At 45.1% G+C, this 57,098-nt stretch carries 57 protein-coding genes, 1 pseudogene, 1 riboswitch and 1 other annotated feature (1 of these 60 only partly in view); of the genes and pseudogenes, 49 read left to right on the top strand and 9 right to left on the bottom strand.

Going from position 1 to position 57,098, the window contains the following annotated elements; translation table 11 throughout:
* From QVP35_RS05195 to yihA, 7 genes are all read left to right on the top strand, one after another.
* Positions 1-762: the 3' portion of a polysaccharide deacetylase family protein gene (locus QVP35_RS05195; RefSeq protein ID WP_006568821.1), read on the top strand. Its footprint begins 21 nt before the window's first position; the window shows 762 of its 783 coding nt (coding positions 22-783); its start codon lies off the left edge, out of view; the stop codon is at positions 760-762.
* 85 nt (positions 763-847) lie between these two features.
* Positions 848-2,491 (top strand): hypothetical protein, encoded by a 1,644-nt coding sequence (locus QVP35_RS05190; RefSeq protein ID WP_006568822.1) that lies wholly within the window; start codon positions 848-850, stop codon positions 2,489-2,491.
* A 203-nt stretch (positions 2,492-2,694) separates the two neighbouring features.
* Positions 2,695-4,815: a glutamine synthetase III family protein gene (locus QVP35_RS05185; RefSeq protein ID WP_009288781.1), complete on the top strand. Its 2,121-nt coding sequence runs from the start codon at positions 2,695-2,697 to the stop codon at positions 4,813-4,815.
* Positions 4,816-4,950: 135 nt separating this feature from the next.
* A complete protein-coding gene (locus tag QVP35_RS05180; RefSeq protein ID WP_009288780.1) occupies positions 4,951-5,721 on the top strand; it encodes a polysaccharide deacetylase family protein in 771 nt (256 codons plus the stop codon).
* A 100-nt stretch (positions 5,722-5,821) separates the two neighbouring features.
* Entirely contained in the window at positions 5,822-6,382 is a 561-nt protein-coding gene (locus QVP35_RS05175) for a manganese efflux pump MntP (protein ID WP_006568826.1), read from the top strand.
* Between the two features lie 16 nt (positions 6,383-6,398).
* Positions 6,399-7,334: a calcium/sodium antiporter gene (locus tag QVP35_RS05170; protein ID WP_009288779.1), complete on the top strand. Its 936-nt coding sequence runs from the start codon at positions 6,399-6,401 to the stop codon at positions 7,332-7,334.
* Positions 7,335-7,344: 10 nt separating this feature from the next.
* Positions 7,345-7,959, top strand: a complete 615-nt coding sequence (gene yihA, locus QVP35_RS05165; RefSeq protein WP_009288778.1) for a ribosome biogenesis GTP-binding protein YihA/YsxC — start codon at positions 7,345-7,347, stop codon at positions 7,957-7,959.
* 22 nt (positions 7,960-7,981) lie between these two features.
* Here yihA and QVP35_RS05160 read toward each other — a convergent pair whose 3' ends face one another.
* Complete coding sequence (locus QVP35_RS05160; RefSeq protein WP_009288777.1) at positions 7,982-8,539, bottom strand: DUF4364 family protein; 558 nt, start codon at positions 8,537-8,539, stop codon at positions 7,982-7,984.
* Positions 8,540-8,686: 147 nt separating this feature from the next.
* Between QVP35_RS05160 and QVP35_RS05155 the strand changes: the two genes are divergently transcribed.
* From QVP35_RS05155 to spoVAE, 6 genes are all read left to right on the top strand, one after another.
* Entirely contained in the window at positions 8,687-8,863 is a 177-nt protein-coding gene (locus tag QVP35_RS05155; RefSeq protein WP_022260861.1) for a hypothetical protein, read from the top strand.
* Positions 8,820-9,443 (top strand): stage V sporulation protein AA, encoded by a 624-nt coding sequence (locus QVP35_RS05150; protein WP_009288776.1) that lies wholly within the window; start codon positions 8,820-8,822, stop codon positions 9,441-9,443. Before QVP35_RS05155 ends, QVP35_RS05150 begins: the two co-directional genes overlap by 44 nt.
* On the top strand, positions 9,430-9,840 hold the full coding sequence (locus QVP35_RS05145) for a stage V sporulation protein AB (protein WP_009288775.1): 411 nt from the start codon (positions 9,430-9,432) through the stop codon (positions 9,838-9,840). The genes QVP35_RS05150 and QVP35_RS05145 overlap by 14 nt, the downstream gene beginning before the upstream one ends.
* A gap of 325 nt (positions 9,841-10,165) precedes the next feature.
* Positions 10,166-10,627 carry a stage V sporulation protein AC gene (gene spoVAC, locus QVP35_RS05140; RefSeq protein ID WP_009288774.1) on the top strand — a complete coding sequence of 154 codons (462 nt, stop codon included), beginning with the start codon at positions 10,166-10,168 and terminating at the stop codon, positions 10,625-10,627.
* Entirely contained in the window at positions 10,627-11,643 is a 1,017-nt protein-coding gene (gene spoVAD / locus QVP35_RS05135; protein ID WP_006568836.1) for a stage V sporulation protein AD, read from the top strand. Before spoVAC ends, spoVAD begins: the two co-directional genes overlap by 1 nt.
* Positions 11,644-12,000, top strand: a complete 357-nt coding sequence (spoVAE, locus tag QVP35_RS05130; RefSeq protein WP_006568837.1) for a stage V sporulation protein AE — start codon at positions 11,644-11,646, stop codon at positions 11,998-12,000.
* Positions 12,001-12,186: 186 nt separating this feature from the next.
* On the opposite strand, the gene QVP35_RS05125 is transcribed toward spoVAE, so the two are convergent.
* Complete coding sequence (locus QVP35_RS05125) at positions 12,187-14,733, bottom strand: transglycosylase domain-containing protein (RefSeq protein WP_006568838.1); 2,547 nt, start codon at positions 14,731-14,733, stop codon at positions 12,187-12,189.
* 133 nt (positions 14,734-14,866) lie between these two features.
* Between QVP35_RS05125 and QVP35_RS05120 the strand changes: the two genes are divergently transcribed.
* Together QVP35_RS05120 and QVP35_RS05115 are read left to right on the top strand one after the other, a co-directional pair.
* Positions 14,867-15,163 carry a DUF6514 family protein gene (locus tag QVP35_RS05120; protein WP_006568839.1) on the top strand — a complete coding sequence of 99 codons (297 nt, stop codon included), beginning with the start codon at positions 14,867-14,869 and terminating at the stop codon, positions 15,161-15,163.
* Positions 15,147-15,788 (top strand): YigZ family protein, encoded by a 642-nt coding sequence (locus QVP35_RS05115; protein ID WP_009288771.1) that lies wholly within the window; start codon positions 15,147-15,149, stop codon positions 15,786-15,788. Before QVP35_RS05120 ends, QVP35_RS05115 begins: the two co-directional genes overlap by 17 nt.
* A gap of 70 nt (positions 15,789-15,858) precedes the next feature.
* Here QVP35_RS05115 and QVP35_RS05110 read toward each other — a convergent pair whose 3' ends face one another.
* Together QVP35_RS05110 and QVP35_RS05105 are read right to left on the bottom strand one after the other, a co-directional pair.
* Entirely contained in the window at positions 15,859-17,514 is a 1,656-nt protein-coding gene (locus QVP35_RS05110; RefSeq protein WP_022260860.1) for a 2-isopropylmalate synthase, read from the bottom strand.
* Between the two features lie 93 nt (positions 17,515-17,607).
* Positions 17,608-17,857: a binding site (T-box leader), on the bottom strand.
* A 33-nt stretch (positions 17,858-17,890) separates the two neighbouring features.
* Positions 17,891-18,187 carry a helix-turn-helix domain-containing protein gene (locus tag QVP35_RS05105; RefSeq protein WP_006568843.1) on the bottom strand — a complete coding sequence of 99 codons (297 nt, stop codon included), beginning with the start codon at positions 18,185-18,187 and terminating at the stop codon, positions 17,891-17,893.
* Positions 18,188-18,369: 182 nt separating this feature from the next.
* Between QVP35_RS05105 and QVP35_RS05100 the strand changes: the two genes are divergently transcribed.
* The 4 genes from QVP35_RS05100 (at position 18,370) to QVP35_RS05085 (ending at position 19,915) form a co-directional block, all read left to right on the top strand.
* Complete coding sequence (locus tag QVP35_RS05100; RefSeq protein ID WP_009288768.1) at positions 18,370-18,600, top strand: helix-turn-helix domain-containing protein; 231 nt, start codon at positions 18,370-18,372, stop codon at positions 18,598-18,600.
* A gap of 50 nt (positions 18,601-18,650) precedes the next feature.
* A complete protein-coding gene (locus tag QVP35_RS05095; protein ID WP_009288767.1) occupies positions 18,651-19,013 on the top strand; it encodes a hypothetical protein in 363 nt (120 codons plus the stop codon).
* 279 nt (positions 19,014-19,292) lie between these two features.
* Complete coding sequence (locus QVP35_RS05090) at positions 19,293-19,598, top strand: type II toxin-antitoxin system RelB/DinJ family antitoxin (RefSeq protein ID WP_009288766.1); 306 nt, start codon at positions 19,293-19,295, stop codon at positions 19,596-19,598.
* Positions 19,595-19,915, top strand: coding sequence for a type II toxin-antitoxin system RelE/ParE family toxin (locus QVP35_RS05085; RefSeq protein ID WP_009288765.1), 321 nt, complete (start codon positions 19,595-19,597; stop codon positions 19,913-19,915). The genes QVP35_RS05090 and QVP35_RS05085 overlap by 4 nt, the downstream gene beginning before the upstream one ends.
* Positions 19,916-19,989: 74 nt before the next feature.
* Here QVP35_RS05085 and QVP35_RS05080 read toward each other — a convergent pair whose 3' ends face one another.
* A complete protein-coding gene (locus tag QVP35_RS05080) occupies positions 19,990-20,421 on the bottom strand; it encodes a hypothetical protein (protein ID WP_006568847.1) in 432 nt (143 codons plus the stop codon).
* Between the two features lie 148 nt (positions 20,422-20,569).
* Here QVP35_RS05080 and QVP35_RS05075 point away from each other — a divergent pair, with 148 nt between their 5' ends.
* From QVP35_RS05075 to QVP35_RS05000, 16 genes and pseudogenes are all read left to right on the top strand, one after another.
* Positions 20,570-23,923, top strand: coding sequence for a PD-(D/E)XK nuclease family protein (locus QVP35_RS05075; protein WP_009288764.1), 3,354 nt, complete (start codon positions 20,570-20,572; stop codon positions 23,921-23,923).
* Positions 23,910-27,470, top strand: coding sequence for a helicase-exonuclease AddAB subunit AddA (gene addA / locus QVP35_RS05070; protein WP_009288763.1), 3,561 nt, complete (start codon positions 23,910-23,912; stop codon positions 27,468-27,470). The genes QVP35_RS05075 and addA overlap by 14 nt, the downstream gene beginning before the upstream one ends.
* A gap of 121 nt (positions 27,471-27,591) precedes the next feature.
* Positions 27,592-27,762 (top strand): hypothetical protein, encoded by a 171-nt coding sequence (locus tag QVP35_RS05065; RefSeq protein ID WP_009288762.1) that lies wholly within the window; start codon positions 27,592-27,594, stop codon positions 27,760-27,762.
* A gap of 64 nt (positions 27,763-27,826) precedes the next feature.
* Positions 27,827-28,033, top strand: a complete 207-nt coding sequence (locus tag QVP35_RS05060) for a small, acid-soluble spore protein, alpha/beta type (RefSeq protein ID WP_009288761.1) — start codon at positions 27,827-27,829, stop codon at positions 28,031-28,033.
* A 57-nt stretch (positions 28,034-28,090) separates the two neighbouring features.
* Positions 28,091-28,189: riboswitch (purine riboswitch) on the top strand.
* Positions 28,190-28,242: 53 nt separating this feature from the next.
* Positions 28,243-29,520, top strand: a complete 1,278-nt coding sequence (locus QVP35_RS05055; RefSeq protein ID WP_009288760.1) for an amidohydrolase family protein — start codon at positions 28,243-28,245, stop codon at positions 29,518-29,520.
* Positions 29,521-30,156: 636 nt separating this feature from the next.
* Positions 30,157-30,354 carry a sulfur carrier protein ThiS gene (gene thiS / locus QVP35_RS05050; protein ID WP_009288759.1) on the top strand — a complete coding sequence of 66 codons (198 nt, stop codon included), beginning with the start codon at positions 30,157-30,159 and terminating at the stop codon, positions 30,352-30,354.
* A 1-nt stretch (position 30,355) separates the two neighbouring features.
* Positions 30,356-30,988, top strand: coding sequence for a sulfur carrier protein ThiS adenylyltransferase ThiF (gene thiF / locus QVP35_RS05045; RefSeq protein WP_022260859.1), 633 nt, complete (start codon positions 30,356-30,358; stop codon positions 30,986-30,988).
* 2 nt (positions 30,989-30,990) lie between these two features.
* Positions 30,991-31,758: a thiazole synthase gene (locus QVP35_RS05040; RefSeq protein WP_006568857.1), complete on the top strand. Its 768-nt coding sequence runs from the start codon at positions 30,991-30,993 to the stop codon at positions 31,756-31,758.
* A gap of 4 nt (positions 31,759-31,762) precedes the next feature.
* Positions 31,763-32,860: a 2-iminoacetate synthase ThiH gene (thiH, locus tag QVP35_RS05035; RefSeq protein WP_009288757.1), complete on the top strand. Its 1,098-nt coding sequence runs from the start codon at positions 31,763-31,765 to the stop codon at positions 32,858-32,860.
* A gap of 14 nt (positions 32,861-32,874) precedes the next feature.
* The gene (locus QVP35_RS05030; protein ID WP_006568859.1) at positions 32,875-33,453 is read left to right on the top strand and encodes a thiamine phosphate synthase; all 579 of its coding nucleotides are present in this window, start codon (positions 32,875-32,877) and stop codon (positions 33,451-33,453) included.
* A gap of 48 nt (positions 33,454-33,501) precedes the next feature.
* The gene (locus tag QVP35_RS05025; RefSeq protein ID WP_006568860.1) at positions 33,502-34,275 is read left to right on the top strand and encodes an HAD hydrolase family protein; all 774 of its coding nucleotides are present in this window, start codon (positions 33,502-33,504) and stop codon (positions 34,273-34,275) included.
* A gap of 114 nt (positions 34,276-34,389) precedes the next feature.
* Positions 34,390-35,952: a cardiolipin synthase gene (gene cls, locus QVP35_RS05020; RefSeq protein WP_009288756.1), complete on the top strand. Its 1,563-nt coding sequence runs from the start codon at positions 34,390-34,392 to the stop codon at positions 35,950-35,952.
* 13 nt (positions 35,953-35,965) lie between these two features.
* Complete coding sequence (locus QVP35_RS05015; protein ID WP_009288755.1) at positions 35,966-36,730, top strand: class I SAM-dependent DNA methyltransferase; 765 nt, start codon at positions 35,966-35,968, stop codon at positions 36,728-36,730.
* Positions 36,727-37,636, top strand: a pseudogene (gene hslO / locus QVP35_RS05010) (Hsp33 family molecular chaperone HslO). The gene QVP35_RS05015 and the pseudogene hslO overlap by 4 nt, the downstream one beginning before the upstream one ends.
* 70 nt (positions 37,637-37,706) lie before the next feature.
* A complete protein-coding gene (locus QVP35_RS05005) occupies positions 37,707-39,248 on the top strand; it encodes a fibronectin type III domain-containing protein (RefSeq protein ID WP_022260857.1) in 1,542 nt (513 codons plus the stop codon).
* Between the two features lie 19 nt (positions 39,249-39,267).
* Complete coding sequence (locus QVP35_RS05000) at positions 39,268-39,759, top strand: GNAT family N-acetyltransferase (protein WP_009288752.1); 492 nt, start codon at positions 39,268-39,270, stop codon at positions 39,757-39,759.
* A 46-nt stretch (positions 39,760-39,805) separates the two neighbouring features.
* Here the strand turns inward: QVP35_RS05000 and QVP35_RS04995 are convergent, their stop codons facing one another.
* Positions 39,806-40,147, bottom strand: coding sequence for a hypothetical protein (locus tag QVP35_RS04995; protein WP_022260856.1), 342 nt, complete (start codon positions 40,145-40,147; stop codon positions 39,806-39,808).
* 140 nt (positions 40,148-40,287) lie between these two features.
* On the opposite strand from QVP35_RS04995, the gene QVP35_RS04990 reads away from it, so the two are divergent.
* From QVP35_RS04990 to QVP35_RS04975, 4 genes are all read left to right on the top strand, one after another.
* Positions 40,288-41,259 carry a Gfo/Idh/MocA family protein gene (locus QVP35_RS04990; protein ID WP_009288750.1) on the top strand — a complete coding sequence of 324 codons (972 nt, stop codon included), beginning with the start codon at positions 40,288-40,290 and terminating at the stop codon, positions 41,257-41,259.
* A gap of 59 nt (positions 41,260-41,318) precedes the next feature.
* A complete protein-coding gene (locus tag QVP35_RS04985; RefSeq protein ID WP_009288749.1) occupies positions 41,319-42,266 on the top strand; it encodes a magnesium transporter CorA family protein in 948 nt (315 codons plus the stop codon).
* 558 nt (positions 42,267-42,824) lie between these two features.
* Positions 42,825-43,217 (top strand): hypothetical protein, encoded by a 393-nt coding sequence (locus QVP35_RS04980; RefSeq protein WP_009288748.1) that lies wholly within the window; start codon positions 42,825-42,827, stop codon positions 43,215-43,217.
* A 67-nt stretch (positions 43,218-43,284) separates the two neighbouring features.
* Complete coding sequence (locus QVP35_RS04975) at positions 43,285-44,154, top strand: AraC family transcriptional regulator (protein WP_022260855.1); 870 nt, start codon at positions 43,285-43,287, stop codon at positions 44,152-44,154.
* A 43-nt stretch (positions 44,155-44,197) separates the two neighbouring features.
* Here the strand turns inward: QVP35_RS04975 and sigG are convergent, their stop codons facing one another.
* The gene (gene sigG, locus QVP35_RS04970) at positions 44,198-44,974 is read right to left on the bottom strand and encodes an RNA polymerase sporulation sigma factor SigG (protein WP_009288745.1); all 777 of its coding nucleotides are present in this window, start codon (positions 44,972-44,974) and stop codon (positions 44,198-44,200) included.
* Between the two features lie 162 nt (positions 44,975-45,136).
* Here sigG and QVP35_RS04965 point away from each other — a divergent pair, with 162 nt between their 5' ends.
* Together QVP35_RS04965 and QVP35_RS04960 are read left to right on the top strand one after the other, a co-directional pair.
* Positions 45,137-45,973, top strand: a complete 837-nt coding sequence (locus QVP35_RS04965; RefSeq protein WP_022260854.1) for a substrate-binding periplasmic protein — start codon at positions 45,137-45,139, stop codon at positions 45,971-45,973.
* Between the two features lie 11 nt (positions 45,974-45,984).
* Positions 45,985-46,911: an AEC family transporter gene (locus QVP35_RS04960; RefSeq protein WP_009288743.1), complete on the top strand. Its 927-nt coding sequence runs from the start codon at positions 45,985-45,987 to the stop codon at positions 46,909-46,911.
* 67 nt (positions 46,912-46,978) lie between these two features.
* On the opposite strand, the gene QVP35_RS04955 is transcribed toward QVP35_RS04960, so the two are convergent.
* Entirely contained in the window at positions 46,979-48,760 is a 1,782-nt protein-coding gene (locus QVP35_RS04955) for an aminopeptidase P family protein (protein WP_006568875.1), read from the bottom strand.
* Positions 48,761-48,872: 112 nt separating this feature from the next.
* Here QVP35_RS04955 and QVP35_RS04950 point away from each other — a divergent pair, with 112 nt between their 5' ends.
* Entirely contained in the window at positions 48,873-50,093 is a 1,221-nt protein-coding gene (locus QVP35_RS04950; RefSeq protein WP_006568876.1) for a 6-phosphofructokinase, read from the top strand.
* A gap of 65 nt (positions 50,094-50,158) precedes the next feature.
* On the opposite strand, the gene QVP35_RS04945 is transcribed toward QVP35_RS04950, so the two are convergent.
* On the bottom strand, positions 50,159-50,974 hold the full coding sequence (locus tag QVP35_RS04945) for a YihY/virulence factor BrkB family protein (protein ID WP_022260853.1): 816 nt from the start codon (positions 50,972-50,974) through the stop codon (positions 50,159-50,161).
* A gap of 367 nt (positions 50,975-51,341) precedes the next feature.
* On the opposite strand from QVP35_RS04945, the gene licT reads away from it, so the two are divergent.
* The 7 genes from licT to QVP35_RS04910 form a co-directional block, all read left to right on the top strand.
* Positions 51,342-52,172 carry a BglG family transcription antiterminator LicT gene (licT, locus tag QVP35_RS04940; protein ID WP_006568878.1) on the top strand — a complete coding sequence of 277 codons (831 nt, stop codon included), beginning with the start codon at positions 51,342-51,344 and terminating at the stop codon, positions 52,170-52,172.
* Positions 52,173-52,442: 270 nt separating this feature from the next.
* Entirely contained in the window at positions 52,443-53,429 is a 987-nt protein-coding gene (locus QVP35_RS04935) for a PTS sugar transporter subunit IIB (protein ID WP_022260852.1), read from the top strand.
* Between the two features lie 35 nt (positions 53,430-53,464).
* Entirely contained in the window at positions 53,465-54,265 is an 801-nt protein-coding gene (locus QVP35_RS04930) for a PTS mannose/fructose/sorbose transporter subunit IIC (RefSeq protein ID WP_006568880.1), read from the top strand.
* Between the two features lie 18 nt (positions 54,266-54,283).
* On the top strand, positions 54,284-55,195 hold the full coding sequence (locus QVP35_RS04925; protein ID WP_006568881.1) for a PTS system mannose/fructose/sorbose family transporter subunit IID: 912 nt from the start codon (positions 54,284-54,286) through the stop codon (positions 55,193-55,195).
* Between the two features lie 152 nt (positions 55,196-55,347).
* Positions 55,348-55,719 (top strand): DUF956 family protein, encoded by a 372-nt coding sequence (locus QVP35_RS04920; protein ID WP_006568882.1) that lies wholly within the window; start codon positions 55,348-55,350, stop codon positions 55,717-55,719.
* Between the two features lie 20 nt (positions 55,720-55,739).
* Complete coding sequence (locus QVP35_RS04915) at positions 55,740-56,675, top strand: type I phosphomannose isomerase catalytic subunit (RefSeq protein WP_006568883.1); 936 nt, start codon at positions 55,740-55,742, stop codon at positions 56,673-56,675.
* A 62-nt stretch (positions 56,676-56,737) separates the two neighbouring features.
* A partial coding sequence (locus QVP35_RS04910; protein WP_288187756.1) for a PTS transporter subunit EIIC occupies positions 56,738-57,098 on the top strand: 361 nt, incomplete at its 3' end.

Genomic DNA, 57,098 nt, shown 5'->3' with positions numbered 1-57,098 from the left:
AATCTGATCACGGGTTTTATCTGCATCGTTGTTTTAGGGCTGTCATTGCTTGGCGGGGGCAATGCGGCCCTTTCTGTCTGGAATCAAAATGTGAGGATCTTAAATCCTGCAGAGAATAAGGAACTTCCGATTTACTGTGTGGATACAAAGAAGAAGGAAATCAGCCTCACCTTTGACACAGCGTGGGGAAATGAGGACATCAACCAGGTTCTCAAAATCTTAAAAAAAGAAAATGTGAAAGCAACCTTCTTTTTTTCCGGCGACTGGGTACAGCGGTTTCCGGCGGATGTAAAGAAGATTGCCAAAGCAGGCCATGACATTGGCAACCATGGGGATAACCACAAATATATGACCAGATTGTCTTCTGATGAGCAGAAAAAAGAGATTCTGGGGGCTCACAGCAAAGTCCAGGCCGTGACAGGAGAGCAGATGGAACTTTTCCGGCCTCCCTACGGAGACTATGATGAAAATGTGGTAAAAACGGCCAGACAGCTAAATTATGAAGTCATTCAGTGGTCCGTTGACAGCCTGGACTGGAAAGACATTTCCAAGCAGGACATCATTGAACGTGTCTGTGATAACAAAAAGATGGAAAACGGTGCAATCATCCTGATGCACACAGGAACTGTATACACGAAACAGGCTCTTCCGGTAATCATAAAACGGTTAAAGTCCGAGGGATATACTTTTGTGCCGGTCTCCAGAATGATCCTGACTAAAAACTTTTACATAGATCCGGAGGGCAAACAGCGCAGAAAATAAATTTTTATACCAATTTCATGTGAAATATGATAACATCTAGGTATCGCAGGGACACTGTGAAATACAAGATTAGAAGGTGACTTAGATGGTATTTCGGTTTGATATGAATGATCTGAACCGGGTCAAAAACTTTAAAGTCGGTAAGATGAAAAAGAAAACGGCAGCAATGGGAATCCTCACTGCACTGATTTTAGTAGGACTGTACTATTATGTGGCGCTGCCTGCAGTTAATTTTCAGGAGACCGGCATATGGATGGTGCTGATCGCAGTTTTAGGAGTGCTGACGGCGTGGGCCGCATTGAGGGGGATGGGCCAGAAGACAAAGCTGTTTTCGTTGTTTTCTGCTCTGCTGGTCCTTGTCATTGTCGTTTTTCTTGGAGGGATGATTCTTTCAAGCCAGCTCATATCTTCCAAAAAATATGCAGGCAGGCTGAAAGTAGAAAATAAGAAATTTGAGACTGACATGAAGGAGACAGAAAAGATCACAGATATCGCCCTGATGGACACAGAAGGGGCAAGGATTATCGGCGACCGCGCCATTGGCTCTCTGTCCGATGTGGTGAGCCAGTATGAGGTCAGTGACGACTATACCCAGATTGATTATAACGGGCAGCCGATGAAAGTGGCACCTCTTAATTATGCCAGTTTCATCCGGTATATGACAAACCGCAAAGCAGGGATTCCGGGCTATGTACAGGTAGATCCCATCAGCAATGAGGCAAAGTATGTAAAGCTCAAAAAGCCGATGCAGTATTCTACATCCGCATACTTTTCCAGGAACCTTCAGAGACATCTGAGATTCCAGTATCCCACAGCAATTTTTCAGGGATACTATTTTGAGATCGACAATAAAGGAAATCCCTATTATATCTGTCCGGTGCTGAAGGCAAACGCGGGGCTCTTCGGGGCTAAGGATGTCAAAGGTGCCGTGATCAGCGATCCCGTCACCGGGAAGAGCACTTACTATGACGCAAAAGATATTCCGAGATGGGTGGATCATGTATACGACGGCAGGCTGCTCCTCCAAAAGTATAATTGGAAAGGACTTCTCTCCAACGGCTATATTAACAGTGTGTTCGGCAAGAAGGGCTGTAAGATAGCAACTGACGACTATGGATACAGGGCCATCGACGGGGACATCTGGGCTTATACCGGTGTCACATCCGTTAATGGAGATCAGTCTAATATCGCATTTGTTCTTATGAATATGAGAACTTCCGAATCCAAATACTACACGGTTTCCGGAGCCAATGAGCAGTCTGCCATGAAAGCGGCCGAGGGACAGGTGCAGAACCTCAGGTATTCTGCGGCATTTCCGGCTCTGATCAATGTAAACGGAGAGCCGACGTATGTCATGATTCTGAAGGATAAAGGCGGACTTGTGAAGATGTTTGCTATGGTCAATGTAAGAAAGTATAACATTGTGGCGACTTCTACCACTCAAAATGGTGTCCAGAAGGAATATAAGAGACTTTTGAAGGAGCAGGGAATTATCTCTGCCAAAGAAGCCGCCGCGGCAGAGTCTGTGAAGACGAAGGAGATCACGATCAAAAAGGTTGATTTTATACCGATTGAAGGTAATACTTATGTGTATATCACCGACAGGGAAGGCAATGTCTATAAGGAAGAATTTTCAAAAAATGAAGGTGCGATCAAATGGAATGCCGGAGACAAGATTAAGATTTCCTACGAAGAAGACGAGAGCGGCATTTATCAGATAACACAATAGCTGGCGGCTTTGTATTTGACAAAATACAAAAAAGTACTTGATTTTTCGAAAGAATCATTGTATCTTATACCTAGCGAAGTAATGACAAAGGCGTCAAACGATTCGAGGATTGTTTGGCGTCTATTTTTTTAATCTGTCACAGGTTTCCGGCGGGTTAAATTCTTATAATTTGAAGTCCAAAACAGGAAAGGAAGAAATATCTTATGAGCGAAAAAAGAAGTGTTTCAGAAATGTTCGGATGTAACGTGTTTAACGACAGTGTTATGCGGGAGAGGCTTCCGAAGGCAGTTTACAAAGACCTTAAGAAGACGATCGAAGAGGGAACAGAGTTAAACCCTGCCATCGCAGACGTGGTTGCCAATGAGATGAAGGAATGGGCTCTTGAAAAAGGTGCAACCCACTTCACCCACTGGTTCCAGCCGATGACCGGTGTGACGGCAGAGAAGCACGATGCTTTTATCACCCCGACGGAAAACGGAAAAGTGCTCCTGGAATTCTCCGGGAAAGAACTGATCAAGGGTGAGCCGGATGCTTCTTCCTTCCCGTCAGGAGGACTGAGGGCAACCTTTGAAGCCAGAGGATACACTGCGTGGGACTGTACTTCACCTGCTTTTATTAAAGAGACACCGGATTCTACAATTCTCTGTATCCCTACGGCATTTTGTTCCTACACCGGAGAAGCTCTGGACAAAAAGACTCCTTTATTGAGATCTATGCAGGCGCTGGATATTCAGGCCACCAGGCTTTTACACCTGCTTGGAAAGAAGAATGTAAAAAATGTCAATACCTCTGTGGGACCGGAACAGGAATACTTCCTTGTAGACAAAGAAAAATATCTACAGAGAAAAGACCTGATCTTTACAGGGCGGACATTATTCGGTGCAATGCCTCCAAAAGGGCAGGAGATGGATGATCACTATTTCGGAATTATCCGCGAGAGGATCGGAAAGTTTATGAAAGAGCTCAACGAGGAGAGCTGGAAACTGGGCATTACAGCAAAGACTCAGCACAATGAAGTAGCTCCCGCCCAGCATGAACTGGCACCAATCTATGCAAGCAATAATATAGCGACGGACCACAATCAGCTGCTGATGGAAACGATGCGCCGTGTGGCAGAACGCCAGGGATTAAAATGCCTTCTCCACGAAAAGCCGTTCCAGGGAATCAACGGTTCCGGTAAACATAACAACTGGTCCATCGTGACAAACACAGGAAAGAATCTTTTGGAACCGGGGGATACCCCGCATGACAATCAGCAGTTCCTTTTGATTCTGTCAGCTATTATCAAGGCTGTCGATGAGCATGCAGATCTGCTTCGCATGGCCGCATCCACACCAGGAAACGACCACCGTCTGGGAGCCAATGAGGCACCTCCTGCCATCATTTCTATCTTCCTGGGAGAGCAGCTTGAGGACGTTGTAAAACAGCTGGTCACAAGAGGAGAAGCTACCAGATCCAAACACGGGGATAAGCTGGCATCAGGCGTACATACTCTGCCGGATTTTGAAAAAGATGCCACTGACCGCAACAGGACATCACCGTTTGCATTTACCGGAAACAAATTTGAATTCCGCATGGTTGGCTCTACTCAGTCCATCTCTGACCCGAATGTAGTGCTGAATACGATCGTTGCAGATGCACTCTCAGAGGTCTGTGATGAATTGGAAAAGGTAGAGGGAGATCTTCAGGATGTGATGATGGAAGCTCACGAGCTGACCAAGAGAATGCTCACGGATCACCAGAGAGTCATATTTAACGGAGACGGATACTCTGATGCATGGGTGAAGGAAGCAGAGAGAAGGGGCCTTCCGAATATCAAATCAATGGTGGAGGCAATCCCTGCGCTGATTACAGAAAAATCTGTCAAGATGTTTGAGAAGTTTGGTGTTTTCACAGAGGCAGAGCTTGAGTCCCGGGCGGAGATCTTGTTTGAGCAGTACGCACAGACGATCAATATCGAGGCATTGGCAACGCTGGATATTGCTAAAAAACAGATTGTTCCTGCGGTAATGAAATATCAGAAGACACTGGCCGATTCCGTCGCTGTTTTAAAGGCAACAGGAATGGATACGAGTGTACAGGAATCCCTGCTCGGTGATATCACAGAGAATCTGAAGAAATTATATACGGCAATCGGCATTCTGGAGAGTGAGACTGACAAGGCACAGTCTATCGAAGACATGAACGAACAGGCACGTTTCTACCACGACACAGTGTTCGGATGTATGAATGCTGTCCGTGAACCGGCAGATAAGCTTGAAATGCTTGTGGCCAAAGAAGACTGGCCGATGCCGAGCTACGGAGATCTGATCTTTGAAGTATAAGTATTGAAATTAAAAATCCTGCAGACGGTATGGAACCGCCCGCAGGATTTTTTGTTATATAAAATTATCTATAAAATGCCAGCATAGTTTTCTTGCTTCCTCACATCCTATATTTGAAAGCGAGGGAGCAAGTTTATGAAACGAAAAACCTATTTTGCAGTTGTGTGCGCATTATTTTTTATCGGTTTCATCCTGCGGTATGCGGCGGATCATTCTGACGGACTTTTTATAGCCAGCCAGAAAGAAGGAGAAGGCGGACTGATGGCCGGCAGCAAGATTACAAATAAAAAGGTATATCTGACCTTTGATGACGGGCCGTCTGATAATACCGATGAGATCCTGGATATTTTGAAAAAAAACAAGGTGAAAGCAACGTTCTTCGTAGTGGGAAAGAAAACGGAGAAGGCCAGGAAGCAGTATCAAAGGATCGTACTTGAAGGACATACCCTGGCAATGCACTCTTACAGCCATAACTATGACCAGATTTATTCTTCCGTAGAAGCCTTCGGGAAGGACATCAAGGAGCTGCAGGAGATGTTGTATGAGATAACAGACGTAAAGCCTGTCATATACCGATTTCCTGGCGGAAGCAGCAATTCCTGTGCCGGAGATATCAAACCTTATATTCAGTATATCAACAAAGAAGGTCTTTTATACTTTGACTGGAACGCGCTAAGCGGAGATGCAGTGAATTTTAACCTGAGTCCTGAAAGGCTGAACCAGAATATATTAACAGATGTAAAAAAACAAAAGGTCAGCATTGTACTGATGCATGACCTGGCGGAGGCAGAAAACACGGTAAAAAGTCTGGACTCTCTGATTAAGACTTTGAAAAAAGAGGGCTATCAGATACTGCCGATTACAAAATATACGCAGCAGATACACCATGTGTCCGTTGACAAATAAATGCAGGTAATTTAGAATGAGTATCAAGTGCGGAAAATGGACCGGAGGCGTCGGGCCTCTGGTCCATCTGACGCGATAATGTACATAATGGGGTTAAAAAATGAACATAATTGAAGTAGTGATGATAGGTGTGGGCCTTTCCATGGATGCGTTTGCTGTGTCTATAGGAAAAGGTCTCAATATGGGAAAGATCCGGAAAAATGAAATGTTTTGGATCGCTTTGTTTTTCGGGGGATTCCAGGCTCTGATGCCAGTGGCAGGATACCTGGCAGGCAAGCAGTTTGCGGGAAAGATCATGCAGATTGATCATTGGATCGCATTTTTCCTGCTGGTGATGATCGGCTTCAATATGGTAAAAGAAGGGATATCCGATGATGAAGAGGAAACACAGGACTGCGGATTTTCTTTCCGGGAGCTTTTTATTTTGGCGGTCGCGACCAGCATCGATGCACTGGCGGTAGGAGTCACGTTTTCATTTTTGAGCGTCAATCTTTTAGAAGCTGTAACGGTCATAGGGAGTGTTACCTTTGCCATATCACTGGCAGGAGTTGCCATCGGAAGCAGATTTGGGGACAAACTGAAAGAAAAAGCAGAGATTATGGGAGGGTTGATTTTAATCATCCTCGGATGTAAAATTTTAATACAGCATTTATTTTTTTGAGAAAAGAGGAACACTTATGAATTTATTGCCACACATAGCCTTTCTAGCGGCAGGCTTTATTCTGCTGATGAAGGGCGCGGATTATTTTGTAGAAGGGGCATCTATGATTGCTGCAAAGTTTGGAATTCCGCAGATCGTGATCGGGCTTACGATCGTCGCCTGCGGGACCAGCGCTCCTGAGGCGGCAGTGAGTATTTCGGCAGCGTTTAAAGGAAATGTTGGAATCACCGTCGGAAACATTCTTGGAAGCAATATCATGAATATTCTGCTGATTCTCGGGCTTACCGCAGTGGTCAGTGCAGTTGCCATCAAAGAAGGAACCGTAAAGGTGGAAATGCCCTTTGTAATTGTTATCACTGTAGTCCTCACAGCTATGGGAATCGCCGGAGGCAGTCTTTCACGCCTGGACGGAGTGATACTATGGGTGCTGTTTATCGGTTTTTTTGTATATCTGTTTAGGCTGACAAAAAAAGAAGGCATTGAAGAAGAGATAGAACAAGTGAATGCGTCCCTGCTCAAAATGCTTGTTTTTACGATCGGCGGGCTGATTGCCATCGTACTGGGAAGCGATGTGACAGTAGATGCGGCGACTTCGATAGCCAAGGCCCTGAATGTCTCTGACCGGATCATTGGCCTGACAGTTGTGGCATTCGGCACTTCTCTGCCGGAGCTGGTCACCTCAGTTACAGCGGCATTTAAAGGAAAAGCAGACATTGCAGTGGGAAATATTGTGGGAAGCAATATCTTTAATATCTTGTTTGTCGTAGGGACCGTGGCGGTCATTCATCCGGTTCCGTTTGATACAAGCTTTATTCCGGATGCACTGGCTGCGATTTTATCAGCGGCGGTTTTGTGGATTCTGTCTTCAAAAGACCGGAAGCTTGCCAGAGGCAGCGGGTTTGTGATGCTTGTATTATTTGCAGTTTATCTGGCACAATTACTCATAAGATAAGGAGAATACCATGATCATTAAATCAGTTAATCTGGAAACGGTCTGTGGGATCACCAGCAAACTTCCGGACAATGAGTTTCCGGAAGTAGCATTTGCAGGCAAGTCCAATGTGGGCAAGTCCTCCCTCATCAACGCACTGATGAACCGGAAGTCATATGCAAGGGTTTCCGCTCAGCCGGGGAAAACTCAGACCATTAATTATTATAATATCAACGAAGAACTGTACTATGTAGATCTGCCCGGATATGGATATGCAAAGGTCACGGAGTCGGTAAAAGAGCAGTGGGGTGCGATGATTGAACGGTACCTTCACACGTCAAAGCAGCTGAAGCTGGTGTTCCTTCTCATCGATATCAGACACAAGCCGTCAAAGAATGATGTGATGATGTATGACTGGATCGTACATAACGGCTATCATCCGGTCATTATTGCTACAAAGAGCGACAAGCTCAAACGGAGCCAGCTTCCTAAGCATGTAAAGGAGATCCGTCAGGAACTCAGGCTCAATAAGGAGACGCCGGTCTTTCCGTTTTCTTCGCTCTCAAAGCAGGGAAGAGATGAAATATGGGACTTTATTGAACAAGTGCTTCTTCCGGAACAGGAACATCATGTTTCAGATGAATGAATATAAAAAGGACCGGTTCTGTTTAAGAATCGGTCTTTTTTTCTGCCTCCTGGCTCTGGTCCTGAAAAAGCAGGCGGTTGATCAGATAAGCATAAATATCCGAGTGATTAGACTTCCAGTGATCGCAGATATAGATGGCCTGCTCTCTGGATACTACGTTTAAGTTGACTTCCAGCAGCATGCTGTCTTTTTCTTTGATCCTGAGCCTTACGGTATATTCATCGCGTTTTGCAGGGAAATAGTCGGCTTCCAGATTGGTTTCCTCTCTCAGCTGGTATTCTTTGGTCGCCAAAAATGTTAGAATGTCATTTCGTATAGGCTCGGAGAGCTGGTATTCAAACATATCAATCGCTTCTTTCCCCTCTTCTGTCAGAAAATAATGGCTTGCGTTTCTTACCAGTTCTGTCCGCAGCATGTCTTCGTCTTCCAGTTCGTGAAAAGCCTGCTGGAGTTTAAAATAGGTCGTATACCCTTTGTCCAGAATAAACTCCGAGATCTGTGAGTTGCTCAGCGGAAAATCCACTTTTTTTATTAAAAATAAAATCATTAATTTATATAAAGTCAGACCGTTTTCTTCCATACAATCCTTCCTTTCCTTATGAAACATGCACTTCTTAAATGATACCATCTGGATACCTTTCCTGCAAGAACAGAATCCATGAATGAAATTGAAAAAAAGACAGATACTACAACTAATTTATCTCATAAGAATGAAGAGGTGATATTTATGAAGCAAAGAAAACAGTGGATGGTGATCGCATTGATCATTCTCCTTGCAGTCTTATCCGTGATTCTTTTCTGTGACACGAATCAGGAGCAGAGAAAAGATGGGACGTTAGTTTTGGAAAGGATGGAACATCATGACCGTATATATCAAAGCGGAAGACAGTGTATGTATTCATAATCCGGATGTAAAGATAAAAGATGTGGCATCCATTTACTGTACCGACAAAGACATGGAACAAAAGGTGAAGGAAGCAAAGCTTTTTCATTTTAAAAAGCGGGGAAACGAACGGGAGATTATTTCCATCTTAAAAGCAGTGGAAGTGATCAAAGAAATTGACAAAACTGCAGAAGTGGTCAATATGGGTCCCGAAGATTTTATCGTCTATTTAAAAGAAGTGACACAGGAGAAGAAGTGGGCTCACTACTTAAAGATTGCTGGTGTATGCCTGGTCGCCTTTTTTGGAGCCAGTTTCTCAATCATGAGCTATAATACGGATGTGGCCATTGACGATTTGTTTGCGACCGTATATCAGCTGGTCATGGGAACGCCGCCAAAAGGGCCCACGATACTTCATCTGGCCTATACAGCGGGACTTGCCATAGGAATCGTAATCTTCTTTAATCATGCGGGGAAAATCAAGCTTACCGATGATCCGACCCCGTTTGAAGTCCAGATGCGGCTTTACGAGCGGGATGTAAATGATACACTGATGATTGACGCCGGACGGAAAAAGGAGGAGCAGGATGTTTCTTCGTAACTTACTACTTGTAGTATACGGCTTATCCGCAGGAGCACTCATCGCGGGAAGCTTCCTGGCATTCTTAAGTATGATTGGAGTTGTTCCGAGGCTTGCAGGTCTTTCCAAAACAATATCTCACGCCATGCTGTATGAAACCTGCATTACCCTTGGCGGAGTCCTGGGAACAGCAGTATTTATCTACCGGTGGCACGTTCCGCTGGGATATCCACTGCTGATCTTATATGGACTGTTCGGAGGAATCTTCACAGGATGCCTGATCGGAGCGCTGGCCGAAATGCTCAAAAGCCTGCCGGTCTTCTCAAGAAGAATGAAACTGAGAGACGGAATACCATTCGTCATCTATTCCATAGCCCTAGGCAAAATAGCAGGCTGCTGGATGCAATTTTTGCGATAGCAACGAGCCGCAGAAAGTTCAGATAAAAATAATTCAGACGAGAGAACAATCTCCATGCGAAGCATGGCGGAAATTTCAGATTCTTTCCAAAAAAAGGCGGAAGCTTTTTGAGGGGAAGAAGATTAAATTTCCGGAAGCCATACATCGTATGGCGCAGATTGGACGAATACTGCCGGAATATAAATTTTAACCAGGGTTTTCTGCGGCGGCTGCCGCAGAAACGGATGAGCAAAAACGCAGAAACGGATGAGCAAAAAAGCTCATCCGTATAAACTTATTACTTGAGACATAATTACTTACACAAACGAAAGGAGCTTATTCTGTCATGCACAATGAACCGACAAAAGATCAATATAACGAATATGTAGAACAGGTAACGCCGGCAAGCAGCTGTCTTATGAACTGTGTCCGTGCGTTTTTTGTGGGAGGAGCAATCTGTACCATCGGAGAAGGGATCAAACAGACAGTGATGCACTGGCTGCATCTGGGAGAGAAAGATGCCCTCCTGGCTGTCACAGTAACTCTTGTACTATTAAGCGTTCTCCTCACAGGATTTAACCTGTATTCAAAGATTACAAAATTCGGAGGAGCGGGAGGACTGGTTCCGATCACCGGGTTTGCAAATTCTGTAGCTTCTCCAGCTATCGAGTATCAAAAAGAGGGACAGGTGTTCGGGATCGGAGTTAAAATCTTTACAATCGCAGGTCCGGTCATTCTGTACGGAATCTTATCCTCCTTTCTTTTGGGAATTATTTATATGATATTAGTCCGATTGGGGGTTATGTGATGAAAGTTATGAAGGGAAAGCAGAGTCTGGAATTCGAACATCCGCCTTATCTCAAAGGCTGGTCCTCTGTAGTCGGAGAAAAAGAAGGGGAAGGACCGCTCGGACAGGCATTTGACCAGATCATCGACGATCCTCTGTTCGGTCAGGAGACATGGGAACTGGCAGAGGGAAGATTCATGCGGCAGGCAGCCCTGCTTGCGATACAAAAAGCAGAGATCACAAAGAATCAGGTGCGCTATGCATTTGCCGGAGATCTCCTGGAGCAGATCATGGCCACATCTTTCGGGATCAAGGACCTGGAGATCCCTCTCTTTGGCCTGTACGGAGCATGTTCTACCGCAGGAGAATCCATATCTCTTGCGTCTATGACAGTAGCGGCGGGATATGCAGACTATGCATTGGCCCTTGCCTCCAGTCATATAGGAAGTGCAGAAAAGCAGTTCCGTTTCCCGCTGGAATACGGCAGCCAGAGACCTCTGTCCTCCACATGGACCGTGACCGGAGCCGGGGGATTCGTAATCTCCAAAGAAAAAAGCCCGATCAAAGTCCGGGGAATCACAACTGGTAAAATCGTAGATTACGGCGTGAAAGATTCCATGAACATGGGAGCCTGCATGGCGCCTGCGGCTGCAGAAGTCATTTATCAGCACTTTAATGATTTTGCAATGACGCCGGATGACTATGATGCGATCTACACCGGAGATCTGGGAGAGGTGGGAAAAGAAATTCTCATAAAACTTCTGAAGGACAATGGATATGATATCTCAAAAGTACACGGAGACTGCGGCATCGAAGTCTATCAGGATGAGACTCAGGATACCCACGCAGGGGGATCAGGATGTGCATGCAGCGCTGTAGTCCTGTCCTCAATGATCACAAGAAAAATGATAAGCGGCGGATGGAACAGAGTCCTGTTTGTACCTACGGGAGCTTTGCTTTCAAAGACGAGCTTCAATGAAGGTGAGACTGTGCCGGGGATTGCGCACGGAGTTTTGTTGGAAAGAGAGGAAGTATAGATGGAATATGTAAAAGCATTTATTGTCGGGGGAATTATCTGTATTCTTGTACAAATTTTAATGGACAACACCAAACTCCAGCCGGGACGGATCATGGTCATACTGGTTGTTTCAGGAGCAGTGCTCGGAGCACTCGGGATTTATGAAAAAATAGCCGATTTTGCAGGATGCGGTGCAACCGTACCTCTCTCAGGATTTGGGTTTACTCTGTGGAAAGGAATGAAAGAAGCCATCGACCAGCATGGATTCCTCGGACTGTTTGAAGGCGGATTTACCGCTGCAGCTGTGGGAACATCTGCAGCTCTGATCTTCTCCTATCTGGCATCCCTGATCTTCCAGCCAAAGATAAAAAAATAGCCGTATGGCAGGTATTTGATACTAAGTGATGCCGTCATCGCGGCGGTATTGCTTTTTATATATATAAAAGAGCGTTCCTGACTGCAGATTCTGCTGTCAGAAACGCTCTTATCTTTGTTTCATAGGAAAGTTCTGCGGGTTGTACACAGATGCGCAGGGAAATCAGGAATTAATTCTGTAACTTAATTATTCCGGAATATGCAGGCCGCACATATATTTTACGTACAGATCAGGGATCTGATATTGCGTGTCGTCTGTGATGCCCCTGCTGCCCTTTGGCCGTGTAATGTAGATTTTCCGCAGCAGCTGATTTTCCGGGCAGGCGTTGTTGGCAGGATATCCGGATTCTTTGCATATATCTACGGCCACATGGATATCACAGGGCTTGGTTGGCTTGGTTCCCAGGGCAAAGTACTCTGTCTTTATCATGCTGCCTCTGGGATCATGATCACATATGCCTTTGACGGCCAGCTTTCCTGACTTTGTGCAGATCCGGGCTTTGACAATATTGTTTGGTTTTGAAAAATCTTTCACCGGTTCGTTTTTCTCTTTTACAATCTGGTCCATGACAAGTTTCCAGATTTTTTCGTGCTGGCTGCCGGAAGAAAATGATGTGTTCCTGTCATATCCCATCCAAACAGAGGCGGTGTGATATGGGGTATATCCGGAAAACCAGTAGTCGTAATCGCTGGTCGTAGTACCGGTTTTTCCTGCTGCAGGCATCCCTGAAGAAAGTGCAGCGGGTTTACCGGTTCCCTTTTTGACCACATCCTTCATGGCATCGGTGAGAAGGAAAGCAGTCGATTCCTTCATAACGAGAGTGCCGGAAGAAGACGAGTTTAAGAGCACTTTTCCAGTCTGATCCACAACTTTCGTGTATAAAGAAGGCCGATGGTATGTGCCGCCGTTGGCCACTGCAGAAAAAGCGCCTGTGAGTTCCAGGTTGGTCACTCCGTAAGTCAGGCCGCCCAGAGCCATGGACTGATTGACATCGGAAAAGGTTTTGCCGTCTGCCGTAGTTTTATTATCGACTAAGGTGGTAAAGCCAAGCTTCTGTAAATACTCGTAGGCGACTTCCGGTGTTACATCAGCCATGGTTTTGGCAGACACAATATTCATAGAATTCGTGATTGCCTCCCTGATGGTAGAAAAACCGCGGTAGCCTCTGTAATAATTGCGGACCGGGCGCCCCGTATCGAGATATTCATACGGAGCATCATCGTAAACGGTAGCCAATGTCATATTTTTCATATCCAGCGCCGGAAGAAATGTGGATAGTACTTTGAAGGTTGATCCGGGCTGTCTTGTTGTACCGGTAGCGCGGTTTAAAGACAGATTTTCGGATTTGACTCCGCGGCCGCCTACAAGGGCTTCCACCTGTCCGGTGCGCTGGTCTATGATGGTCATGGAAATCTGTGGCTGGATCACTGTAGAAACTTGCTCGTTGATCACACTGACCCCATTCTTTTTTAAGGATTTGGAGAATTTGCGGGCCATATTTTCGGCAGATGATTTGTCTGCGAATATGAGGCTGGTACCGATTTTATGCTTTTTCATATAACTCAGCACATCGTTTTCCGAATAACTGACTTCCTTACCGTTTTTGTCTGTGCCTGTCAGCGAATAAGACAGAGCCACTTTCGTACCCGCCGGATAGTTCTTCGGGTCATTGGTCACTTTATCTGCGATCTTCTGGATCTTGGAGTCCTGTGTGGAATATATTTTCAAACCTCCGCTGTAAATGGCATTGTAGGCTTTTGTCTCATCATATCCAAGTTTATCTTTCAGATCATGAACCACCTGAAGGATCAGTGCATCATCGAAATAAGAGTTGGCGGTATAGTTTTTCTGCTGCCTTGCATTGATCTTTTGAATTCTTTCATAAACATTATCATTCACTGCTTCCGAATATTCACTTTTTGTGATATAATGTTCTTCCAGCATGATTTTCAGAATCGACATCCTCCGGGCAGCATTATTGTTAGGATGTGTGATCGGGTTCATTCTTGTTGGGTTCTTTGTGATGCCGGCCAGGACGGTGCACTCTGACAAAGTCAAATCTGATACATCTTTATTAAAGTATTTTTGGGATGCAGTCTGCACTCCTAATGTGCCTTCCCCCAGATTGATCGCATTTAAATATTCTTCCAGAATCTTTTGTTTTGAAGTGATTTTTTCTAATTCCAGAGCCAGGGACTGTTCTTTGATCTTGCGCTCTATGCGTTCGATCGTAGTTTTTTCAGGCTGTATTCCCAGGATATTATTTTTTACAAGCTGCTGGGTGATGGTACTCCCGCCCTGGTCCAGAGACTTTTCTTTGAGACCCAGGAAGAAGGATCTGGCAATGCCCCGCATGTCGATACCATTGTGGTTATAAAACCGCACATCCTCTATGGAGATAAATGCATTTTGAAGATTTGCCGGGATCTTGTCCAGCGATACATAGACACGGTTTGAATCACTGGTAGAGAGCTTTCTTGTCACCTTGCCGTCTTTATCGTAAATCATTGTGATAAAACCTTTGGAGTGGATCGAATCCAGAGAGACATCCGGGGTGTTGTTTAAAATTCCGCGGATGAAACCTATGGACAGACCGGCGGCCGTGACGATCAGTGCGATGATGACAACCAGTGCATATTTATAGAAAAAAAGCGTAAGGTGCGAACTGCGCCGTAATTTCGGTGAAGAAAGGGTATCCTTTTTTTGCTTTGATTTTTGCTTGTTAAAGTTCATGTAAGACCTCCTATGTTTAGCATTATAACAAATAAGAAATAACAAGTAAATAACGCGCCCGCATGAAGGGTATTTTATTGAAATCACGTTTGAGGAGAGTTATAGATTTTTTACAAAAGAGGAGGAACAAAAGATGAAGAAGGAGAAATTAGGAACGAATTATTTGAAAGATGGAAATGGGGGCGGATTTGTAGTATCCTATTATATGCTGAATGATTCTGCCAGAGGAAGCTACGGCGCCGCACTGGAGAGAACGACCGGAGAGCCGGAAGTTCTTGAGACAGAAGAGGTAAGAGAGGCCTTTTTGAACAGACAGGAAGCAGAACATTTCATTCGGCTGCTGATCAAATATGAAGTGACACCGATTTCTTTTTTTGAGAGTTTGGATGCGGTGATGGAGTTGGAGGAGAAAATTGAAGGAATACTATGAAACGATCCGGAAAACAGGACAGTCTTTGGTGACAGAAAAAAAGTCAAGATTCATCGGGATTGCGGTGCCGGTTTCCACGGAGGAAGAGGCGCTGGCGGTGATAGAGGATGAAAAGCGCAGATACAGGGACGCCAGGCATCACTGCAGCGCATTTTGTGCAGGCATTGAGAGACCTCTTGAGAGAGCCAATGACGACGGTGAGCCCAGCGGCACGGCGGGAAAACCGATTCTGGAAGTAATCACAGGCAGTCAGCTTCTGAATATTGTCATCGTTGTAACCCGTTATTTTGGAGGTACACTGCTCGGCACCGGGGGACTCGTGAGGGCATATACGAAGGCTGCCCAGGAAGCAGTGGAGGATGCAGGAATCGTGACCATGGGTCTTGGGCGCAGATTCAGGACAGGCTGTGATTATTCTGCAGTAGGAAAGATTCAGTATTTTCTTGAGACCGAAGACATTCCTATCATAAAAACGGATTACACAGAGAAAGTAACTTTGGAGTACTTGGTACCGGAAGCGAGATGCGGACAGATTGAGAAGAAGATTATTGACCTGTCAGGCGGTACTGCAGAGATACAGGACGCGGGCACCGAATATACGGTGTCAGATAAAAAGAAACTTTAAAACAATCAATCATTGTGGCCAATGAACAGAGATGAAAAAGAGCCGCGGGTGTCTGCCCGCGGCTCAATATTTATTGTATTCTGTTTACAGCGCTGATTAATGCCAGAACGGAAGCTGTGATGATATCCTCATGAATTCCTGCGCCCCACACCACTGTGCCGTTTGGCTTTTGAATGGCTACATAGGAGCAGGCCTTTGAATTCGATCCGACAGTGAGCGCGTGTTCCTGGTAACTTACGATGGAGTAATCCAGATCACTGTGACGCTGAAGCGCGTTGCTCACCGCATCCAGACGTCCGTTACCCCTTCCGTGGTAAAGTTTATCCACACCAGATTTTTCAAGTGAGATTTCGGCCTCAATGCCTCCGTCTTTCTGGATAAAGTGACATTCTTTTAAAGCGATCGGGGATGATATGTTAACATACACGGTCTTAAATACATCCAGAATATCTTTCGGAACCAGTTCCCTGTGCTGCTTGTCGGATACGTCTTTGACCGTATAGCCTACATCCTCTCTCATCTTGCCCGGAATATGGAAACCAAAGTTTTCTTCCAGCACATAGCCGATACCGCCTTTTCCTGACTGGCTGTTGATTCGGATCACATCGCTTTCATATTCCCTGCCGATATCTTTCGGGTCGATCGGAAGATAAGGAACAGACCAGTAATCCGGATGGCGGTCGTCGATCCAGTGCATTCCTTTGGCGATGGCGTCCTGATGAGAGCCTGAGAATGCCGCGAATACCAGTTTCCCGGAATAGGGCTGGCGTTCATAGACATTCATGCGGGTCAGGCGCTCATAATTTTTTGTGAGCTCCGGAAGGTTGGAAAAGTCAAGGTTAGGGTCCACTCCGTGAGAATACATATTGAGAGCGACAGTTACAATATCCACATTTCCGGTCCTCTCGCCATTTCCAAACAGCGTTCCCTCCACCCGGTCTGCTCCTGCCAGAAGGGCCAGTTCCGTATCTGCCACACCGCATCCGCGGTCATTGTGAGGGTGAATGGACAGTACGACACTGTCACGGTATTTCATGTGTTTGCTCATATATTCGATCTGGCTTGCGTACACGTGCGGCATGGAGAGCTGAACGGTGACCGGAAGATTGATGATGACTTTCCAGTCCGGAGACGGCTTCCAGATGTCCAGGACCGCATTGCACACTTCCAGCGCATATTCCACTTCGGTTCCGGTGAAACTCTCCGGAGAGTATTCGAACTGGAAATTCCCTTCTGTCTCGTCTGCCAGCTTTTTCAGGAGTTTGGCGCCGTCCGTGGCAATCTTTAAAATCTCTTCTTTGGACTTTTTGAAAACTTGTTCCCTCTGGGCGAGAGAAGTAGAATTATATACATGAACGATGGCACGCTTCGCCCCTTTTAAAGCTTCAAAAGTACGTTTGATAATATGCTCCCTTGCCTGTGTCAGCACCTGGATTGTGACGTCATCAGGAATCAGGTCCTGTTCGATCAGGGTGCGCAGGAACGTGTATTCTGTCTCGGATGCGGCGGGGAATCCTACCTCGATCTCCTTGAATCCCACCTTTACCAGGTATTTGAAAAACTCTACTTTTTCATCCAGGCTCATCGGGATGATCAGCGCCTGGTTTCCATCCCGAAGATCCACGCTGCACCAGTCCGGAGCTTTTGTTATGTACTCTTTTCTGGCCCAGTCAAGACACTCTTCAGGAGGCATAAAGTATTGGCGTTTATATTTTTCTGAATTCATAGATATTAAATCTCCTTTCATTAATTGAGAATAAAAAACAGACTGCACTCGTGCAATACGGCGAAAAAAAACCTTCGTCTCCGTCCATTTCTGGATAGAGACGAAGGGTCATAGACACTCCGTGGTACCACTCTAATTCACGCCATAACCGCGTGCACTCACTACCGATACGAGTTGAAACAACTGATATCTTCCCAATATAACGGTTGGAACCGGCGATGCCTACTGGCTGTTCAGCACGCTGCTCAGAGGCGAGTTCACATATACCGGGCAACCGCTTTTCACCAGCCAGCGGCTCTCTGAATGCCTTCTATATCCTACTATTCCTCATCAAAGCATTTGGATTATTAATAATGATAATCTACCACACTTCATTCTATGTGTCAATGGCAGAATTATTCATATAGGTATCTGCTTCGTCCTTCTTTTCCGGGGACAGGCAGCGGTAGTAGTGGAGCAGTTTTTCTTCTCTGGCAGAGATGTTGCCGACAAGGTAATCGATCGAAACGTTCAGATAATCACATAGAATGACCAGATTCTCCAGAGTCGGCTGCTTCTGGCCTTTTCTCCAGTATCCGATCAGACTGTCAGACAGGCCTGTGTCTTTATAGATACGATAATTGGAAATATCATGGCTGTCCAGATATTCATTTAAATTTTCTGCAAACTTCATGCATTTTCCCTCTCTGGCGTGTAACAAATTTACTCGTTTATTGTAGCATAGATGAAATTTAGTGTAAACGAAGTTGTAACGAAAATACTGTGGAAAATTGTACCATTTTCTTGACTATCTCTACGTATAGAGATATAATTTATGTAAGTTTCTTACAGTCGGATGAGGGAAAGGAGAGGCTAATGATAAAGTCGTATAAGGAATTTGAAAAATGGGTAAAGATTGAGATGATCCGTCAGGAATTGACACAGAGGAAGCTTGCGGAGAGAATGGGGATCGCCTATCCGAGGATCTCAGAAGCTCTGCATGGGAGAAAGACCGGGCTTGCATTTATCGTCCCGCTGATTCAGGAGCTGGGAGGCAATATGGAAGAGTTTGAAGAATTTCTTGAAATAAATCAAATCGGGCGTTGAGTTTTTTCCTGGTTGTATTATAATCAACTTAAAAAAGACAGGAGACTGAGATGGGATTTCTGGACAGATTTAAAGTTCATACAACCAGAGAATATGAGGAAGGGAAAGAGAGAGTCTGCCGGCTTCATGAAGAGGCAGGGAGTCTGGCCTATGTGGAGGGAATCTATAAAGAAAACGGCCGGCTTGTGATGTCCGTATCCTTTGTAAAAGGACAGCATGTGGCCGGACAAGAGGCTCAGCTGCTTGACTGCAGCGGCCTTTTTGCGGCATCTGTCCGGATCGGGGAGATCCGCCTGGGCTCCGGGGAGGACCTTCATGAGGCGTCAGAAGCGGGGGAAGAGGGTATCATTGTATTTGACCTTGTTGAGGGAGTGGAACACTGGATGGAAAAGGGCCAATATTTAAAGGGCTGACGGACTGAGTTGTTTCTTTTTAGGGAAGTGCTTTATGCACGGGATTTCTCGCATTGGCTACGGTAATCACTACTCTGTCGGCGACAACGGCTCATGCGGCAGAAAATCAGTATTGGACAGAGTCAGACGAGCGTGTCGGTATCATTGAACAGGTAATGAATGTTGGAACTGTTAAAAAAGATGATTGGCGCTTAGAAATAATGTATTGCTTATATCAATACAATGTAGTGTGATGAACATAGAAAAGGGAACGCTACTTCTATGAAAGGAGCTGTTATTATGGCAAAATCAGCAAGTGTATATGCAAGAATTGACCCTATGTTAAAAGAACAGGCAGAAAATATTTTATCTGCACTTGGAATTCCGACATCAAATGCGATAGATATGTTTTTTAAGCAGATTGTCTTGAAAAAAGGATTACCTTTTGAAGTTCGGCTTCCGTATGAAAAGCCAGTTTGTCTGGGGACTCTTTCAGAAGAAGAGTTAAATGCAGAACTTGAGAAAGGATATGCGGATTTACAGGCAGGACGCACAAAACCGATAGAACAGGCGATTTCAGAAATGCGCAGCGATTTTAAGATATGAAATTTGAAGTTGAATTATCCGAAAAGGCAGACAGGGATTTAAGGAATATTTTTATTTATATTGCGATAGATTTATGCGCGCCTGAAACTGCCGAAAAACAAATCAAGCGCTTATGGGACGCCATGCGTTCTCTTGATGAGTTACCGGAACGATATCGCCGTTATGAAGACGAGCCATGGCACAGTCGTGGTATGCCGGTTCTTCCAGTGGATAATTATGTTGTACTATATATTCCAGACTTGGAAGAAAAGATTGTGCGCATTGTCAGTGTTATGTACAGTGGGCGTGATATAAGAGAACAGTTAAAACAGATTTAAACTGAAAAGACACAGCCAAGAGAGTTTTTGAGACTCTGGCAGCTGTGTCTTTTTCTTTTCTAAAATAAAAATTTTTATTTCTGTGCCTGCTTCAGGGCATTCTTGATGGACTGTTTTAAGATGGTGTTGGTATACTGACTTTCATCATCAAACTGGATGTCATCCACAGATTTTACTTTTGGAAGCTGTTTGTTGATCTCACCCAGGGCCGGTTCAATCAGAGGGTACATGGTTTTTACACTTTTATCTAAATGCTTTAAAGCAACATGATTGACTTTGTTGTCCTTAACAGTGACTTCCACTTCCAGCTCATTTTCTCCCAGTGTGAGAGGAGAGGAATATACCCCTTCTATGTACTCCATAGTCTCCGTGCTTTTCTTATGTTCCTTGGACGGAGCAAACATAAAAATCAAAAGCAGGATAAGCAAGATTCCAAGCAAGACAAAGATGCCGGTGTAGATTAGTTCTTTCGCCTTAAATACGACGATTTTCGTTTTTGCTGACATAGGGTCCTCCTAAAAAGATTCTATTATAGTATATGGTCCGGACAGGCAGAATAGAACTGTGCGGAAAAAATTTTTCCATGTAGAGCGGGCGGCGGTTTTCATGTATAATAGAAGCCGAAAATGAAAATAACATGACAGGAGGAAGCCGATGGCATTACAGTGTGTCCTGGGCGCAGGCCGCACAGGAAAAACGGATTATATATATCAGCAGATGATAAAAGAGTCTATGGAGAATCGGGATGAAAACTTCTTTTTTCTCGTCCCGGACCAGTCGACGCTGAATGCGCAGAGGGAGCTGATCACCAGGCATCCGAATCACGCGACTATGAACATCGACGTGGTTGGATTCTACCGCCTTTCTTACAGAGTGTTTGAGGAGCTTTCCTATATTCCCAAAGAACTGCTCAATGACGAGGGAAAATCCATGGTCATAAGAAAGGTCATGGGGGAGTGCCGAAAGGATCTTCTCGTGTTCGGTTCAGGCATGGAAAAGCAGGGCTTTATCGATGAGATGAAGTCTTTCTTTGCGGAAACCTACCAGTATGATGTGTCTCTGGAAAAGCTTAAGGAGGCCGTGAAATCTTTTGAGAACACGGACAGCCTGACGCTGAAGATGAAAGACATCGTCCTGGTCCTGGAGAAGTTTGAGGACTATATGAAAGACCGCTATCTGGTATCGGAACAGCTGCTGGACGTACTGGCTCAAAAGATCACGGAATCCGAAAAACTCAAAGGTGCCACGATCTATATTGACGGGTTTACCGGATTTACACCCATACAAAATAAAGTACTCAAGAAACTGCTGCCGTATGCAAAAAAAATTGTGGCGGCGTTTACCATCGATGAGAAACGTGCCGGAGGGCCGTACAGGGATTATGAGCTGTTTGCCATGCCCAAAAAAGAGATTTCTCAATTAAAAGAGATGGCGGTAAGACAGGGAGTCCCCATACTGCCGGATGTGATTCTGCACCCGAATGCTGCGGGATCAAAAGAACTGCGCCATCTGGAGCAGAACCTGTTTCGGTATCCTTTTCATGTGTACAGGGGTAAGACAAAGGACATCAGAGTCTGCTGTCTTAAGAATCCAAAGGAGGAGAGCCGGTACATACTGGGCTGTATTGAACATCTGGTCAGGAAGGAAGGATACCGGTACAAAGATCTGGTCGTGCTGACCGGTGACATGGAAACGTATCAGCCGGAACTTGAAAAATGTTTTGAGGATTCCGGCATTCCCTGCTTTATTGACGGGAACAGGGCACTCAGGAATAATCCATGCGTGGAGACGATTCTTTCTGCGCTGAAAATGATCCAGATGGATTTTTCTTATGAGATGGTATTCCGGTATTTAAAATCAGGATTTTCTGCCCTTGAACCAGAGGAGACAGATCTCCTTGAAAATTTTGTGATCGCTTCCGGCATCCGGGGATATGCCCGGTGGAACAGGCCTTTTAAAAGCCGGGCGTTTACAAAGGAAGAGATGAAACAGATCAACCAATCCAGGGAAACATTTATGAAAGAGACCGGTCCGTTCAAGGAAGGGATCAGGAAGCGGGGAATCACTGTTTTAGAGAGACTTACGCACCTTCACGGGTTCTTTCTCACTCTGGATATCCAGGGACAGATGGAGAGGAAAAAAGAGGAATTTGAAGCGGCCGGGGATCTGGCTATGGCCAAAACCTATGATCAGATCTATGGGGAAGTTTTAAACATCATGGACCAGATGGCGGAGATTCTCGGAGAAGAAGAGCTTTCTTTTGATGAATTTTGCGCGGTCCTGGAGACCGGGCTCTCAGAGATGACGGTGGGCGTGATTCCGCCGGGGCTTGATCAGGTGATCGTCGGAGATATCGAGAGGACGAGAGTGGAAGGGGTTAAGGTTCTGTTTTTTGCCGGCATCAATGAGGGAGTAGTGCCGAAGCCGTCGAAAGGCGGAGGCCTCGTGACGGACTCTCAGAGAGAAGAACTTTTAAAAGCCGGAATTTCCCTTGCACCCGGGGCGGCAAACCAGGCGTACATGGAGCAGTACTATTTGTATCTGGCCATGTCAAAGCCGGATGAAAAGCTGTATCTGACTTATGCTTCTATGGATTCCTCCGGGGAAAGCAAAGCTCCTTCATATCTGATTGGAAGAATTGAAAAGCTGTTTCCCGGGCTGAAAAAAGACCTCGATTTGCAAGAGACACCAGTTTATTCCGTCAGCGAGGCAAGAGAACGGTTTGTTGAAAAACTTCAGGAATTCGGCGAGGAAAAGCCGGATCAGGAGATGGCCGCATTATATGAAGTCTTAAATGAACGAAAGCTGGTTTCACCGTATCTGGATGCATATTTCTACAGCAATGAGGAAAAGAACCTGGACAGGCATCTGACAACACTTCTCTACGGTAAGGAACTGGAAAACAGCGTGACCCGCGTAGAAAAGTTCTCAGGCTGCGCCTTTGCCCATTTTCTTCAGTACGGACTGCGGCTTCGGGAACGGCTGGTACATGAGATCCTGCCTATGGATATGGGACAGGTATTTCACCGGACTCTGCAGTTTGTCGGGCAGGAAGGAAGCTGGGACTGGGAAGATGACAGGGAACGGGATCGGTTTGTGGATTCCATGGTAGAGCGTGCCTTGGATGAAGATCCTGATAAAAAGGAGATTTTTGAGAGCAGCAGCCGGAATCAATATACAAAGGAGCGGATCAGGAGGATGGCAAAACGGGCCGTCTGGGCTGTGGAGCAGCAGATAAAAAGAGGAGAATTCACTCCGTATGAATATGAACTGGGATTTTCTGCGGACGACGGTCTCTCCTGTGCAAACCTTTCCCTGAAGGACGGCACCAAGATGAAGTTTACCGGGGTGATCGACCGGGTGGACTGCTATGAGGATGAGGAGAATCTATATTTAAAGATCATCGATTATAAATCCGGAAATATGCAGTTTGACTTTACAAAAATTTTAAATGGTCTGCAGGTACAGCTGGTCGTTTATATGAATGCCATTTTAGAACTGGAAGGGAAAAAGTACCCCGAAAAGCGGATGGTCCCGGCAGGCATGTTTTATTTTCACGTGGACGATCCGGTCATAGCGCCGAAAACAGACAGGGAGCCTGAGATAGAAGTTCTCAAAAATCTTCAGCTCAGGGGAGTTGTGAATGAGGATTTCGGACTCGTGGAGCATCTGGAGCAGGAGGATGAGTACGGAATCGTAACCCTTCCGGTCACAAGGACAAAAACGGGATACAAAAAAGGATCTGCGCTGCTCTCCACGAATGAATTTAAGAATCTGGGCCGGAAGGTGGAAGAAAAAATGAAGCAGCTCGGAGAGGCTATGATGGACGGAGATATTTCTATAAGTCCGTATGAATATCAGTCAATGCCGTGCGATTACTGTGCATTCAAAAGTATTTGTGCGTATGAGCCAAAACTGATGAAATCCAGAAAACTTGAGAAGATCGGCCTTGCTGAGGCAAAGGAGTTATTAGCAGAGGGAAAGGGGGCAGACGATGCCTTGGACTAAAGAACAGCAGCAGGTCATAGAGGAGAGAGGCTGCAGCCTTTTGGTGTCTGCCGCGGCAGGCTCTGGAAAGACGGCTGTGCTTGTGGAACGGATCATCGAAAAGATATCGTCAAAAGAGGAACCGGTGGATGTGGACCGTCTGCTGGTGGTGACCTATACCCACGCTGCGGCCAATGAAATGAAGGAGAGGATCCGCAGAGCCATAGAAAAGAAGGTGGAGGAAGACCCGGAAAATGAACATCTGATCCGTCAGCTCTCTCTGATTCACAAGGCTCAGATTACGACGATCCACAGCTTTTGTCTCAATCTCATCAGAGATTACTACTACAAGCTCGATCTGGACCCAAATTTTGCGATTGGAGACCAGGGACAGATGGACCTTATGAAGCTGGAAGTGCTGGATGATGTGCTGGAGGAGGCCTACGCCGAACAGAGCGATGCTTTCGTGGAATTTATCGAAAGCTATATTCCGGGGAAAAACGATGACCGGATCAGAGACTATGTCCTGGGGCTCTATGAGAGTTCCAGAAGTCATATCGATCCGCTTCTCTGGCTTTCACAGGCAAGACAGGGCTTTCAGATCCGTACGAAGGAAGAACTTCACCGGGCAGTCTGGATGAAGGAAATCCTGAAAGATGCGAAGGCGGTGGCGGAATCCGCCTGTGCCATAATGAAGAAGGCAAAAGAAGCGGCATCCGAGACCGGGGGACCGTATTTTTACCTTCCGACTCTCACGGCAGATCTGGAAACCATGGAAGAGATCCGGAGTGCAGAGTCATATAAGGATTTCGGAGAGCTGTTTTTATCCTTTACAAAACCGCGCCTGAACGGAAGAAAGAAAAAGGACGATATCATTGACAAAGACCTTCAGGAGTACTGCAAGGATTTGAGAAAAAAGGCTTATGACCTGATCGATTCTATCAGAAGCAGCTATTTTTATAAGCCGGAAAGTGAGATCATCCGGCAGATCCGCAGGGTACGGCAGCCTATGGAAGGCTTTATCGGACTGACAGAAAAGTTTTATCACCGCTTCATGGAGCGCAAAAAGCTGGACAACCTTTTAGATTTCAGTGACCTGGAACATCTGGCACTGGAACTTTTAACCTCGGGCTTTTCGGAGGACGGGACTCCAATCGTCAGCGGGATCGCGAAAGAAAAAGCAGAATATTTCCATGAGATCTATATTGACGAGTATCAGGACAGCAACTTTCTCCAGGATGCGATTTTAAGGAGTGTGTCCGGACAAAGCCTTGGTGAACACAATATTTTTATGGTGGGGGATGTCAAACAGAGCATTTACAGCTTCCGCCTCGCGAGACCGGAGCTGTTCATAGAGAAATATCACGGATTTAAAAAGGATGGGAAAAACTCAAAACTCATTGAACTGAGAAATAATTTCAGGAGCCGCAGGGAAGTGCTTTTTACGGTCAACGATATTTTTTATCAGATCATGCACGCATCCCTTGGGAATATCGAATATACAGAGGATGTGGCTCTGGTGCCAAGTTTTCCTTATGAGGAGTCGGGTGGTGCAGGCGGTAATGCGGAACTTCTGTTGGTCAGCAGAGATTGGAACGATGCATCTGAGGAGGACAAAGATGTGCTGGAGGCCAGGATGATCGCAGACCGGATCAAAAAGATGGTGGACGGGCCTGAACCTCAGATGGTGCTGGATTATGATGAGGAAGGCAGTGAAGTTTACCGGAAGGCTGAATACAGAGATATTGTTATTCTCCTGAGGTCTGTGAAAGGAAATGCAGAGAAGATTCAGGTGGTGTTAATGGACGCCGGCATCCCGGCCATATCAAGCAGCCAGAGCGGGTACTTTGATACGGTGGAAGTGCGCACTGTGCTGAGCCTTCTGACTGTGGTGGATAATCTGTATGCGGACATCGAGATGGCAGCGTTTCTCCGGTCTCCCATGATCGGCATGACGGGGGAGGATTTGGCGAAACTGAAACTTGGCGGAAAGAAAAAGTACATGTATGACTGCCTCACCGAGGCAGCAGGGAAAGATGAGAAGGCGGACACTGCACTTTCGGTGCTGAAAAGGCTCAGGGAGGCGAAAACCTTCCTGTCCCTCCGCGAGCTGCTCTGGCTGGCATTTGACCTTACGGGGTATTATCACTATGTCGGGGCTATGCCTCAGGGCGCCAAACGCCAGGGAAATCTTCTGATGCTGGCAGAGCAGGCGAAGGCCTATGAGGCCAGCCGCTACAAAGGGGTATTTCATTTTATCCGCTATATGGAACAGTGCAGAGAATATCAAATGGATTTCGGTGAGGCCAATACACTGGGCGGAAATGAAAACCTGGTTACGATCACGAGTATCCATAAGAGCAAGGGACTGGAATATCCGATTGTATTCCTTGCCAAAACACACAAGAAATTTAATTTACGGGACACGGGCGGCAGCCTTTTGTTTCATCCGGATTATTTTATAGGACCGGATCTTGTGAACATCAGGCAGAGAACGAAAGAGCCGACCATCATGAAAGGCATGATTTCAAGACAGCTGGTGAAGGATTCGCTTGGAGAAGAACTGCGCGTTTTGTATGTGGCACTCACAAGGGCAAAAGAAAAACTTATCATGACGGGAGTACAGGGAAGCCGCCATCAGCCCGGCGGCAAAGGGCCGGTCTCCTATGTGGATCTGCTGAGCGCCAGGTCTTATCTGGAGTGGCTTCTCATGGCTGCCGGAAATATGGAGGAGAGTCCTTTTGAAATCCATTTTCTCTCAGAGGAGGATGTGGCGCTTTCAAGCGCAGAAGAAGTTTTCACATCTTACAGAGACAGGGGGTTATTAACGGATGAGCTGGAATCCATGGCAGGATCAGAAGAGGCGCAGGGCATGCGGGAGGCCTTTGCGTACCGGTATCCGTATGACAAAGAAAGGGACGGCAGGCTGAAGTATTCTGTTTCTGAGATCAAAAGAATGTCTCAGGCGGCAGAACCTGAGGAGTCATACAAGCCGGAACCGCAGAAAGAGCGGCTGTATCCAAAGTTTTTGAAGGAGAAAAAAGAAGCTTCTCCGGCCTCCAGAGGTACCGCAGTGCACAAAGTACTGGAACTTATGGATTTTTCTCTGGACTATACACCGGAACTTTTGGAAGAACAAATCAGTCGGTGGAGCAGTGAAGGAAAGATTGAGGAAGGGATGGAAAAACTGATTCCCCGGGAAGATATCCTGGCTTTTCTTAACTCCGATCTGGGACTGCGGATCAAGAAAGCTGCAGGACGAAAAGAACAGTACAAGGAAGCTCAGTTTGTCATGGGAGTAAAGTTCAGTGAGATGGAACCGGAGGCGAAAAGCCGTGATTATGTGGTGGTCCAGGGGATCATCGACCTGTATTTTAAAGAAGAAGGGGAACTTGTCCTGGTGGATTATAAGACAGACCGAATAGGTCCCGGGGAAGAGGAGATTCTTGCAGAAAGATACAGGGCACAGCTTCAGTACTACAAAAAAGCGCTGGAACAGATGGAGCAAAAAAAGGTAAAAGAATGTTACATTTACTCCATTCCTCTCAGGAAAGCCATCAGTTTATAATTATTTAACATCCCGTCAGATAATTTTAAGAAACTGGGCATAGGGAAATCACATTTTTCTGCTATCATAAAAACATGGAAAGCAAAGAACGAATCAGACATGAAGCAAAGGAGTGATGACCATGTCAGAGAAAGCAACGCTTTCAGTAGAAGAATTGATGAAGAAGAGTTTAACATTTGCCCTGGCCGCAACTCTGCTGGCAGGCACATCAAACATCTCAAAAGTGAAAGATAAGATTAAAGTAAGTGAGAATGAAACAGGACATATTGTCATAGAACAGATGAATGACTAGGCCTTTCTTTGGTTATCCTATATAGGACCGGCAAAAGCCGGGGGATAAGAGAAAGGAGTACATGATGTCCAAAGAAAAAGATTTTATAGAAAAGTCATTTGAAGAGATGACAGAAGATGAGCGGTTAAAGTACGAGATCGCTGTGGAACTTGGACTGGCTGACAAAGTAAAGGAGGAGGGCTGGAAAGCTCTTTCTGCCAGCGAGACCGGAAGGATCGGCGGCCTGATGACCAAGAGAAAGAGACAGAAAACACAGGAAGCAGAAGATTAAACCGTTGTCCTGAACACGGAGATTGACAGCTGGAAACTACTTTGATAAGATGACTCTGTGAGAAAGATACAAAAGACTTATATATTCCCGGGATAACGGCCCGGGAGTTTCTACCAGGCTTCCGAAAGCCGGACTATAAGTTATTCCCTTTTTATATTCTAAATGGGGAATAACTTTTTTTGCGTTCATCAGATCAGGAGGATAGACCGATGAAAAATTTTGCCTTAAAAGGAGATATTATTTATACGCCTGAACCTGGTAAGTTCCGGTGCCACGAAGACTCTTATCTGGTCTGCGGGGACGGAAAGGTGAAGGGAATATGGAGAGAACTACCTGAACGATTTTCGGGGATCAGAGTGGAGGATTACAGCGGAAAGCTTATTTTTCCGGGACTGTGTGATCTTCACATCCATGCGCCCCAATATTCCTTCCGGGGGATCGGAATGGACATGGAACTGCTTCCCTGGCTGGAAACTTATACATTTCCGGAAGAATCAAAATACGGTGACCTTGAATATGCCAAAAAAGCCTATGAGATATTTACAGAAGATCTGAGAAGGAGTGCAACATCCAGAGTCAATGTGTTTGCGACGATTCACAGGGAGGCTGCGGTTTTGCTGATGGATCTGCTTGAGAAAGCAGGGATCTGCGGGTTTGCGGGAAAGGTATGCATGGACCGGAACTGTCCCGATGATTACAGGGAAGAGGATGCCCGGACATCCGCCGAGGAGACCAGAAAGTGGTATGAGACTGTGAAAGACAGGACGATGATGAGGCCGATCCTGACGCCGCGGTTCCTGCCTTCCTGCTCCGATGAACTGATGGAGCAGCTTGGGGAATTCCAGAGAGAGACCGGCCTGTATGTGCAGTCTCATCTGTCAGAAAACCCGGAAGAGGTGGAGTGGGTGAAAGAACTGGCTCCATGGTCTGAAAACTATGGAGATGCCTATGACCGTTTCGGGCTTTTCGGCGGCACAGGAAAGACGGTTATGGCTCACTGTGTGTACTCCGGAAAAAAGGAGAGGGCACTGATGAAAGTAAGAGGTGTCTATGCGGCCCATTGTCCCCAATCCAATCTGAATCTTTCCTCAGGGATCGCTCCGGTGAGAACTATGATGGAGGAAGGGCTTCATGTGGGTCTTGGGACCGATATGGCCGGGGGTGCCAGCCTTTCGATGCTGCGGGTGATGACAGATGCAGTACAGGTATCAAAAATGTACTGGAGATATCTGGATAAAGAGAAAAAACCGCTGTCTGCCCCGGAAGCGTTTTATCTTGGGACCAAGGGAGGCGGAAGCTTTTTCGGGCAGGTTGGAAGTTTCGAGGAGGGATATGAGTTTGACGCTGTCGTCTTAAATGATGCTTCTCTGGGAACAGCACTCAATCTTCAGATGGACCAGCGGATGGAAAGAGCCATGTATTTAAGCGGAACAGAAGAGATCACAGCGAAATATGTGGGCGGAAGGAAGATATTTGAGCGCTTATGATCCGACAGAAAAAAGTCATCCTCCAGGGACCGATTAAGAGGAAGTCCCTGGAGGATGACTCAATTATCATTACATTTGCTTTTCCAATAAAGATGGAGGAGATTCAACTTTATCTATCAGATATACTAAATTATTTTTGAACTAAGGATTTCGCAGATTTTTATAGCAATATTTATTAACCATTGGGGGACAATCATTAACGAATTTATGATACTATATTCATTCTGGATCTAATGAAAAAGCGTTTTTATCTATTTAACTTCTGCCATGTAGGTTGAAACAAAAGCAAATGTTCTGATGTATTACTTATAGCATATTGAGTCCCGGCGTGGGTTAAAAAAGCGCAAACGACATAGAGGGGACCGCGAATAACCAAAAAGATACTTGAATTTTTTACGTTTCAGGATTATAATAGTTTTTCGTAAGACAGAGAAGGAATGTCTGTCATATAATTTCATAAACAAGTAAAACTGGAGAACCGATGTTATCGGCTGAGAAGAGGGTATAACCCGAAGATTCATGGAACCTGTTAGTTAGCACTAGCGTAGGGAGTTTTCAATCGATAGAACACAGAGATGGAGCTTACGCTTCATCTTTTTTTCGTTTGTAGCTCCGGGAAACGAAAGGAGAGTTATGATGCGTGTCAATGGAAAAGAAAGATGCCTTGAAGCCGGCAGGACCACTCTGAAGCAATATCTTCTGAAAGAGGGTTACAGGCTTGAGCACATTGCGGTGGAAAGAAACGGAGAGATCGCGCCAAAGGCCGAGTATGAGACAATTATGCTGACAGAGGCGGATACACTGGAGATTGTCAGTTTCGTAGGCGGTGGATGAGATGCTGACGAGAGAACGATTTGAACAGGAACTGGCCGGACGTCAGACGCCGGAAGTGAGGGAAAGGCTCAGGGAAGGAACCGTGGCCGTTGCGGGTCTTGGGGGTCTTGGCTCCAATATAGCCCTGATGCTTGCAAGAACGGGGATCAGTAAGCTGTTTCTGGCAGATTTTGACCGGGTAGATCCATCCAATCTAAACCGGCAGGCATACACCATTTCCCAGATCGGAATGAAAAAGACGGAAGCCATGAGTGAACTGATCCGCCAGGTTAACCCGTGGATTGAACTTGAATTCTTTGACGGAAGGGTTACACAGGAAAATGCGGCAGAGCTGTTTCGGACATATCCGATTATCTGCGAAGCATTTGACTCGCCGGAGGCGAAAGCAGACCTGGTCAACAGTATATTGTCTCAGCTGCCTGGCAATACCGTTATTTCCGGCAGCGGGATGGCCGGGGCTTACAGCTCGAATCAGATAAAAACGGCAAAGAAAATGAAACGGCTTTATGTGTGCGGAGACGGGACACACGGGATATCCGACGAAGAATCCCTGACCGCGGCCAGAGTATCCATCTGTGCGGGACATGTGGCGAATATGGCAGTACGGCTGATTTTAGGAGAAGAAGAGGTATAAAGATGAGTGACACATTAAAAATCGGAACAAAGGAATTTACATCAAGGTTTCTGCTTGGAACCGGAAAGTTCAGTCTGGAAAAGACAGCCGAGGCTGTAAATGCGGCTGATGCCCAGATCGTTACCATGGCGCTCAGGAGGGCAAAGGAGGCAGGTTCCAGCAATATTTTAGAGTACATACCGGATACGGTGACACTGCTTCCAAATACCTCCGGGGCAAGAAATGCCCGGGAGGCTGTGCGCATTGCAAGGCTTGCAAGAGAAGTTGGCTGCGGTGATTTTATCAAGATCGAAGTGATACGGGACACCAAGTATCTGATGCCTGACAACGCAGAGACTATCAAAGCCACGGAGATTCTTGCAGACGAGGGGTTCACGGTTCTTCCGTATGTAACTCCTGACTTGAATACGGCAAGAGACCTGGAAAATGCAGGAGCCGCCGCGGTCATGCCTCTGGCAGCACCGATCGGAAGCAACAAAGGACTCCTGACGAAGGAATTTATCCAGATGCTGATTGACGATATCGATCTTCCGGTCATCGTGGATGCTGGAATCGGGAAGCCGTCCGAGGCCTGTGCGGCAATGGAGATGGGAGCCGATGCGGTCCTGGCAAACACGGCGGTGGCAACAGCAAAAGATGTCGTATCCATGGCAAAGGCTTTTAAAATGGCAGTGGATGCCGGAAGAAAGGCATACCTTGCGGGGCTGGGACGTGTTCTTTATCAGGGAGGAGATGCATCATCTCCGCTGACAGGATTTTTGGAGGACTAGGCCGATGGAGATATTAGAAGAAGTATTAAAGGCGTATGATGGATATGATTACAATCTTTACACAAAAGACGATGTGCTCACAGCCCTTTCAAAGGATACAGTGAGTGCTGAGGACTACAAGGCACTGCTCTCTCCGGCTGCCATGGAGTTTCTGGAGCCTATGGCCAGGAGAGCAAAAAAGGAGACAATGAAGCATTTCGGGAATACTGTCTGTCTTTTCACGCCCCTTTATATCGCGAATTATTGTGTCAATCACTGCGTATACTGCGGATTTAACTGCACGAATAAAATCCACCGGGCGAAGCTTACGATGGAGGAGATTGAGCGGGAATACAAGGCTATCGCAAAGACAGGGCTGAAAGAAATTCTGATTCTCACAGGGGAATCTAAAAAGGCGTCAGGAGTAGAGTATATCGGAGAAGCCGTAGAGCTGGCAAAGAAATATTTTTCCACCATTGGTATTGAAGTCTATCCGATGGACGTGGATGAATACGCATATATCCACGAAAAAGGTGCAGATTTTGTCAGCGTCTATCAGGAGACATATAATACGAAGACCTATGGTGAGGTTCACTTAAGCGGTCCGAAAAAAGTATTTTCTTATCGCCTGAATGCCCAGGAAAGAGCGTTAAAAGGCGGTATGAGGGGAGTGGGATGCGGAGCCCTGCTGGGGCTTGATGATTTTAGAAAAGATGCATTCGCCTCCGGAATCCATGCGTCCCTTCTCCAGAAAAAATATCCCCGGGCGGAAGTCTCCTTCTCTGTGCCCCGGCTCAGACCATATAAGAACAATGAAACCAACGATGCAAAAGACGTCCATGAGAGGCAGCTTTTGCAAGTGATGCTGGCACACCGCATCTTCATGCCGTTTGCGGGGATTACGATTTCTACGAGAGAACGGGCCGGATTCCGCGACCATGTGGTCGGCATGGCAGCGACGAAAATTTCTGCCGGGGTCAGCACAGGGGTCGGAGGCCACGAAGAAGAGGAAAAGGGAGACGCCCAGTTTGTGATCTCAGATCCGAGAAGTGTGGATGAAGTCGTAAATATGCTTGACCGAAGAGGCATGCAGGGTATCTATACAGACTATGTGAGAGTCTAGAAACGGAGGCTGACATGAATCAGGAGTGGATCGCCGTCACAGACCGGAAACAATGCGGCGGTGAGTTTTTAAAGACGGTGCAGACTCTCGCGGGACAGGGGTTAAAGACGATCATCCTGCGGGAAAAAGATCTTTCGGAAGAAGAGTACGGGGAACTGGCAGCCCGGTGTATGGAAATATGCAGGAAAACAGGGGCTTCGCTGACTCTCCACAAGTACTTTCATGCGGCCCGCGGCCTGGGAGCAGACAGGATCCATCTGCCGTACCCTGTATTTCGGGAGAATGCAGGTAAGATTGATCAGCATATTCATGTAAGTACTTCCATTCATGCCCCGGGAGAGGCAGTGGAGGCAGAACGGATGGGCGCAGAGTTTGTAATTGCCGGACATATATTTCAGACGGACTGCAAAAAGGGTGTTCCGCCAAGGGGGCTTGAGTTTTTGAGAGAAACGGTACAATCCGTGTCTATTCCGGTCTATGCCATCGGCGGGATCACTCCGTATAATATAGGGGATGTTTTAGATACAGGAGCCGCCGGAGGGTGTATGATGTCAGGTTTCATGAAGTCTCCTAAAATTATTGACAAGCCATGAGTGCTGGGGCATACTTGAAATAGAAATATATCAAGATGGAGGGTACTTATGAAAAAGAAATACTGCTTTTTTGACATCGACGGAACACTGACCGACCGCTCTACCAACCAGGTAGTTCCAAGCGCACTGGAGGCACTGGAAAAGCTGGAGGAAAACGGACATTTTGTGGCAATCGCAACAGGAAGGGCACATTATAAAGCGGATCTGTTTATAAAGGCCAACGGTTTTAAGAATATGGTCTGCAATGGAGGAAACGGATTTGTCATTGACAATGAGTTTGTGGAGAATATTCCTCTGGACAGAGAAGGATGCATTAAAATCATTGAGGAGACAGAGAAACTCGGATACGGATGGTGCATCGCTGTAGACGATACGAAGGATGTCTATATGACCGATGATCTGTTTTTAAGACAGGTGGGCAAGAGAAAAGAGCCCACCCGCTATATTATCGATGATACTCTGGATATACATAAGGTCGAAGATTTCTATAAAATATACGTAGCAATTCCGAAAGAAGAGGAAGAACGTCTGACAACAAAAGATCTCATCGGACATCTGCGGTTTGAGCCGGAATACCTGATGTTCCAGCCGGACAATAAAAGAGAGGGCATCATAAAAATGATGGAACACTTAAACGGACCTCTTGAAGATGTAGTCGTGTTCGGAGATGATTATAACGATCTGGATATGTTCAGCCCTGAGTGGTTTTCCATCGCTATGGGGAACGGCTGCCAGGATCTGAAAGATAAGGCAGACTATGTGACGGACACCAATGTAAATGACGGGATTAAAAAGGCATGTGAGCACTTTGGCTGGATTTAAAAAGGATAAGAAGCCTTCTTGACACGATTCCTTAAATCATTATAGAATAGTAAGACCAGAATTTTCTGGTCTTCTTTTCATTTTTTAAGGATCTATTGAACAGCAGGAGGAGTTATGAGAATTTTAAAAGTAATGAAAAAGGGCATATCGAAGATACTGAAGGTCCTGCTGAGACGCCTTGTGATTGTAGGCGTCGTTATTGTGCTCCAGATAGCATGGCTGATCTGGCTGGCCCAGGTGATCGGAGAACATTCTAAGTTCATTGAATGGGGACTTCAGCTGGTCAGTGTTGCAGTGGTGATATATATCGTGAATAAAGAAGAGAACCCGGCCTATAAGCTGGCGTGGACCATTCCGATTCTGATCTTCCCGATTTTCGGCGGTCTTCTATACCTTACTCTGGGCAATAAAAAACCGGCAAAGAAGCTGAGGCTGGAGCTGGAACGGTCTCTGGGTGAGACAGATTTTCTGCTGTCCCAGAGCGAGAGTGTCATGAACAACTTAAGACAGAGGAGTCCCCAGGCGGCGGCACAGGCAAAATATATCGATACGTCCGGAGGGTATCCGATCTATCAGAATTCCTCGGCGAAGTATTACCCGTCCGGCGAGGCCATGTTTGAAGAGATGATCGAAGACCTGAAAAAAGCAAAGTATTATATTTTCATGGAATTCTTCATTGTAGAAGAAGGATATATGTGGAATACGATCTTAGAGATCCTCAAAGAACGGGTGGACGACGGTGTGGAAGTCCGATTTATGTACGATGATGTGGGATGTGTTGATCTGCTCCCATACAAGTATTATAAAGAACTGGAACGCTGCGGCATTTCCTGTGTGGCATTTAATCCGATCATTCCTCTGGTGTCCACTGCATGGAACAACAGGGACCACCGCAAAGTAGTGGTCATAGACGGACATACGGCATATACCGGAGGGCTTAATCTGGCAGATGAGTATATCAACCGGAAGGAACGCTTCGGTTATTGGAAAGATGCGGGACTCAAGGTCATCGGAGATGCGGTGTGGAACTTTACTGTGATGTTTCTCCAGGTCTGGAATGCGATCCGGAAGACCGATGAGGGCTACGGCATGTTTGTGCCCCACGGCCACCATGAGGGACGGTTTGTCGACGACGGCTTTATCCAGCCTTACGCGGATAATCCCCTGGATACAGAGACAGTCGGGGAGAATGTGTATCTCAATATTATCAATGCGGCCACAGATTACGTATATATCTATACGCCGTATCTGATCATTGATAATGAAATGATGACAGCGCTCTGTCTGGCGTCCAAAAGAGGAGTCGATGTGCGGATTGTCACACCGGGAATTCCGGATAAACCGACTGTCTTTTTGCTGACACAGTCATACTATGCACAGCTGGTGGAAGCAGGGGTAAAAGTGTATCAGTATACGCCCGGATTCATTCATGCAAAATGTTTTGTCAGCGATGACGTCATTGCTACCGTAGGAACTATTAATATGGATTACCGGAGTCTTTACCTGCATTTTGAAAATGGAGTCTTTATGTATCACTGCCTGGCGGTGACGGAAGTCAAGATCGATATGCTGAAGACGTTTAAGCAGTGTGAGCTGATCACAAAAGAACACTGTCAGGGCAATATGGTGAAGCGGCTGATGCAGAGTGTGCTCCGTGTCCTGGCACCGCTTCTGTAAGGAGTGGGAAAAAATGGATGAGTTTGCAAGTTATCAGAGTTTTGCGCAGGTTTATGATGAATTTATGGATCAGACCCCTTACAGACTGTGGGGAGAAAATATCAGGCAGTATCTGAGAAAATACAAAGTTAAGGACGGAGCAGATGTCCTGGACCTGGGCTGCGGCACCGGCAGGATGACGAATCTGCTGGATGGTTTTGGGTACCGGATGACCGGGATGGACATTTCTCCGGAAATGCTTGAGATTGCTGCCGGTTCCGGGAATTCTGAAATTTTCTATATCTGTCAGGATATGAGGGAACTGGCTCTTCTGCATCCTGCGGATGCAGTCATATCGACCTGTGACAGCCTCAATTATATATTAGAGCCGGAAGATCTGATACAGGTATTTGTGCGTGTGCGGGAGAACCTTAAAGAAGACGGGGTCTTTTTGTTTGACATGAATACGCTTTATAAATATGAAACACTGCTTGCTGAAAATACATTCGCGGAAGACCGGGAGGAGTGCAGTTTTATCTGGCAGAATTTCTATGATCAGGAAGACGGCATCAATGAATATGACCTGACACTGTTTATCCGGATGGAGTCGGGGCTTTATCAGAAGTTTGAGGAAGTGCATTTTCAGAGGGCATATGAGACAGAAGAGATAAAGGAGGCACTGCGCCTGGCCGGGTTTGAGATCCGGGAAGTCGTGGATGCAGATACTTTAAAAGAGCCGGAGACAGAGAGTGAACGGCTGTATTTTATTTCAACGATAAATCATGAGGTGGACAAATGAAAGATTATATTGTAAGAGGTACGGCGGCAGACGATCAGGTGCGGTTTTTCGCTCGATCAGGTGCGTTTTTTCGCTGCCTATACGAAAGATGTTGTGGAGGAGGCCAGACAGAGGCATAATACAAGCCCGGTGGCCACGGCTGCCCTGGGCCGCCTTCTGACCGCCGGGGCTATGATGGGGAGCATGTGCAAGAATGAACAGGATCTGATCACACTTCAAATCAAGTGCAGCGGTCCTATCGGAGGTCTTACGGTGACTGCTGATTCAAAAGCAAATGTAAAGGGATATGCGGTACATCCGGATGTGATGCTGCCGCCGAGCAAAGAAGGAAAGCTCGATGTAGGAAAAGCCCTGGACTTAGGGGTGCTGACGGTTATAAAAGATATCGGCATGAAAGAACCGTATTCTGGACAGACCCATCTTGTATCAGGGGAGATCGCAGAGGACCTGACCTACTACTTTGCCGCGAGTGAGCAGATACCGACTTCTGTGGCGCTTGGCGTTTTAATGAATAAGGATAACACCGTCCGGCATGCCGGGGGCTTTATTATTCAGATGATGCCGTATGCGTCTGAGGAAGTGATCTCTGCTCTAGAGAAAAAGATTGCAGAATTTGAGTCTGTCACATCGCATCTGGAGGAGGGGAAAACTCCGGAAGACATGATGAATGAACTGCTGGGTGAGTTCGGAGTCAAGTTTTATGAGACTGTGCCGACAAAGTTTTCCTGTAACTGTTCCAAGGAGCGGGTGGAAAAAGCGGTTATCAGCGTGGGAAAAGATGAGATTAATGATATGATCAAAGACGGTAAAGATATAGAAGTAAACTGTCATTTCTGCAATACACATTACACATTTAGTGTGGATGAGCTGAAACAGATGGCAGAAAAAACCGAAGCGGGAAGATAAAGAAAAGCCATGGGAGACCGTGGCTTTTTTTGCCGGAAAATGATATTATATGAGGAAAGGAGGGTGAAAGATGAAGATTAAAAGACTGATCACAGTACTGCTGACAGCGTGTTTCATCATACCGCAGATCAGCGAGGTAAAGGCGGCAGAGACCTATCCAAATCTGGATGAAAAAATTACTGTAAAAAGTTATAGCGGTGAAAAGTATAAAGCAGGGGAAGCTCCCAATGAGGAAGAATGCTATGCACTTTCTTCAAAGGGAAGAAATCTGGACCAGACCATTGTGATGCCGTCAGATAAAGTGATGGTTCTTGAAAATTCAGGGAATCAGAATTATACAGATCTCAGAGCAGTATTGGAGGAGGACAGCTGCACAAACGATATAGATCTTGTGCTCTCTTCAAAACAACTGAGGGCACAAAGCACAGTGAGTCTTAAAATAAATTTTGCAGATAAGAAGACAGAACCTTGTCTTAACAGGACTGCAATTTTGATAAAAGAAGGCAACGATGTCGTCAAAAGAATTCCGTTTTCCTATGATACAGCCGGATACCGGGATGAACACGACATTTCAGTATCCCAGTGGAGCGGAGAGTATGCTTATTTTTTTGGATTCGGAACAGTAAAGAGCATAGGGACCATTGATTACTGCCAGAGCAAAAAAACATTAAGGGTGACATACAAAAATGCAGGAACAGCCCCTGTACTCAAATTTACTCTTGATCCGAACGGCTATTTCACGTTTTCTAACGGCAAATATGAATATTACGGTTCAAGTTCGGGCAATAAAGTCGGAGGAACCAACACTCTGAATTTAACAGCGAAAAGTAATTTAAAAAGGGACTTTGCGGATGCTGCCACGACAGGCAGCTTTGATATTAAAAATAAGCGCATCGCATTCATGCTGTCAGAACTTCTGATCGTATATAATGATGCGTACGATGCCAATGGAAACCCGGTGCCGGGAGTGACTCTTGACTCTCACGGCGGCTGTATCGAAGGGGGACAGATCTCAACGATACCTCTGTCTTATAATGTATCCCTGAAACCTTTGGGAACAATCAAGACAAAGATGTCTTCCAGCAAGACATCCTCCATCAAAGTTTCATGGAACAAATTAAACGGCGTGTCCGGATACAGGATTTACCGTTCCACAAAGAAAAACTCCGGTTATAAGTACTTAAAACAGCTTTCTTCAAAAACAGCCTCATACACAAATAAGAAACTGAAATCCGGTAAGACTTATTATTATAAAGTGCGGGCGTACAGCGATGTGTTCGGTGACAGATACTACGGATCATACTCTGCGTCGTTAAAATCCGGGACAAGGCCGGCGAAACCGAGAGTTACGGTAAAAAGAAGCGGACGGCGGCTGAAGATTAAATATAAAAAGATTTCCGGGGCCAGCGGATACAGAATTTACATAAGAACCGGGAAAAAAGGAAAGTACAAGAGAGTCAAACAGTATACCAGCGGCAAAAAAGTGTCTTATAAAAGCAAGAAACTGAAGAGAAAAAAGACTTACTACGTAAAGGTGAGAGCTTATAAGACGATCAACGGCAAAAAATATTTTGGAAGCTATTCCAAGGCAAAGAAAGTAAAGATAAAATAAAAACAGGACGGGTGACAACATGAAAATTAAAGTGTGTGAGACAGAAGAACAAGTGCAGACACTGGCGAAATTGGCCTCTGAGATCTGGCACGAATATTTTGTATCTATTATCTCAAAGGAACAGATCGACTATATGGTAGAGAAGTTCCAGAGCTACCAGGCATTAAAAAAGGCGATTGATGAAGAACACTATACCTATTTTCTTGGATATGACGAAGGAAAGTTAGTGGGGTTCTGCGGCGTGAAGCCGGATGGGAACCGTCTGTTTCTGAGTAAACTGTATCTGCACAAGAAGAGCCGCGGAAAAGGGCTTTCCAGCATTTTATTAAGAAAGGCCATAGAGTTTGCAGAGAAGATGGATAAAAAAGCCATTTATCTTACCTGCAACAAATATAATCAGAACAGTCTGGATATTTACAAAGCGAAAGGCTTTGCAGAGGTTGATTCCGTAAAAACTGATATCGGAAACGGATTTATCATGGATGACTACATCCTCCAGCTTGATTTATAAGAAACTAAAGAACTCCTATGCCGATAAAATCAGCATAGGAGTTCTTTTATTTATCATCTTCTTCTGGTGTGTCAGAAGTCTTATCCTCGTTGGAAACGTTGTCCTCGGAAGGAGTCTCTTCCTCAGATGTTTCTTCTTTTGCTTCTTCTTCGTCCGTGATGTGGATGGAGAAGTAATCACGGCTGTCTTCCGCTGAATCCGGGAAAACATCGTCATCGTCAAATGCATCAGGATCCCAGTCATCGAGATTTTCATCCTTTTCCTGATCCTTTAATTCTTTCAGCTTGTCTATGATTGCTTTGATCTGGTCTCTGGCGATATATAAAATTCCGCCGATGGAGATGATGGCAGTCACAACTTTCAGAAATTTTTTCAATTTTTTACCCATAGTGTCGTGCTCCTTTCTCATTTCTGGTATAATCATTGTAATATGAAAAATTGGAAAAAGCAACGCAATGCTTGACAAAATAAAGTTTCGTGATAAAATCTAGATAAGAAATATGATTTCACTTCAGGAAGGAGAATCAGATGAGCGATTTAAAATGGGGTATTTTAGGATGCGGGGTTATAGCCAACGAAATGGCGCAGGCATTTGAAAAAATGGGAAGAAAGGTCTATGGGGTCAGCAGCCGGACACAGACTAAGACAGAAGCATTTGCGGAAAAATACGGCGTCGAAAATGTCTACGGATCATATGAAGAAATGCTTAAGGATGAAAACATTGATGTGATCTATATTGCAACTCCACACAGCCAGCACTATGAGAATATGAAAAAAGCGATTGGGGCCGGGAAACATATTTTATGTGAGAAAGCGATCACAGTCAATGACCATCAGCTGGAAGAGATCGTTTCCCTGGCGGAAGAGAAGAATCTGACAGTAAGGGAAGCCATGACCATCAGCCATATGCCGCTGTTTAAAGAGCTGAAGGACAGAATTGACAAAGGAGACATTGGAACCGTAAAGATGGTGCAGGTAAACTTCGGAAGCAACAAAGGATATGATTCTACGAACCGATTTTTTGCACTGGAAGCAGCCGGAGGAGCACTTCTCGATATCGGAGGGTATGCCACGACATTTGCAAGAACGTTTATGGACGAGGCGCCGAATACGATCCTTACCACAGTACAGTATGTAGAGACTGGTGTGGATGAACAGTCCGGTATCATTCTGAAAAACGAGTCTGACCAGATGGCGGTGATCTGCCTTACCATTCGTGCAAAACAGCCGAAGAGGGGTGTTGTCACAGGAGATAAAGGATATATCGAAGTATACGAGTATCCGAGGGCTTCAAAGGCAACGATCACAAATACAGAGACAGGCGTTACAGAAACCATTGAGGCGGGCAGGACAGAAGACGCTTTAGTATATGAGGTAGAAGCCATGGAAGGAACCGTCAGCGGTACGTTTTCCGATAACAATCTGGAGATTTCAAGAGATGTCATGAAAATTCTGAGCAGTGTGAGAACACAGTGGGGAATGAAGTATCCATTTGAATAATGGTTGCCGTTTCCTTTTTCAATTGCTATAATGATAGTATTGTCAAAAGGAGGGGAATCATGATCAGGATATTTAAAACTTATGAGGGATCAAAAGAATTAAGAGAGATTACCGAGATTGAACGCGAATCCTGGGTCATGATGACGGATCCGAACGGAGCAGAACTTCAGATGGTGGCAGAAAAATACCAGATCGATCTGGACGATCTGAGGGCGCCTCTGGATGAGGAAGAACGTTCTCGTCTGGAACATGAAGATAATTATACGATGATACTGGCCAATATCCCGGTGGTACGTGCAGAAGAGGGGAAGCGGCTTTATGAGACGATTCCTCTCGGCATCTTTATCACGGAAAAGGTCGTGTTTACGGTCTGCCTGGAAGAGACCAATATTTTGAAGCAGTTTACGGACGGGCTGGTGCCGAATTTTTATACATATATGAAGACGAGATTTGTATATCAGATTCTTTATAACAATGCGGCTCTGTTTTTGGTTTATCTGAGAATGATCGATAAAAGAGCCAACCAGGTGGAAGAGATTCTGCATGAGACATCCAGGAACAAGGACCTGATCCAGCTTTACGATTTAGAGAAATGTCTTGTGTATTTTACCACTTCCCTGAAGTCAAATGAGGTGGTGCTGGAGAAACTCAGAAAGCATATAGGACTTAAACACTACGAAGAAGACCAGGAACTGCTGGAAGATGTTATTATCGAGAATAAGCAGGCGATGGAGATGACCTATATTTATCATAATATCTTAAGAAGTACCATGTCGCTGTTTGGTTCCATCATCGACAACAATCTAAACCAGGTCATGAAGTTTCTGGCTGCCATCACGATTGTGCTGGAACTGCCGACAATGATCTCAGGGCTTTATGGGATGAACCTGAATCCCGCAGGAATGCCGTTTTCGGGAAGCCCGATGGGGTTCTTCATCGTAAGTGCGTTTTCTGTTGCAGTGTGCGTGATTGCCGTGCTGATTCTAAAGAAGAAGAATCTACTATAATAATTAGGAAACGGTTTCTGTTGTGAATAGTTTTTTGCTTATTAATTCTAAAAATTCGGAGGGAATTATCTTTAGTGGATAATTCCCTCTTAAGATTTTAAGAAAAGGGCAGGTGATAAGAGATATGAACGAAAGAGTTGATAGAAAAGAAAGGATAATATTCTTACTTGGCTTAATACCGGCATTTATACTTTGTTTTCAAGTAACAGGCAATGTCACAAAAAAAACAACTTAATATGCATGTCATTGATATGCAAAGAGGTATTATATGAATTACACCACTGGTTATCTTGTGCTGCGGTGTGATGGTAACTCTTTGTTCTGTATTTCTGTACATTGCCATTTATATAGTGAAACAGGATTCCTGTTTTTCTGTCGAAAAAATTCCACGAATGGAAGACCGAATGTATCATATGATTCTCTTTAGTTCAGCAATGACGATCATAATCTCAATGCGTTTTTCTAATATTGTTGTTGCTGTATTTGAGGAGAGCATTGAACTAAGACTTATATATATAGTTTGCATCTGCACAGTGTATCTTTATATCACTGTTCAATATGGAAACAGAGCTGAATTTTAATGCATCATTCCAAAAGACAGGAGAGATCATAATTGAGACTAAATCAAATAAAGAGATAGAAGATGTTATCTTATGGATTTATTCAGAAGACGGAGATCATAAAATTGCAGAAAAAAAGATTGATACTTATGAGCAGTTCGGATACTATACGATTGATAAATTTGAAAGGACAAATATAAATGAAGAAAAAAGGCAATATAGAATATACTTGATGAATTTGAGAGAAAAATTATCAACGAAAAAGAGTTATTTTGCAGAAGTTATTGTGATAATAGATGGAGAGAGGTATCGTCTGGAAAATGAATTCTTTTTAGAGAAGAATCAAGCTTATTTTAAAGAAAAAAATATGAGTTACAAATACGAGAAATAGTCAGTCCGCAAGTTATGTGAATTATCAAATCCTGTTTTTTGTTATTCTAAGATCAGGAGGTAGTTGTATGGATAATAATTTACAAATGATCGGCCGGGCAGTGGATTATATAGAGGAGCATCTCACCGAGGAAAACTTGAGCCTGGACAGGATTACAGGGGAAATCGGGTATTCCAAATATCATCTGCACAGAATGTTTACGTTTGTTGTGGGCATTCCCATTCACAGGTATATCCTGCGCCGCAGGCTGACGGAGGCGGCACGGATGCTTGTATTTACAGCAAAACCCCTGACAGATATCGCACTGTGCTCTGGCTACGACACCCAGCGTTCTTTTTCAAGGAGCTTTAAATCTATGTTCCGGTGCACACCCAGCTTTTACAGAAAGCGAAATGATTTTCTTCCGCTTCAGATGAAATATGATGTCAGAAACCGAAGGGAGCTGAGGGGAGATAAGATGCTAGATGTAAAAATGGCAGAAGAGGATAAATTATATCTTGTTGGTTATGACGGAAGAACTGAAAAGGGCTTTAAAGTCATCGGAAAGTGCTGGAAGTTACTGCATAAAAATAAAGATAAGATTGGAAACCGGACAGATCAAAGGTTCCTCATAGGAGTAAATGATTATTCTCAATTCAAATTTGAACACACAAGCCCGGTTTTTCATTATATTGCGGCGGCGCAGGTTAGTCTGCCGGAGCGGATCCCCAAGAATATGAAAAGTTTTGAACTGCCTTCCGGCAGGTATGCTGTTTTTACTCTCAGAGGAAAAAACGAGGACAGTCTTGAGCCTGTTGTGGATTATATTTACCGGCAGTGGTTTCCGTATTCGACCTGCAGGCTGAATGAACACAGCCGTTATGATTTTGCCAAATACGGAGAAGAGACTGATGAAAAGGGAGAGAGTGAGATTCAGTTTTGGGTTCCGGTGCTATAAGATATGGGACATTTCTTTGAGTTAGAAATGTCCCTGTGCTGTTTTAATCCAGATAGTGCTTCATATGTTTCAGAGCATTTTTTTCCAGGCGGCTGACCTGAGCCTGTGAAATACTAATCTCATCGGCTACTTCTGTCTGGGTCTTGCCGTCAAAAAAGCGAAGCCTTATAATGTTATATTCCCTTTCAGGAAGATGTTCCATAGCATCTTTTAATGCGATAGATTCAACCCACAATTCTTCTTTGTTTTTTTTATCTTTTACCTGATCCATCAAAAACAGAGTATCTCCGCCGTCCTGATAGACTGGTTCGTAGAGTGAAAGAGGTGTTGCGATGGCATCCAGGGCAAATAAGACATCCTCTTTTTTCATCTCAATCTCTTCTGCGATGGCCTCGATGGTCGGTTCTTTGTTGAATTTTTTGGTCAGAGCCTCCTTTGCTGTGATGGCTTTGTAGGCAATATCCCTGAGTGAACGGCTGACTCTCATGGAATTATTATCCCGCAGGTAACGCCGTACTTCTCCGATGATCATCGGAACCGCATAGGTAGAAAATTTAACGTTCAGGGAGCGGTCAAAATTGTCGATGGCTTTCATAAGCCCGATACATCCAACTTGAAACAGGTCGTCGGCATTCTCATTGCTGCCGGAAAAACGTTGAATGACACTTAAAACTAACCTTAAATTGCCCTTGATGTATTGTTCCCTTGCTTCCTGGTCACCCTGTTCGATCCTTATGAACAGTTCTTCTTTTTCTTCATTGGTGAGTAAAGGAAGAGAAGCAGTATTGACTCCGCAGATTTCAACTTTATTAAGTGCCATGATAATTCCTCCATTTGTAAATTGTTCTTGCGAACGATATATTAAAATCATTCACCAATCAAAATGGATTTATACGATGAAAAAATTGCCAGACCGTTTGACACCCATATTTACCAATGATATTATGAGTAAGAAGAAAATATAGAAATGAGGAATCATATCATGAAAAAATTACTGCTAATTTGTATGATGATATGTCTTGTTTTTTGTTTGGGGGGCTGTAATTTTCCCTGGGACAAGGAAAAGACAGGAGATAAAAATGTCAGGAAAGAAAACATAACAGCATCAGAAGTCAAAGATTCCATGAAGGGAAAACAGCTGATCATCGGCGTGTCCGACGGTATGGCGCCGTTTTCTGTCAGAGATGAAAAAACCAAGGAGATGAAAGGTTTTGACATCGATCTGATCAAGGGGATCAGTGAGTATCTGGGCTTTGAGTACAAGCTTCGCGTCGCTCCGATGAGGGAGCTTACGGACCTGCTCAGGGAGAAGAAGATCGACCTTGCTATCTCCGGTATCTGTATTACGGACAGCCGCCAAAAGGAGTTTCAGTTTTCGGATGTCTATTTTGAAAATACATTAAAAGTTATGGTCAATACAGATAAAAACATAACAGACAGAAAAGAACTGGAAGGAAAAACTATAGGGGTAGAGGAGGGAACCTCCAACGCAGAATATGCACAGACCAACCTTTCTGAGGAGAATAAGATTAAGGTTTATCCATCTATGGACAAGGTATTCAAAGATCTTGAAAAAGGAAAGATCGATGCTACGGTTTATGATGCAACAGGCGTTGATTATTTCATGGCAAATTATAAAGGGGACAAAATCTCTGCTCTAGATGAAAAGCTTAACTCAGCAGAGAGCAACTATGGGATCATGTTCCGAAAGAAAGATCCTTCCGTCGGAAAGTTTAATGTAACGCTTCAGGTATTGAATACAGAGGGCACCTACCAGACCATTAAGAACGAGTGGATTGGATCGGAAGACGAAGATTAAGAGGGGAATTCATGAATATTGTTTCAATTGTATTTGGACAGATCGTCATGATGTTTTGTATGATGGCTGTGGGGGCAGCCGCCTATAAGGCGGGCCTCATAACCGAACGGGGAAGCACAGATCTTTCCAATATCACCCTTTACTTAGTCATTCCATTTGTAGTGCTCACTTCTTTTCAGATTGAGTTTGATGCAGACATATTCCATGGAATTCTGGTTACCTTTATTTTAGGAATTGCGGTACATGCGGCAGCGATCGTTTTGTCCTTTCTGCTGATCCGCGGAAAGGATAATGACCGGACAGTTCTGGAACGGTTCAGCATTGTGTACCCGAACTGCGGTTTTATGGGGATACCTCTGGCCCAGGCGGTGCTGGGTCCGAAGGGGGTTATATACATAACAGCGTTTATTGCCGCACAGAATCTGTTTATCTGGTCTCACGGAGCTGCCAGCATGCAGGGGACATTTAACCGGGGATCAGTCAAAGAAATATTCAAAGCACCTGTTATGATTGCAACATTCGCAGGACTTTTCTGTTACCTGTTTCAGATTAAATTTCCTGTTCTGATCTACAATCCGCTGAAAGCCATCGCTGATATGAATACACCCCTGGCGATGATCATATCCGGAACTGCCATTGCGCAGACAAATCTTTTGAAGACACTGACAAGACCGAGGATTTATGTCATGACGGCACTGAGGCTTCTTCTTATGCCAATGGTCATGTTTTTGATCCTTCTCGTCGTGCCGGTATCCAAGGATCTTAAAATATTGTCGCTGCTTGCTTCATCTGCATCGACTGCGGCGATCACGACCATGTTTGCGGTGAAGTTTAAGAAGGATGTGGGCTACGCGGCAGAATTATTTGCAGTTTCCACGATTGCAGCGGTTGCCACGCTGCCGCTCATGATCTCTCTCGGAGAAAAATTTTTCTTATAATAAGACAGAAAATCCCATGGTTCTTTCCGCGGAAAGAACCATGGGATTTTTGTATTTCACATAAAATTCAGCTGTTTTGGATTCTCAGAAAATGATACAGCCAGCCGGCCTCTTCATCGGTGAGATGAGGAGAGAGACTGTCGAAGACAAGCTGGTGATAGGCATAGAGGAGACGGATTTCTTTATCATTGAGAAGCGCCTCATCGACACCGTCCATATCAATAGGCACCAACGTCAGGTGCTCGAATTCTAAAAAGCTGCCGTATTCATTCTGCCGCTGTTTTTTGCACAGGAGCATGTTTTCTGTACGGATGCCATATTTTCCTGGTATATACACTCCAGGTTCGTCGGTTGTGACCATACCGGGCATCAGGACAGCATCCAGCTGATTGTCTCTGACCTGCCAGCGAAAGGCGTTGGGGCCTTCGTGGACTCCGAGAAAATGTCCGACGCCGTGTCCGGTTCCGCACCGGTAGTCGATTCCTTCTTCCCAGAGCGGGCCTCTGGCCAGAATGTCCAGGCTGCTTCCCCGGCATCCAAGAAGAAATTTAGCATCGGAGAGGGAAAGCATACTTTTTAATACAAGGGTAAAGTGCCGTCTTTCTTCTTCGGAGATATCACCTAAGATAAAAGTTCGGGTGACATCCGTCGTCCCGGTCAGATACTGGCCGCCCGAGTCGATCAGAAGCAGTCCTTCCGGTTTCAGGCAGACATCGGACTGTTCGGTGGAACAGTAGTGCATCATAGCCGCGTGATCTTTATAGGCACAGATGGTATCAAAGCTCGGGCCCTGATACAGAGGCTGTTTTCTGCGCTCCTCTTCCAGACGGTCCTGGACAGAACGCTCCGTCATAGGAACGGAACCGATGTTCTGCTTCAGCCAGAACATGAACTTTGTCATGGCAATGCCGTCAGATAAGTGACATTCTTTAAGCCCGCTGATCTGTGTCTCGTTTTTCACCGCTTTCATGCCGGAAGAAGGATTCTCACCAAAAATAATCTGGTTTTTTTCGAGCTCCTGGCAGAGTTTGTAGTTTACGGTATCGGGATCTATCAGTACGCTTCCCTTCTGTTTTGCCAAGAAAGAATCAATCTGTCCATAGGGCAGAATCGTTATTTTATCCTGTTCGAGACGGCGACTGACTTCTTCCGAAAGACAGGTTTCCCTCACAAACAGGCAGCAGTTTTCCTGTGTGATCCATGCATAGCTGTAAAACAGAGGCGTGCAGGGCATGTCATTGCCGCGCAGATTGAAGATCCATGCGATATCCGGCAGAGAGGCGATAAAATGAGCCTCTGCGGAAACTGTCTCCATGCAGCTGCGGATTCTTTTGAGCTTCGACGGCACAGATTCCCCGGCGTAAATATCTTCATGGATAAAAATCGGGGATGCTGCGGCAGCCGGACGGCCAGTCCAGAGATCCTCTGCGAGAGTATGATCTGTCTCAAGGACTGCTTTTTTTGAAGCAGCCAGCCTGGCCAGCTTTTTTCCATAAGAGGTATTGATCATACGGCCGTTTAAGCCGAGGACATCTCCTTCACTGAGATGCTCTGTGAGATATTCAAGGATCGTCGGAACGCCGGCAACACCCATCTTCATCAGCTTCATCTGCTCAGAATCGATCTGTGCTTCGGCCTGGGTAAAATATCTCCCGTCCGTCCAGAGCCGGCTTTCGGTCTGTTCTGCCAGGACTGCTCCGGATGATCCGGTGAATCCGGAGATGAACTGGCGGCACTTATAGTGAGCGTCCACGTATTCGGACTGGTGGGGATCTTCACTGGGAATCAAGTAATACGCAATGTTTTTTTCAATCATAGATTTTTGGAGCTTTGTCAGTGGTGTAGTCATAATTCAGAGCCTCCTTTTATTGTTGTGATTTTTATTATAACACGATATAATGAAAAATAGAATTTTAGAATATGTGCAGAAATTTTGCAGCTGAATGAGGAGGACATCAAAGATGAAAAACATGCTAGTGGCACAGTCAGGAGGACCGTCGGCGGCGATCAATGCAACCATCACCGGCGTGATCGACGCAGGACTTGCGAGCAGCCGGGTAGAACATGTATACGGTGCGCTGAATGGGATCAAAGGAGTATTAAACGAAAATTTTGTAATGCTGGATGACATATGCAGAAGCCCCGAGACAAGGGATCTGCTGGCCGTGACACCTGCAGCAGCGCTGGGGTCCTGCCGCTGGAAACTGAAAAATCCGGAAGAAGACAAGAGAGAGTTTGAGGAGATCATCCGGATCCTGAGAAAAAATAATATCGGATATTTTATTTATACCGGCGGAAACGATTCTATGGATACTGTCTATAAGCTTTCCGTATACTGCCGGGAACACGGAGTGGATGATATCAAGATCATGGGAGCTCCGAAGACCATCGACAACGATCTCGGAGAGACAGACCATTGTCCGGGATTTGGCTCTGCGGCCAAATTTATTGCCACCGCTTTTACAGAGATTGCGTGCGACTGTTATGTCTATGATATTCCGTCCGTGACGGTTGTGGAAGTCATGGGACGGAATGCGGGATGGCTGACGGCCAGTGCGGCCCTTGCAAGAAATGAAGCGAGACATGTGCCCCAGCTGATCTACCTGTGTGAGAGAGCATTTGATACGGAGCGTTTTGTGGAGGATGTAAAGGAAGCGCTGGAGCGGGAGAATAACATTATCATCGCGGTCAGCGAAGGATTAAAGGACGCCCGGGGAAATTACGTTGGAGAAGAAATGAAGTCCGGGAAAGAAGATGCTTTCGGACATAAATACCTGTCGGGCATTGGAAAATACCTGGAACAGGTGATCACGGACAAGATCAGCTGCAAGGTCCGCTCTGTGGAACTCAATATTCTTCAGCGCTGCGCCGGATATATGCTGAGTGAAACCGACATCATCGAATCCAGAAATCTGGGGGCCTTTGCCGCTGTCAGCGCCATCCGGGGTGAGAGCGGTAAAATGTCCGCTTTAAAACGGATGCCGGGAGATAACTATCAGGTTGAGATCGTACTGGCTGATCTGTCCAAGATTGCAAATGTTGAAAAGACAGTGCCTCTTGAGTGGATCACAGAAAACGGACATGATATCACGCAGGAGATGGTGGACTATTTAAGGCCTTTGATTCAGGGGGAAGTGCGGATTCCGTATAAAGACGGGGTTCCGGAACATTTTATTCTTTAAATCATTCAAATAAAAAAGAGGAACTTTTCTGTACCAATCCGGAAAAGTTCCTCTTTACGTTTCTGTTATTTATGGTTTTTCATAATATATTGGTTTAGCTCGGCTCCGATGAACAGGATCATCATACAGAAATACAGCCAGAACAGGGTAAGCAGAATACCGGTAAGACCCCCGTACATAATGCTGAAAAATTTAAAGTTATCAAAATAGATAGAAAACAGTGAGGACAAAATGATCCATCCTGCAGAGCTGAATATCACTCCCGGCATCACTTGTCTGGCTTTAAAATGTTCGCTTGGAAGAAAACGGTACATGATAAAAAATACAAGGAAAAATATAAAAAATGCAATGCCGAAACGGATCAGCAAAAATACAATATGCTGGTTGGACAGAAACGGATAAAACTGATACAGCTGGTTCAGCAGTGTGTTTCCGAATAAGAGCACAATGATTCCGATCAGGACCGCTACCGCGATAAACGCAATATACATAGTGGAGATAAACCGGAGCACAAAATAATTCCGTTTTTCCGGGATCTCGTGGATCGTGTTCAGTCCGGTCATCATGGAAAGGATTCCTTTTGATGCGGACCACAGCAGGGTGATGATCGTGAATGACATGTAGGTTGTCGTGATTTTTCCATATAAAGAGTTGATGACGGCAACCAGGCTGACACTGTACTGTTCCGGCAAATAGTAGTTCACAAGGCCGATCAGGTCCTTCGGCGTCACGGGAACAAAACGCATCAGGCTCAGCACAACGATCAAGAACGGGAAAAAAGAAAGCACCGTAAAGAATGCTGCCTGAGCGGAAAAGGCAGTGATATGATCCTTCTGAGCTTTCGCGATCACCGAATTCAGAAGGGCGATTAACTTTAACATATAAATACCTCTCAGATCATATTAATATAGCAAAATTTTATTTTATACAAATAGTTTATATATTCTATCATAAGCATTTGAAATACTCAAGAAAAAGCTGGATACCACAGGAATACCGGGACAGCAGGAGAGAAAGATTTGTTTTATCATAGAATAAATCTTAAAAATTTATAAACAAATTATAAAGAAAGTGGTTGACATAGCGGGTACACTTTGATAAAATTGGAAATAAGTTAAGGGAATAAGAAAGAAGGATTGTTACTGGTAATGCAGGCTAAACCAACTTATGGGATTTATACAGATAGATTTCGATAGGTGTGGTTTATTTTTTTTCTTAACTTAATATTTTACAATACGGAGTGGAACTGTGCAAATTACAAGAATTATAAATAATAATATTGTAATTTCAGAAGATAACAGCCATCGTGAAGTGGTACTAATGGGAAGAGGCTTGGGCTTTCAGAGACATCCCGGAGATGTGATCGACTCAGACAAAGTCGAAAAGACTTACATAATGAAAGACCATGGAATGACACATCGCTTTCAGCAGATGGTAGCAGACATCCCCATAGAACGATTGGAAATATGTAATGAAATTATTCAATATGCAAAAGATACTTTGCAAAAGAATATCAATGACAATATTTATATTTCTCTCACAGACCATATTAATTTTGCCATTGAACGGGTAGAGATGGGTGTTCCCTTCCAGAATCCATTTTTATGGGAAATCAAGAAATTCTACTATCAGGAATATCTGATCGGGCAGGCCGCCATCCGTATGATTGAGCGGAAGTTAAAGGTTACTCTGCCTCAGGACGAAGCGGCGTTTATCGCACTGCATATTGTCAATGCAGAACTGGATCTGGATATGACGGAGATGGTTTCCATGACGAAGCTCACACAGCATATTTTAAAGATCGTAGACGAGTGTTTTCCTGATCAGATGGATAAAGAATCTGTTTTTTACGAAAGATTTATCACCCACTTGAAATTTTTTGCACAGAGGATTTTTACGGGCAATGAAGTGGAGAGTGACGACACAGAGTTCCAGGAGATTATCCGGAACAAGTATCAGGAATGTCTGGACTGTGTGGAAAAGATCAGAATTTATATAAAAAATACATGTAACCATGATATAACCGATGAGGAGATGATGTACCTCACCGTCCATATCAAAAGGGTAATTACAAGATAAAAGTTCATATTGATTTAGAATAAGGATTGTTACTGGTAATGCAGGCTAAACCTGATTCAAACCGAAGGATTTTTGAATCCATATGTTTCGCAAAATTTGTTGAGCTGTGTGGATTGAAAAAATCCGGTGTTTGAGTCGGGTTTTTTTATTTCTTTCGTGTTTTACGGAAATCACCCCCAGCGGGGGATTTTATAAATAGGGACCTGAATTCTTGGTTAATATAAAAGAATAAAGATTCCGAAAGATAACTAGAAAAGGAGGAATGTTTAAATGGTAGGAATTATTCTTGCTACGCATGGCGGATTTGCGGATGGTATTATGCAGTCCGGATCCATGATCTTCGGTGACCAGCCCGATGTGGCAGCAGTTACACTGCAGCCGAGCGAAGGGCCAAACGACATCAAAAAGAAGATGGAAGATGCAATCGCTTCTTTTGAAAGTCAGGATGAAGTGTTATTCTTAGTCGATCTTTGGGGAGGAACTCCATTCAATCAGGCAAACGGCCTCGTATCAGGCCATGAAGACAAATGGGCGATTGTAGCCGGCTTAAACTTGCCGATGCTGATCGATGCCTATGGTTCACGAATGACGATGGAGACAGCTCACGAAGTTGCAGTTCAGATCGCAGGAAGCGGTAAAGAAGGGGTGCGCATCTATCCGGAGTCTCTGGAACCGAAGGAGGAACCGGCAGCCGGACAGCAGGCAGAAGCGCTGCCTCAGGGGGCAATCCCGGAAGGAACCGTATTAGGGGACGGACACATCAAATTTGTGCTTGCCCGCATTGATTCCCGTCTGCTTCACGGCCAGGTGGCAACTGCATGGACGAAGACAACACAGCCGAACAGGATCATAGTCGTATCCGATTCAGTGGCTCATGACGATCTGCGTAAAAAACTGATTCAGGAGGCAGCGCCTCCGGGAGTACGCGCAAATGTTGTTCCTGTGGACAAAATGATCGAGGTCTCAAAAGACCCGCGTTTTGGAAACACAAAAGCACTGCTGCTTTTTGAGACACCTCAGGATGCTCTCCGCGCCATCGAAGGCGGAGTGGACATCAAGGAGCTCAACATCGGTTCCATGGCTCATTCTGTAGGAAAAGTAGCCGTGAGCAAAGTTGTATCTCTCGGAAAAGAAGACCTCAAGACGTTTGCAAAATTAAAGGAACATGGAATCGGCTTTGATGTCCGCAAGGTGCCGAGCGATTCTAAAGAAAACATGGATGAGATCATTAAAAAAGCAGAAGCCGAGTTATCTTAGGCTTCACACATTCAGAAAATAGAGGAGGAATTATAATGTCAGCAATTTCAATCGTATTAGTTATTATAGTTGCCTTTCTAGCTGGTATGGAGGGAGTATTGGATGAATTCCAGTTCCATCAGCCGCTGGTTGCGTGTACATTAATTGGACTTGTGACCGGTCAGTTAGAAGCAGGTATTATTTTGGGCGGTACATTACAGATGATCGCTTTGGGATGGGCAAACATCGGTGCCGCTGTTGCACCGGATGCCGCGTTAGCTTCTGTAGCTTCCGCTATCATCTTAGTCCTTGGAGGACAGGGCACCGCTGGTGTCAGCACTGCCATCGCAGTTGCGATTCCTTTGGCAGTTGCAGGTTTATTCTTAACAATGGTTGTACGTACACTTTCTGTGGCATGTGTTCACCGTATGGACGCAGCTGCTGAAAAAGCAAATTTCAAAGGTGTTGAAATTTGGCACATCATCGCGATTGCTATGCAGGGACTCCGTATTGCAATTCCGGCAGGAGCGCTTCTGTTCATTCCTGCGACAACTGTGCAGAATTTCCTTACATCTATGCCGGCATGGCTGACAGATGGTATGGCAATCGGCGGTGGAATGGTTGTAGCCGTTGGTTATGCGATGGTTATCAACATGATGGCAACAAAAGAAGTTTGGCCGTTCTTTGCAATCGGTTTCTGTGTTGCTGCACTTTCAGATCTGACATTGATCGCATTGGGAGCTATCGGTGTATCTCTGGCATTGATTTACCTTACACTGTCTGAGAGCGGCGGTTCTTCTAACGGCGGAGGAAGCAATACAGGTGATCCGCTCGGCGATATTCTGAATAATTATTAATTGAAGGAGGTATGAAAAATGGCAGAAAAAATTACATTAAGTAAGAAGGAACGATTGTCCGTTGCATTGCGCTCTACCTTCCTTCAGGGTTCTTGGAACTATGAACGTATGCAGAATGGTGGCTGGGCATTTTCAATTATCCCGGCAATCAAAAAGTTGTATAAGACAGAAGAAGAACGCTCAGCGGCGTTAAAACGTCACTTGGAATTCTTTAACACGCATCCGTATGTTGCTTCTCCGGTTATCGGTGTTACACTGGCGCTGGAAGAAGAACGTGCAAACGGAGCAGAGGTCGATGACGCAGCGATCCAGGGTGTTAAAGTCGGTATGATGGGGCCTCTGGCCGGTGTCGGAGATCCGGTATTCTGGTTCACCGTTCGTCCGATCCTTGGAGCTCTCGGAGCATCTCTTGCGATGACAGGAAACATCATGGGACCAATCTTATTCTTCGTACTGTGGAATGTGATCCGTTGGGGATTCATGTGGTACACACAGGAATTCGGATACAAAGCCGGCGCAAAGATCACAGAGGACCTTTCCGGAGGACTGCTGCAGAAAGTCACGAAGGGTGCGTCCATTCTCGGTATGTTTATCCTCGGTTCGCTGGTTCAGCGGTGGGTATCCATCAGTTTCCAGCCCGTTGTATCAAAGGTATCTCTGAGTGACGGAGCCTACATTGACTGGGGAAAACTTCCTGAGGGAGCAAAGGGAATCCAGCAGGCATTTGAGCAGTATGCATCAGGCCTGTCACTGACCCCGACCAAGATCACAACTTTACAGAACAACCTGGATTCTTTGATTCCTGGATTAGTTCCATTATTATTAACATTATTCTGTATGTGGCTGCTGAAAAAGAATGTTTCACCAATCATTATTATCATCGCATTATTCTTAGTTGGTATTGGCGGACACCTTATCGGATTGTTATAAGCTAATGAAAAAAGTTCGGAGCAATCCGAACTTTTTTTATTCTTTGAGGAGCCTGAGAAATAAAGCAGGTCTGCCTGCTTTGTTTACTGAACCATATCGTGATATAATGTTTTAGATACTGTTTAAGAATAAATTAGAAATGGAGAGTTGTTATGGCTCAGTCAATAAACACAAAAGTAGATTTGGTAATCAGCGGAACTTCTTATCACGGCCTGAACAGTTATGGAAAGATCATGATCGGCGATAAAGGATTTGAATTTTACAATGACCGGAATGTAAATGATTATATTCAGATTCCATGGAAAGAAGTTGATTACGTGATTGCCTCAGTCATGTTTAAGGGAAAACACATTCCGCGCTATGCGATCCAGACAAAAGAAAACGGAACTTATTCTTTTGCCTCAAAAGAGCCGAAGAAAGTACTGCGTGCGGTCAGCAGGTATGTTGCACCTGACCATATGGTCCGCTCTTTAAGCTTTTTTGGAGTGATCAAAAAGAAGTTAAAAGCCAAGTTTAACAAATAAGTCTTAGGAGGGATAAGATTATGGGACATATTCTAAAAATTAAACCGGTGTTTAAAGAGATGATCTGGGGCGGACATAAACTCAGAGATGTGTACGGATACGATATCCCCAGCGATCACACGGGAGAATGCTGGGCAATCTCTGCCCATAAAAACGGGGACTGTACCATTGAAAACAGTGAATTTGCGGGAAAGACCTTATCCTGGCTGTTTGAAAATCACAGAGAATTGTTCGGCAATATCGAAGGAAATGAATTCCCGCTGCTGGTGAAGATCATCGACGCAAAAGATGACTTGTCAGTTCAGGTACATCCGAATGACGAATATGCAAAGGACCACGAGGACTCTCTGGGAAAAACGGAATGCTGGTATGTGCTTCAGGCAGACGAGGGTACGAAGATGGTCATGGGTCATCATGCCAAGACCAAAGAGGAATTTGTGAAAGCGATCGAAGAAGATGATTATGAGAACCTTTTAAATTCCTTTGAGATTCAGGAGGGAGATTTCTTCTACATTCCATCAGGAACTCTGCATGCTATCTGCAGCGGGTCACTGATCTACGAGGCTCAGCAGTCTTCCGACATTACCTACCGTGTTTATGATTATCACCGGAAAGATAAGGATGGAAATGAAAGACAGCTGCACGTACAGCAGTCCATTGATGTTACCAATGTACCTGCGCAGATCAGCGGCAATAAATCTTTCGATGAGATTTTGCTGGAAAACGGAACAAAAGTACGATATGTGGAAAGTGATTTCTTTAAAGTAGACTGTTACCGAATAAACGGAAAAAATACGGTAGAAAACTGTGTGCCGTTCCAAATGGTGAGTGTGATTGAAGGAAAAGGAACCATTGGAGGGAATGATGTCATAAAAGGTGATCATTTTCTTATTTGTTCAGATCAAAAAGAAACGATATTCGATGGAACGATGGATGTTATGATAGCAGCTCTGTAAATGGCTTAAGCTGCAGGTAAGTTCAGATATGTCTTTGATATGAGGTTTTTAGGAGGGAGAATATGAAAGACAAGTTATTCGGTGTTTTGCAGCGTGTGGGACGTTCCTTCATGCTTCCGATCGCAATTCTGCCTGTGGCCGGGCTGCTGCTGGGGATCGGACAATCTCTGACAAATGAAACCATGCTGAGCGCCTATGGACTGCTTGGAGTCATGGGGCCGGATACGATTCCGTATGCGGTCCTGAAAGTATGCGGTGACTGTGGGAATGCCGTTTTCGGAAACTTACCGCTGATTTTTGCCATTGGTGTTGCGGTTGGGATGGCAAGGGCTGAAAAGGAGGTTGCGGCACTGGCCGGTGCTATTGCATTTTTTATTATGCATACGGCGATATCGGCTATGATCTCGATCAACGGCGGAGCGG

The sequence above is a fragment of the Anaerostipes sp. CAG:276 genome, from assembly GCF_000432215.1.
Classification (GTDB): Bacteria; Bacillota; Clostridia; order Lachnospirales; family Lachnospiraceae; genus Anaerostipes; species Anaerostipes caccae.
The sequence above is the reverse complement of the archived record's forward strand: the minus strand, read 5'-3'. Positions and strand labels throughout refer to the sequence as shown.

What these genes read in the sequence shown, in the direction of transcription:
- QVP35_RS05105 (WP_006568843.1), bottom strand. Translation starts at nt 18,187, where the DNA reads ATGAAGTTTGCAGAAAATTTAAATGAATATCTGGACAGCCATGATATT.
- thiS (WP_009288759.1), top strand. Translation starts at nt 30,157, where the DNA reads ATGCGTGTCAATGGAAAAGAAAGATGCCTTGAAGCCGGCAGGACCACT.
- QVP35_RS04975 (WP_022260855.1), top strand. Translation starts at nt 43,285, where the DNA reads ATGGATAATAATTTACAAATGATCGGCCGGGCAGTGGATTATATAGAG.
- QVP35_RS05015 (WP_009288755.1), top strand. Translation starts at nt 35,966, where the DNA reads ATGGATGAGTTTGCAAGTTATCAGAGTTTTGCGCAGGTTTATGATGAA.
- QVP35_RS05110 (WP_022260860.1), bottom strand. Translation starts at nt 17,514, where the DNA reads ATGAATTCAGAAAAATATAAACGCCAATACTTTATGCCTCCTGAAGAG.
- QVP35_RS05025 (WP_006568860.1), top strand. Translation starts at nt 33,502, where the DNA reads ATGAAAAAGAAATACTGCTTTTTTGACATCGACGGAACACTGACCGAC.
- QVP35_RS05180 (WP_009288780.1), top strand. Translation starts at nt 4,951, where the DNA reads ATGAAACGAAAAACCTATTTTGCAGTTGTGTGCGCATTATTTTTTATC.
- QVP35_RS04990 (WP_009288750.1), top strand. Translation starts at nt 40,288, where the DNA reads ATGAGCGATTTAAAATGGGGTATTTTAGGATGCGGGGTTATAGCCAAC.
- QVP35_RS05055 (WP_009288760.1), top strand. Translation starts at nt 28,243, where the DNA reads ATGAAAAATTTTGCCTTAAAAGGAGATATTATTTATACGCCTGAACCT.
- QVP35_RS05125 (WP_006568838.1), bottom strand. Translation starts at nt 14,733, where the DNA reads ATGAACTTTAACAAGCAAAAATCAAAGCAAAAAAAGGATACCCTTTCT.
- QVP35_RS05155 (WP_022260861.1), top strand. Translation starts at nt 8,687, where the DNA reads ATGAAGCAAAGAAAACAGTGGATGGTGATCGCATTGATCATTCTCCTT.
- QVP35_RS05065 (WP_009288762.1), top strand. Translation starts at nt 27,592, where the DNA reads ATGTCAGAGAAAGCAACGCTTTCAGTAGAAGAATTGATGAAGAAGAGT.
- QVP35_RS04980 (WP_009288748.1), top strand. Translation starts at nt 42,825, where the DNA reads ATGGAAACAGAGCTGAATTTTAATGCATCATTCCAAAAGACAGGAGAG.
- QVP35_RS05085 (WP_009288765.1), top strand. Translation starts at nt 19,595, where the DNA reads ATGAAATTTGAAGTTGAATTATCCGAAAAGGCAGACAGGGATTTAAGG.
- QVP35_RS05120 (WP_006568839.1), top strand. Translation starts at nt 14,867, where the DNA reads ATGAAGAAGGAGAAATTAGGAACGAATTATTTGAAAGATGGAAATGGG.
- QVP35_RS05175 (WP_006568826.1), top strand. Translation starts at nt 5,822, where the DNA reads ATGAACATAATTGAAGTAGTGATGATAGGTGTGGGCCTTTCCATGGAT.
- QVP35_RS04955 (WP_006568875.1), bottom strand. Translation starts at nt 48,760, where the DNA reads ATGACTACACCACTGACAAAGCTCCAAAAATCTATGATTGAAAAAAAC.
- spoVAC (WP_009288774.1), top strand. Translation starts at nt 10,166, where the DNA reads ATGCACAATGAACCGACAAAAGATCAATATAACGAATATGTAGAACAG.
- QVP35_RS05080 (WP_006568847.1), bottom strand. Translation starts at nt 20,421, where the DNA reads ATGTCAGCAAAAACGAAAATCGTCGTATTTAAGGCGAAAGAACTAATC.
- QVP35_RS05075 (WP_009288764.1), top strand. Translation starts at nt 20,570, where the DNA reads ATGGCATTACAGTGTGTCCTGGGCGCAGGCCGCACAGGAAAAACGGAT.
- QVP35_RS05160 (WP_009288777.1), bottom strand. Translation starts at nt 8,539, where the DNA reads ATGGAAGAAAACGGTCTGACTTTATATAAATTAATGATTTTATTTTTA.
- cls (WP_009288756.1), top strand. Translation starts at nt 34,390, where the DNA reads ATGAGAATTTTAAAAGTAATGAAAAAGGGCATATCGAAGATACTGAAG.
- QVP35_RS04960 (WP_009288743.1), top strand. Translation starts at nt 45,985, where the DNA reads ATGAATATTGTTTCAATTGTATTTGGACAGATCGTCATGATGTTTTGT.
- QVP35_RS04920 (WP_006568882.1), top strand. Translation starts at nt 55,348, where the DNA reads ATGGCTCAGTCAATAAACACAAAAGTAGATTTGGTAATCAGCGGAACT.
- thiF (WP_022260859.1), top strand. Translation starts at nt 30,356, where the DNA reads ATGCTGACGAGAGAACGATTTGAACAGGAACTGGCCGGACGTCAGACG.
- QVP35_RS05095 (WP_009288767.1), top strand. Translation starts at nt 18,651, where the DNA reads ATGGGATTTCTGGACAGATTTAAAGTTCATACAACCAGAGAATATGAG.
- yihA (WP_009288778.1), top strand. Translation starts at nt 7,345, where the DNA reads ATGATCATTAAATCAGTTAATCTGGAAACGGTCTGTGGGATCACCAGC.
- QVP35_RS04965 (WP_022260854.1), top strand. Translation starts at nt 45,137, where the DNA reads ATGAAAAAATTACTGCTAATTTGTATGATGATATGTCTTGTTTTTTGT.
- QVP35_RS05145 (WP_009288775.1), top strand. Translation starts at nt 9,430, where the DNA reads ATGTTTCTTCGTAACTTACTACTTGTAGTATACGGCTTATCCGCAGGA.
- QVP35_RS04995 (WP_022260856.1), bottom strand. Translation starts at nt 40,147, where the DNA reads ATGGGTAAAAAATTGAAAAAATTTCTGAAAGTTGTGACTGCCATCATC.
- QVP35_RS04915 (WP_006568883.1), top strand. Translation starts at nt 55,740, where the DNA reads ATGGGACATATTCTAAAAATTAAACCGGTGTTTAAAGAGATGATCTGG.
- QVP35_RS04930 (WP_006568880.1), top strand. Translation starts at nt 53,465, where the DNA reads ATGTCAGCAATTTCAATCGTATTAGTTATTATAGTTGCCTTTCTAGCT.
- QVP35_RS05150 (WP_009288776.1), top strand. Translation starts at nt 8,820, where the DNA reads ATGACCGTATATATCAAAGCGGAAGACAGTGTATGTATTCATAATCCG.
- QVP35_RS05000 (WP_009288752.1), top strand. Translation starts at nt 39,268, where the DNA reads ATGAAAATTAAAGTGTGTGAGACAGAAGAACAAGTGCAGACACTGGCG.
- QVP35_RS05190 (WP_006568822.1), top strand. Translation starts at nt 848, where the DNA reads ATGGTATTTCGGTTTGATATGAATGATCTGAACCGGGTCAAAAACTTT.
- QVP35_RS05030 (WP_006568859.1), top strand. Translation starts at nt 32,875, where the DNA reads ATGAATCAGGAGTGGATCGCCGTCACAGACCGGAAACAATGCGGCGGT.
- QVP35_RS05090 (WP_009288766.1), top strand. Translation starts at nt 19,293, where the DNA reads ATGGCAAAATCAGCAAGTGTATATGCAAGAATTGACCCTATGTTAAAA.
- QVP35_RS05170 (WP_009288779.1), top strand. Translation starts at nt 6,399, where the DNA reads ATGAATTTATTGCCACACATAGCCTTTCTAGCGGCAGGCTTTATTCTG.
- QVP35_RS04945 (WP_022260853.1), bottom strand. Translation starts at nt 50,974, where the DNA reads ATGTTAAAGTTAATCGCCCTTCTGAATTCGGTGATCGCGAAAGCTCAG.
- QVP35_RS05100 (WP_009288768.1), top strand. Translation starts at nt 18,370, where the DNA reads ATGATAAAGTCGTATAAGGAATTTGAAAAATGGGTAAAGATTGAGATG.
- QVP35_RS04950 (WP_006568876.1), top strand. Translation starts at nt 48,873, where the DNA reads ATGAAAAACATGCTAGTGGCACAGTCAGGAGGACCGTCGGCGGCGATC.
- QVP35_RS04925 (WP_006568881.1), top strand. Translation starts at nt 54,284, where the DNA reads ATGGCAGAAAAAATTACATTAAGTAAGAAGGAACGATTGTCCGTTGCA.
- QVP35_RS05060 (WP_009288761.1), top strand. Translation starts at nt 27,827, where the DNA reads ATGTCCAAAGAAAAAGATTTTATAGAAAAGTCATTTGAAGAGATGACA.
- QVP35_RS04935 (WP_022260852.1), top strand. Translation starts at nt 52,443, where the DNA reads ATGGTAGGAATTATTCTTGCTACGCATGGCGGATTTGCGGATGGTATT.
- spoVAE (WP_006568837.1), top strand. Translation starts at nt 11,644, where the DNA reads ATGGAATATGTAAAAGCATTTATTGTCGGGGGAATTATCTGTATTCTT.
- sigG (WP_009288745.1), bottom strand. Translation starts at nt 44,974, where the DNA reads ATGGCACTTAATAAAGTTGAAATCTGCGGAGTCAATACTGCTTCTCTT.
- spoVAD (WP_006568836.1), top strand. Translation starts at nt 10,627, where the DNA reads ATGAAAGTTATGAAGGGAAAGCAGAGTCTGGAATTCGAACATCCGCCT.
- QVP35_RS05005 (WP_022260857.1), top strand. Translation starts at nt 37,707, where the DNA reads ATGAAGATTAAAAGACTGATCACAGTACTGCTGACAGCGTGTTTCATC.
- QVP35_RS05185 (WP_009288781.1), top strand. Translation starts at nt 2,695, where the DNA reads ATGAGCGAAAAAAGAAGTGTTTCAGAAATGTTCGGATGTAACGTGTTT.
- QVP35_RS04985 (WP_009288749.1), top strand. Translation starts at nt 41,319, where the DNA reads ATGATCAGGATATTTAAAACTTATGAGGGATCAAAAGAATTAAGAGAG.
- thiH (WP_009288757.1), top strand. Translation starts at nt 31,763, where the DNA reads ATGGAGATATTAGAAGAAGTATTAAAGGCGTATGATGGATATGATTAC.
- addA (WP_009288763.1), top strand. Translation starts at nt 23,910, where the DNA reads ATGCCTTGGACTAAAGAACAGCAGCAGGTCATAGAGGAGAGAGGCTGC.
- QVP35_RS05040 (WP_006568857.1), top strand. Translation starts at nt 30,991, where the DNA reads ATGAGTGACACATTAAAAATCGGAACAAAGGAATTTACATCAAGGTTT.